Source organism: Nocardia sp. NPDC059154 (assembly GCF_042755705.1).
GTDB lineage: Bacteria > Actinomycetota > Actinomycetes > Mycobacteriales > Mycobacteriaceae > Nocardia.
This window is the reverse complement of the sequence record NZ_JBHZCS010000019.1, coordinates 1-55,341: the sequence shown is the minus strand read 5'-3', so window position 1 is coordinate 55,341 and position 55,341 is coordinate 1. Positions and strand designations below refer to the sequence as shown.

53 protein-coding genes and 1 pseudogene are annotated in these 55,341 nt (G+C 68.8%); 25 read left to right on the top strand and 29 right to left on the bottom strand.

Annotated elements, in window-relative coordinates; translation table 11 throughout:
* Positions 1 to 606: pseudogene (locus tag ACFXN1_RS18220) on the bottom strand (hypothetical protein); the annotation flags it as partial.
* Between the two features lie 119 nt (positions 607 to 725).
* On the opposite strand from ACFXN1_RS18220, the gene ACFXN1_RS18215 reads away from it, so the two are divergent.
* Positions 726 to 1,307, top strand: coding sequence for a TetR/AcrR family transcriptional regulator (locus tag ACFXN1_RS18215; protein ID WP_379445686.1), 582 nt, complete (start codon positions 726 to 728; stop codon positions 1,305 to 1,307).
* A 6-nt stretch (positions 1,308 to 1,313) separates the two neighbouring features.
* Here the strand turns inward: ACFXN1_RS18215 and chrA are convergent, their stop codons facing one another.
* The 3 genes from chrA to ACFXN1_RS18200 all read right to left on the bottom strand — a co-directional run bounded on the left by chrA (position 1,314) and on the right by ACFXN1_RS18200 (position 4,272).
* Positions 1,314 to 2,453, bottom strand: a complete 1,140-nt coding sequence (chrA, locus tag ACFXN1_RS18210; RefSeq protein ID WP_379445685.1) for a chromate efflux transporter — start codon at positions 2,451 to 2,453, stop codon at positions 1,314 to 1,316.
* A gap of 84 nt (positions 2,454 to 2,537) precedes the next feature.
* Positions 2,538 to 3,461, bottom strand: a complete 924-nt coding sequence (locus ACFXN1_RS18205; protein ID WP_379445684.1) for a hypothetical protein — start codon at positions 3,459 to 3,461, stop codon at positions 2,538 to 2,540.
* Between the two features lie 388 nt (positions 3,462 to 3,849).
* Positions 3,850 to 4,272: a hypothetical protein gene (locus ACFXN1_RS18200; RefSeq protein ID WP_379445683.1), complete on the bottom strand. Its 423-nt coding sequence runs from the start codon at positions 4,270 to 4,272 to the stop codon at positions 3,850 to 3,852.
* 143 nt (positions 4,273 to 4,415) lie between these two features.
* On the opposite strand from ACFXN1_RS18200, the gene ACFXN1_RS18195 reads away from it, so the two are divergent.
* Together ACFXN1_RS18195 and ACFXN1_RS18190 are read left to right on the top strand one after the other, a co-directional pair.
* Positions 4,416 to 5,075 (top strand): hypothetical protein, encoded by a 660-nt coding sequence (locus ACFXN1_RS18195; RefSeq protein WP_379445682.1) that lies wholly within the window; start codon positions 4,416 to 4,418, stop codon positions 5,073 to 5,075.
* A 71-nt stretch (positions 5,076 to 5,146) separates the two neighbouring features.
* Entirely contained in the window at positions 5,147 to 5,803 is a 657-nt protein-coding gene (locus tag ACFXN1_RS18190; RefSeq protein ID WP_379405575.1) for a hypothetical protein, read from the top strand.
* Between the two features lie 62 nt (positions 5,804 to 5,865).
* Here the strand turns inward: ACFXN1_RS18190 and ACFXN1_RS18185 are convergent, their stop codons facing one another.
* From ACFXN1_RS18185 to ACFXN1_RS18175, 3 genes are all read right to left on the bottom strand, one after another.
* Positions 5,866 to 6,879: an NADP-dependent oxidoreductase gene (locus tag ACFXN1_RS18185; protein ID WP_379445681.1), complete on the bottom strand. Its 1,014-nt coding sequence runs from the start codon at positions 6,877 to 6,879 to the stop codon at positions 5,866 to 5,868.
* 56 nt (positions 6,880 to 6,935) lie between these two features.
* Positions 6,936 to 7,136: a hypothetical protein gene (locus tag ACFXN1_RS18180; protein ID WP_379405579.1), complete on the bottom strand. Its 201-nt coding sequence runs from the start codon at positions 7,134 to 7,136 to the stop codon at positions 6,936 to 6,938.
* A 133-nt stretch (positions 7,137 to 7,269) separates the two neighbouring features.
* Positions 7,270 to 7,593, bottom strand: coding sequence for a putative quinol monooxygenase (locus ACFXN1_RS18175; RefSeq protein ID WP_379405581.1), 324 nt, complete (start codon positions 7,591 to 7,593; stop codon positions 7,270 to 7,272).
* A gap of 249 nt (positions 7,594 to 7,842) precedes the next feature.
* Between ACFXN1_RS18175 and ACFXN1_RS18170 the strand changes: the two genes are divergently transcribed.
* Positions 7,843 to 9,138, top strand: a complete 1,296-nt coding sequence (locus ACFXN1_RS18170) for a lipopolysaccharide biosynthesis protein (protein WP_379445680.1) — start codon at positions 7,843 to 7,845, stop codon at positions 9,136 to 9,138.
* Here the strand turns inward: ACFXN1_RS18170 and ACFXN1_RS18165 are convergent.
* From ACFXN1_RS18165 to ACFXN1_RS18130, 8 genes are all read right to left on the bottom strand, one after another.
* A complete protein-coding gene (locus ACFXN1_RS18165) occupies positions 9,111 to 10,328 on the bottom strand; it encodes an Ig-like domain-containing protein (protein WP_379445679.1) in 1,218 nt (405 codons plus the stop codon). The two genes, ACFXN1_RS18170 and ACFXN1_RS18165, sit on opposite strands and share 28 nt — an antisense overlap.
* Positions 10,329 to 10,488: 160 nt before the next feature.
* Positions 10,489 to 11,391, bottom strand: coding sequence for a metallophosphoesterase family protein (locus tag ACFXN1_RS18160; RefSeq protein ID WP_379401620.1), 903 nt, complete (start codon positions 11,389 to 11,391; stop codon positions 10,489 to 10,491).
* Positions 11,392 to 11,459: 68 nt separating this feature from the next.
* Positions 11,460 to 11,951: a cupredoxin family copper-binding protein gene (locus ACFXN1_RS18155; RefSeq protein WP_379445678.1), complete on the bottom strand. Its 492-nt coding sequence runs from the start codon at positions 11,949 to 11,951 to the stop codon at positions 11,460 to 11,462.
* Between the two features lie 114 nt (positions 11,952 to 12,065).
* Entirely contained in the window at positions 12,066 to 12,761 is a 696-nt protein-coding gene (locus ACFXN1_RS18150) for a Rieske (2Fe-2S) protein (protein WP_379401536.1), read from the bottom strand.
* Positions 12,758 to 13,330, bottom strand: coding sequence for an RNA polymerase sigma factor (locus tag ACFXN1_RS18145; RefSeq protein WP_379445677.1), 573 nt, complete (start codon positions 13,328 to 13,330; stop codon positions 12,758 to 12,760). The genes ACFXN1_RS18150 and ACFXN1_RS18145 overlap by 4 nt, the downstream gene beginning before the upstream one ends.
* A 160-nt stretch (positions 13,331 to 13,490) precedes the next feature.
* Complete coding sequence (locus tag ACFXN1_RS18140) at positions 13,491 to 14,633, bottom strand: TDT family transporter (protein WP_379445675.1); 1,143 nt, start codon at positions 14,631 to 14,633, stop codon at positions 13,491 to 13,493.
* Positions 14,634 to 14,750: 117 nt separating this feature from the next.
* Complete coding sequence (locus tag ACFXN1_RS18135; protein WP_379445674.1) at positions 14,751 to 15,317, bottom strand: DJ-1/PfpI family protein; 567 nt, start codon at positions 15,315 to 15,317, stop codon at positions 14,751 to 14,753.
* A 245-nt stretch (positions 15,318 to 15,562) separates the two neighbouring features.
* On the bottom strand, positions 15,563 to 17,011 hold the full coding sequence (locus tag ACFXN1_RS18130; protein WP_379463631.1) for an ABC1 kinase family protein: 1,449 nt from the start codon (positions 17,009 to 17,011) through the stop codon (positions 15,563 to 15,565).
* Between the two features lie 155 nt (positions 17,012 to 17,166).
* Here ACFXN1_RS18130 and ACFXN1_RS18125 point away from each other — a divergent pair, with 155 nt between their 5' ends.
* Complete coding sequence (locus tag ACFXN1_RS18125; protein ID WP_379436674.1) at positions 17,167 to 17,943, top strand: GntR family transcriptional regulator; 777 nt, start codon at positions 17,167 to 17,169, stop codon at positions 17,941 to 17,943.
* Between the two features lie 551 nt (positions 17,944 to 18,494).
* Complete coding sequence (locus tag ACFXN1_RS18120; RefSeq protein WP_379436673.1) at positions 18,495 to 19,472, top strand: oxidoreductase; 978 nt, start codon at positions 18,495 to 18,497, stop codon at positions 19,470 to 19,472.
* Positions 19,473 to 19,485: 13 nt separating this feature from the next.
* On the opposite strand, the gene ACFXN1_RS18115 is transcribed toward ACFXN1_RS18120, so the two are convergent.
* The 3 genes from ACFXN1_RS18115 to ACFXN1_RS18105 are packed head-to-tail and all read right to left on the bottom strand — an operon-like array spanning position 19,486 to position 21,396.
* Entirely contained in the window at positions 19,486 to 19,890 is a 405-nt protein-coding gene (locus ACFXN1_RS18115) for a VOC family protein (protein WP_379436671.1), read from the bottom strand.
* A 31-nt stretch (positions 19,891 to 19,921) separates the two neighbouring features.
* On the bottom strand, positions 19,922 to 20,434 hold the full coding sequence (locus tag ACFXN1_RS18110) for a DUF664 domain-containing protein (protein ID WP_379436670.1): 513 nt from the start codon (positions 20,432 to 20,434) through the stop codon (positions 19,922 to 19,924).
* A 29-nt stretch (positions 20,435 to 20,463) separates the two neighbouring features.
* On the bottom strand, positions 20,464 to 21,396 hold the full coding sequence (locus tag ACFXN1_RS18105; protein WP_379436668.1) for a LysR family transcriptional regulator: 933 nt from the start codon (positions 21,394 to 21,396) through the stop codon (positions 20,464 to 20,466).
* A gap of 125 nt (positions 21,397 to 21,521) precedes the next feature.
* On the opposite strand from ACFXN1_RS18105, the gene ACFXN1_RS18100 reads away from it, so the two are divergent.
* A complete protein-coding gene (locus ACFXN1_RS18100) occupies positions 21,522 to 22,769 on the top strand; it encodes an MFS transporter (protein ID WP_379436667.1) in 1,248 nt (415 codons plus the stop codon).
* Here the strand turns inward: ACFXN1_RS18100 and ACFXN1_RS18095 are convergent.
* The gene (locus ACFXN1_RS18095) at positions 22,759 to 23,112 is read right to left on the bottom strand and encodes a YggT family protein (RefSeq protein WP_379401547.1); all 354 of its coding nucleotides are present in this window, start codon (positions 23,110 to 23,112) and stop codon (positions 22,759 to 22,761) included. The two genes, ACFXN1_RS18100 and ACFXN1_RS18095, sit on opposite strands and share 11 nt — an antisense overlap.
* Before the next feature lie 92 nt (positions 23,113 to 23,204).
* Between ACFXN1_RS18095 and ACFXN1_RS18090 the strand changes: the two genes are divergently transcribed.
* Complete coding sequence (locus ACFXN1_RS18090) at positions 23,205 to 23,459, top strand: hypothetical protein (RefSeq protein ID WP_379401548.1); 255 nt, start codon at positions 23,205 to 23,207, stop codon at positions 23,457 to 23,459.
* Positions 23,460 to 23,489: 30 nt separating this feature from the next.
* On the opposite strand, the gene ACFXN1_RS18085 is transcribed toward ACFXN1_RS18090, so the two are convergent.
* Positions 23,490 to 24,527 carry a YbhN family protein gene (locus ACFXN1_RS18085; RefSeq protein ID WP_379401549.1) on the bottom strand — a complete coding sequence of 346 codons (1,038 nt, stop codon included), beginning with the start codon at positions 24,525 to 24,527 and terminating at the stop codon, positions 23,490 to 23,492.
* Positions 24,528 to 25,031: 504 nt separating this feature from the next.
* On the opposite strand from ACFXN1_RS18085, the gene ACFXN1_RS18080 reads away from it, so the two are divergent.
* From ACFXN1_RS18080 to ACFXN1_RS18060, 5 genes are all read left to right on the top strand, one after another.
* Positions 25,032 to 25,979, top strand: a complete 948-nt coding sequence (locus ACFXN1_RS18080; RefSeq protein WP_379401550.1) for an acyl-ACP desaturase — start codon at positions 25,032 to 25,034, stop codon at positions 25,977 to 25,979.
* Positions 25,980 to 26,082: 103 nt separating this feature from the next.
* Entirely contained in the window at positions 26,083 to 26,391 is a 309-nt protein-coding gene (locus ACFXN1_RS18075) for a hypothetical protein (protein WP_379401551.1), read from the top strand.
* A 279-nt stretch (positions 26,392 to 26,670) separates the two neighbouring features.
* The gene (locus tag ACFXN1_RS18070) at positions 26,671 to 28,269 is read left to right on the top strand and encodes an alpha/beta hydrolase (protein ID WP_379436666.1); all 1,599 of its coding nucleotides are present in this window, start codon (positions 26,671 to 26,673) and stop codon (positions 28,267 to 28,269) included.
* Between the two features lie 328 nt (positions 28,270 to 28,597).
* Complete coding sequence (locus ACFXN1_RS18065; protein ID WP_379436664.1) at positions 28,598 to 29,317, top strand: hypothetical protein; 720 nt, start codon at positions 28,598 to 28,600, stop codon at positions 29,315 to 29,317.
* A gap of 130 nt (positions 29,318 to 29,447) precedes the next feature.
* Positions 29,448 to 29,912 (top strand): DUF2231 domain-containing protein, encoded by a 465-nt coding sequence (locus ACFXN1_RS18060; protein ID WP_379384090.1) that lies wholly within the window; start codon positions 29,448 to 29,450, stop codon positions 29,910 to 29,912.
* A gap of 70 nt (positions 29,913 to 29,982) precedes the next feature.
* On the opposite strand, the gene lexA is transcribed toward ACFXN1_RS18060, so the two are convergent.
* On the bottom strand, positions 29,983 to 30,771 hold the full coding sequence (gene lexA, locus ACFXN1_RS18055) for a transcriptional repressor LexA (protein ID WP_379436663.1): 789 nt from the start codon (positions 30,769 to 30,771) through the stop codon (positions 29,983 to 29,985).
* A gap of 221 nt (positions 30,772 to 30,992) precedes the next feature.
* Here lexA and ACFXN1_RS18050 point away from each other — a divergent pair, with 221 nt between their 5' ends.
* From ACFXN1_RS18050 to nrdR, 3 genes are all read left to right on the top strand, one after another.
* Positions 30,993 to 31,397 carry a hypothetical protein gene (locus ACFXN1_RS18050; RefSeq protein WP_379401555.1) on the top strand — a complete coding sequence of 135 codons (405 nt, stop codon included), beginning with the start codon at positions 30,993 to 30,995 and terminating at the stop codon, positions 31,395 to 31,397.
* Positions 31,398 to 31,583: 186 nt separating this feature from the next.
* On the top strand, positions 31,584 to 32,807 hold the full coding sequence (locus ACFXN1_RS18045) for a hypothetical protein (protein ID WP_379436661.1): 1,224 nt from the start codon (positions 31,584 to 31,586) through the stop codon (positions 32,805 to 32,807).
* Between the two features lie 106 nt (positions 32,808 to 32,913).
* Complete coding sequence (nrdR, locus tag ACFXN1_RS18040; protein ID WP_379436660.1) at positions 32,914 to 33,390, top strand: transcriptional regulator NrdR; 477 nt, start codon at positions 32,914 to 32,916, stop codon at positions 33,388 to 33,390.
* A gap of 187 nt (positions 33,391 to 33,577) precedes the next feature.
* On the opposite strand, the gene hrpA is transcribed toward nrdR, so the two are convergent.
* Complete coding sequence (gene hrpA / locus ACFXN1_RS18035; RefSeq protein ID WP_379436658.1) at positions 33,578 to 37,987, bottom strand: ATP-dependent RNA helicase HrpA; 4,410 nt, start codon at positions 37,985 to 37,987, stop codon at positions 33,578 to 33,580.
* A gap of 137 nt (positions 37,988 to 38,124) precedes the next feature.
* Between hrpA and ACFXN1_RS18030 the strand changes: the two genes are divergently transcribed.
* A complete protein-coding gene (locus ACFXN1_RS18030; RefSeq protein ID WP_379436656.1) occupies positions 38,125 to 38,748 on the top strand; it encodes a Pr6Pr family membrane protein in 624 nt (207 codons plus the stop codon).
* 7 nt (positions 38,749 to 38,755) lie between these two features.
* On the opposite strand, the gene ACFXN1_RS18025 is transcribed toward ACFXN1_RS18030, so the two are convergent.
* Together ACFXN1_RS18025 and ACFXN1_RS18020 are read right to left on the bottom strand one after the other, a co-directional pair.
* Complete coding sequence (locus ACFXN1_RS18025) at positions 38,756 to 39,211, bottom strand: GNAT family N-acetyltransferase (RefSeq protein WP_379436655.1); 456 nt, start codon at positions 39,209 to 39,211, stop codon at positions 38,756 to 38,758.
* A gap of 377 nt (positions 39,212 to 39,588) precedes the next feature.
* On the bottom strand, positions 39,589 to 41,106 hold the full coding sequence (locus ACFXN1_RS18020) for an APC family permease (RefSeq protein ID WP_379401560.1): 1,518 nt from the start codon (positions 41,104 to 41,106) through the stop codon (positions 39,589 to 39,591).
* A gap of 278 nt (positions 41,107 to 41,384) precedes the next feature.
* On the opposite strand from ACFXN1_RS18020, the gene ACFXN1_RS18015 reads away from it, so the two are divergent.
* From ACFXN1_RS18015 to ACFXN1_RS18000, 4 genes are all read left to right on the top strand, one after another.
* The gene (locus ACFXN1_RS18015; protein ID WP_379436654.1) at positions 41,385 to 42,824 is read left to right on the top strand and encodes an APC family permease; all 1,440 of its coding nucleotides are present in this window, start codon (positions 41,385 to 41,387) and stop codon (positions 42,822 to 42,824) included.
* Positions 42,825 to 42,829: 5 nt separating this feature from the next.
* A complete protein-coding gene (locus ACFXN1_RS18010) occupies positions 42,830 to 43,558 on the top strand; it encodes an IclR family transcriptional regulator (protein ID WP_379436652.1) in 729 nt (242 codons plus the stop codon).
* Between the two features lie 102 nt (positions 43,559 to 43,660).
* Positions 43,661 to 44,719, top strand: coding sequence for an ATP-binding protein (locus ACFXN1_RS18005; protein WP_379436650.1), 1,059 nt, complete (start codon positions 43,661 to 43,663; stop codon positions 44,717 to 44,719).
* 4 nt (positions 44,720 to 44,723) lie between these two features.
* Positions 44,724 to 46,553 (top strand): hypothetical protein, encoded by a 1,830-nt coding sequence (locus ACFXN1_RS18000; protein WP_379436649.1) that lies wholly within the window; start codon positions 44,724 to 44,726, stop codon positions 46,551 to 46,553.
* Positions 46,554 to 46,584: 31 nt separating this feature from the next.
* Here the strand turns inward: ACFXN1_RS18000 and ACFXN1_RS17995 are convergent, their stop codons facing one another.
* Positions 46,585 to 47,649 (bottom strand): MspA family porin, encoded by a 1,065-nt coding sequence (locus ACFXN1_RS17995; protein ID WP_379436648.1) that lies wholly within the window; start codon positions 47,647 to 47,649, stop codon positions 46,585 to 46,587.
* A 377-nt stretch (positions 47,650 to 48,026) separates the two neighbouring features.
* Here ACFXN1_RS17995 and ACFXN1_RS17990 point away from each other — a divergent pair, with 377 nt between their 5' ends.
* Entirely contained in the window at positions 48,027 to 48,647 is a 621-nt protein-coding gene (locus ACFXN1_RS17990; RefSeq protein WP_379436647.1) for a DUF5134 domain-containing protein, read from the top strand.
* A gap of 105 nt (positions 48,648 to 48,752) precedes the next feature.
* Entirely contained in the window at positions 48,753 to 49,979 is a 1,227-nt protein-coding gene (locus ACFXN1_RS17985) for an aspartate aminotransferase family protein (protein WP_379436645.1), read from the top strand.
* Between the two features lie 26 nt (positions 49,980 to 50,005).
* Here the strand turns inward: ACFXN1_RS17985 and ACFXN1_RS17980 are convergent, their stop codons facing one another.
* The gene (locus ACFXN1_RS17980) at positions 50,006 to 51,559 is read right to left on the bottom strand and encodes an MFS transporter (protein WP_379436644.1); all 1,554 of its coding nucleotides are present in this window, start codon (positions 51,557 to 51,559) and stop codon (positions 50,006 to 50,008) included.
* A 126-nt stretch (positions 51,560 to 51,685) separates the two neighbouring features.
* Here ACFXN1_RS17980 and ACFXN1_RS17975 point away from each other — a divergent pair, with 126 nt between their 5' ends.
* Positions 51,686 to 52,051 (top strand): VOC family protein, encoded by a 366-nt coding sequence (locus ACFXN1_RS17975; RefSeq protein WP_379436643.1) that lies wholly within the window; start codon positions 51,686 to 51,688, stop codon positions 52,049 to 52,051.
* A 46-nt stretch (positions 52,052 to 52,097) separates the two neighbouring features.
* Here the strand turns inward: ACFXN1_RS17975 and ACFXN1_RS17970 are convergent, their stop codons facing one another.
* The 3 genes from ACFXN1_RS17970 to ACFXN1_RS17960 form a co-directional block, all read right to left on the bottom strand.
* On the bottom strand, positions 52,098 to 52,790 hold the full coding sequence (locus tag ACFXN1_RS17970) for a PhzF family phenazine biosynthesis protein (RefSeq protein ID WP_379436642.1): 693 nt from the start codon (positions 52,788 to 52,790) through the stop codon (positions 52,098 to 52,100).
* A gap of 171 nt (positions 52,791 to 52,961) precedes the next feature.
* Complete coding sequence (locus tag ACFXN1_RS17965) at positions 52,962 to 53,501, bottom strand: carboxymuconolactone decarboxylase family protein (protein WP_379436640.1); 540 nt, start codon at positions 53,499 to 53,501, stop codon at positions 52,962 to 52,964.
* A 23-nt stretch (positions 53,502 to 53,524) separates the two neighbouring features.
* The gene (locus ACFXN1_RS17960; RefSeq protein ID WP_379384129.1) at positions 53,525 to 54,112 is read right to left on the bottom strand and encodes a peroxiredoxin; all 588 of its coding nucleotides are present in this window, start codon (positions 54,110 to 54,112) and stop codon (positions 53,525 to 53,527) included.
* Positions 54,113 to 54,220: 108 nt separating this feature from the next.
* On the opposite strand from ACFXN1_RS17960, the gene ACFXN1_RS17955 reads away from it, so the two are divergent.
* Positions 54,221 to 55,129: a hydrogen peroxide-inducible genes activator gene (locus ACFXN1_RS17955; protein WP_354848135.1), complete on the top strand. Its 909-nt coding sequence runs from the start codon at positions 54,221 to 54,223 to the stop codon at positions 55,127 to 55,129.
* The last annotated feature ends 212 nt before the right edge of the window (positions 55,130 to 55,341 follow it).

The window sequence follows — 55,341 nt, the reverse complement described above, 5'->3', positions numbered from 1 at the left end:
TCGGGGGGACGGGCGGCAGTTCTTATTGGGTTGCGCTTGGAAAACGGCGACACCATCCCCTCCCCCCTCCCTTTCCCCCCCCACGCGATCGCTCAGCACCGCCATCGCGGTCACCGCGAGCAGGATCGCGTGCCCCAGATAGACGGTCACCCCGGGTGCGGGCAGATACTGCGCCACGACCGCGGCCGCGAGCGTCCCCAGCGCCGAGCCGAGCACGGTCGCCACCGCCATGGCCGTGCGCCCGCGTTCGCCCTTGCGTTCCAGGATCAATCCGGCCAGCGAGCCGGTCACCAACCCCACCGACAGCCCCGCGCAGATCCGCGCGGCGACCACCGGCCACGGCGAATGTGCCACTGCCATGGCCACATCCGCGGCGATGCCGAACCCGCTGCCCACCCCGATGCGCCACCACCAGCCCCGTCGGGTGGGCGGCGTACCCACCAGTGCGAGCGCCGGGGTCAGTGCGAACAGGTAGGCGGCGAAGATCACGGTGATGAGCAGGGGTGCGAGCGTCCAGGCGTGCCGGTAGTACGGCATCATCCCGGTCGCCATGTTCGGCTGCGCCATGATCAGCACCAGCAGCGCCCCCGGTGCGGCTGCCCGCATCCCGGCCTCCTAATTGAGGAGATCTTCTCTGTTAGAGAATAGGGAACTGAGAAGAACTTCTCTACTCGAGTGCCGTGCACTGATACCGCGTCGCGCTCGCGCAGGATGGAGGCGTGCCCGTGAACACCCGCAGTGACGCCCAGCGCAGCCGCGTGCTGCTGGTCGACGCGGTCCAGAGCCTGCTGGAGGCGGGCCGGATCGGTTTCTCCATCCCGGAACTCGCCGCCGCGGCGGGTGTCGGCGTGGCCACCGCGTACCGGCATTTCCCGACCCCGCAGGACGCCCTGCAGGCGTTCCATCGCCGCGCCATCGAACATCTGGTGCAGGCGCTGGCCGCCGTCGACGCCGGCCCCGATCCGGTCGAACGCTTCCACCGCTGCTGCCGCACCTGGGTGGACCAGGCCGGGCAGTGGGGTCCGGCCGTGCGCTACATCCGCAGCTCCCGGGGCTTCATCGAACGGCTGGCCGACGGCGACGAATCCATCACCGCCCTGCACGACATGCTCGCCGAGGTGCTCAATGCCCCTGCACGGCAGGGCAAGACCGCCGAATTCGACCTCACCTACGCGGTGCTGCTGTGGATCACCATCTTCGACGAGCGCGTGGTCTACGACCTCACCGAACACCGCCACTGGAGCCCCGCCCAGGTGACCGACCACCTCACCCGCGCGGTCGCCGGAGCGCTCGGCATCACGGTCTGACGCACCTCAGCCGACGGGCCGGCCCGCCAGTGCCGCGGCCACCCCGAGCGCGCCGGCGCCCAGCAGGGCGCTCACCACACCGCGCCGCGCCGCCAATAGCCACGCCGCGGCAGCCGCGAGCACCGCGAACTGCCAGAGGTGGTGCAGCGCGAGGGCGAGCGGGATCGCGGAACCCGCGATCGCCCCGATGACCGCGGGTCCGGCACCGGTGAAGAACGCCTGCACGCGCTGGTCGGCCCGCAGCCGGTCGAAGTACTTGCCGCCGGCCAGCACGAAGGCGAACGACGGCGCGAAAGCGACCGCGGCGGCCAGCAATCCGCCCGGTACGCCCGCGGCCGCGTACCCGACCACCGCCACCGTCTGCACCACCGGGCCCGGCGTGATCTGGCCGAGCGCAACGGCATTGAGGAATTGCGCTCCGGTCATCCAGCCGTAGCGGTCGACCGCATCGGCCTGCATGAGCGGAATGATGACGAAACCCCCGCCGTAGGACAGCGCGCCCACCTTGAAGGCCACCCAGCACAGCGCTGCCAGGCCGCCGGTGGCCGGCCCGGCCGTCGGTGCCAGCGGCCACGCGGATACCCGGCTCGGGGACAGGCCGCCGCGTATCCCCACCTCGACCAGCCCGGCCCCGATCAAGACCAGTACCAGCCAAGGTCCCAGGACTGCGGCCGAGACGATTCCCAGTGCGGCATAGGAGATCCAGCGGGCCCGAGCGGCTCGGCCGTTGCCCGCGCGCCTCCAGCCGGCCGGAAGCAGGCCCATCGCAGCATGCACCGCGACGGCGGCGACCGCCGCCCCCGCCCCCGCCGCGGCGCCCCGCACCCACACCGGGCTGCCCGCCGCCAGGAAGACCGCGGCCAGGACCAGGATCAGTGCCAAACCCGGTGCGATGAAACAGCATCCGCCGACGAGCGCCCCGGCGGTGCCGCGCAGTCGCCAGGCGGTATAGATCGCCAGCTGCGTCGAGGCCGGTCCGGGGAGCAGATTGGTCGCGGCGATGGCGTCCTCGAACTCCGCCGCGTCGAGCCAGCCGCGCCTCCGCACGCACAGGTCCCGGAGCAGGGCGATGTGCGCGGGTGGCCCGCCGAAGCCGAGGCAGCCGATACGCCCCCACTCGCGGGCGATCGTCCACAGCGTGACCACTCCGGCTCCTCCTCCGTCTCCCGAATCCGACGGCCGACCTTAGCCCTCGGTCGGTGACGATGCTCGGGTACGGCGGCGCCGGGCTCACTTCAGGGCGGCGTGCAGCAGGGTCACCCCGGCGGTGAGGGCCGCGCCCGCCACCGACCAGCTGGTGCCCGCGGGCTGAGTGGACAGCACCACCACGGCATAGCGATAGGGCTGATCGGGGGAGGGGGAGACCAGGCCGGTGGTGTCCAGGGTGGTCGAGGAGTCCAGATCCATCCAGCCCTGTTTGACCGCCCAGGTCGCACCGGTGAGGGCATCGGGGATGCCGAAGTACTGGTCGGTGCCGTCGGCGGCGGTCTCGGAGGCGTTGTGCAGCGCGCCGACGATCAGGTCCCGGGCCGGGGCCGGGATCGCGGTGGTGATGTAGTGGAAGACGGAGACCACATCCCGTGGCGTGGTGAGGGTTTCGCCCCACTGGGCGGTGTCGTCCGGTGCGGTGGTCGCGGACAGTCCGATGGTGGCGACCATGCGATCGATGATGGCGTTGTTGCCGCCGTTGTCCCACATCACGTCGGCGATGTCGTCGTCACTGGTGGACAGCATCCGGGTGATCTGGGACGTGGTGTCCGGATCCGGTTGCCAGTTCTGGGTTTTCAACGCGTCCAGCGCGATGAGCAGCTTGACCACCGAGGCGGTGTAGAACTGCTCGTCGGCATTGAGACTGGCGATGGCCGCCCCGGTGGTGGTGTCCACCACGTCGATGCCGACACTGGTGCCGGGCGAGGCCGCCTGGATGGCGGTCTGCATCTGCTGGGCGATGGCCGTCACCGAAATGGGGTGCGGAGCAATCACAGTAGCGCTGGGTGCCGTGATCTCGGGTACCTGGCCGACACCGGCCTGATCATGAGACGTGGCGAACGCAGTGGGAGCGCTGAGGGCTGCCAGGGAGATCACGGCGACGAAACTGCCGGCCGCGATCCAGAACCACCGTGCGTGCGGTGAAGGGGCCTGAATCGGGGTCATAGACAATTAGATCGACACGAACCTCGAGACATTTCCAGCCGAAAGCTGTCAATTTCCTGTTAACTGCAGCGCAATCGGATCTCGGTTCGGAGACAGTTCTGACCGGCTAATTCACCGCGAACTCAGATCATTTCCGGGCCGGGATTCATCCGCCCTGGAGACAGTGATGGGTACCAGTCGTGAGATTGCTCGAAACACCCTCGTAAAGGGCCTCGCTCCACTCGGTTTCGGGGTGCTGCCCATGATCGTCCCGGTTCTCGTCCACGCTGACGCGGACTATGGCAACGGATGTGTTCTGTTCTCCGACAACACATCAGCAACTGTGGACTCGCTCCGGTTCAGATTCATGCTGGGCGGCAGCGGTCCACTCGGGTGGGCGCGCGCCCGGTCACACGCCGCGGTAGATCTTGCGGGCGGTGGTGATCAGCGGAATCTGGATCGGGAGGCGCAGCAGCGCGCCGATTTTCAGCGGCAGCGGGCGATTGCTGCGCAGCCAGTCGGCGGTCAGCTGTAGGTTGGCGGGGAAGACGGCGAGGAAGACCAGCGCGGCCAGGCGTGCGCCCAGACCGCGGGTGCGGGGGACCACGAGCAGCGCGCCCGCAGCCAGCTCGGCCACGCCCGAAACCTGGGTGTAGGTACGGGGTTTGCCCGGGAGCTGGGGCGGGATCATGGTGTCGTAGGGCTTGGGCATGAGGAAGTGCAGGACGCCCGAGCCGAGCAGCAGGGCGGCCAGCGCAAGGGCGCGGGCCCGAATGCCATTGGAGCCGACCGGTTGGATTGCCGCGGGGGAGTGCGACAGATCTGCTGTCATCGTTGCAGCATAACCGGTCGGTATGTATTGCCCGGCGGGTAACCGGGTTCCGCATCTCTGCTCGGAGTGTCGTCGTGGCGAGTGGCCGATCGCCAAGGGATAGCGCACAATTAGGCGGCTATCCGGCTCGAGCAGGGGAAGTTATGAAGGCGCACAAAGGGCTTGCGATGGCCCTGCTGGTCCTGGGTTTGACGGTCGCGTGCTCGAAGGGGGAGGCCACCCATCCGGCCAATGCACCGGCACAAGCGGTTCCGCAGCCCGCGCCCAAGGAGAAGGAGGGCACGATTCCGGTCGGCCCCGGTCCCCAGGGCACATACACGGTGGCGGCGCAGCCCGCGCCCGGCAGCTGCCACTACCGCAAGACCGCCGACGGCCAGCCGCTGCCCGACCCGAACTGCACCCCGGGCGCGACGAATCCCAAAGTGACAGCGGCGAATCTGGCCGACACCATCTGTAAGTCGGGCTATACCGCCTCGATTCGGCCCAACACGTCGATCACGAATCCGGAGAAGGCCGCCAATATCAAGTCCTACGACTACACCGGCGACCCCCGCGATGCCGAGTACGACCACCTGATCTCGCTGGAGCTGGGCGGCGACCCCAACGATCCGCGCAATATCTGGGTCGAACCGCCGTCACCGGGCCACCAGGCCGGCGCCGGGCCGAACAATCCCAAGGACGGCGTGGAGACCAAGCTGCACACCCTGGTCTGCAATGGCAAGGTGGCGCTGGTCGACGCCCAGGTGGCGATCGCCACCGACTGGACCACCGCGCTGGCGAAGGTCGGCTTCCCCAATAGCTAGGGGCGCGTCGCGCCCGGCGTGCCGGGCCGAAACCACCGCTGGACTCGAACCCGCGGGCCTACGATCGAACGATGTCAGCGCCGCAGGACCCCTCGACGATGATCGAGGGCCGGGTCGTGCACAAGGTGAGCAACGCACTGAAGATCACCTTCAGTGCCGGCCCCGGTGACCCGCTGGCCACCGGGGTGCAGGGCGCGGGCAATGGTCTCGCGACCAAGGCCGCCATCCTGTTCGGCTTCAAGAACGGCGGCACCGGCAAGCACCGCATCACCTACGCCGACGGGTCGGTGGTGTGGGTGGAGTCCAAGGACTCCGCGCCCACCGTGCTCAGCCGGGGCGACGGGACCTCGCTGGCCACCATTCAGCGCGCCGACACCTCGACCGCCGTGGGATCCACGGCGGGAACGCTTTTCCACTTCGTACCCGATCCGGAGGAGGCCCGGACCCCGGAACTCTTCCGCATCGTGGTGCTCGACCGCATGGGACAGGAGACCGGCCGCCTCGACGTGGTACGCACGGTCGGCGGCTGGACCCTGCGCCGTATCGCGAACGATCTCTACGACGAGTCCTTCTGGTGGGATCGGGCCGGGCAGCCGCTTCCCGTCCCGATCCTGGGCACCCGGCTCTGGCTCGAGCACCCGCTCGACCCGGTGGAGCGGGACGTGCTGCTGGGCGTCTGTGTGGACATCGCTCTGGGATTGCGACCGTACATCGCGGTCATGAAGTAGGAGAACGGCTTCCGGGACTTCCGCCCGCCTGTACGGGAGTCCCGGAGGTCCGGGGTGGGCCGTCAGTCGGAGACCTTGATGACCAGCTTGCCGAGATTCTTGCCGGTGAGCAGGCCCTGGAACGCGGCGACGGCATGGTCGAGGCCGTCGACCACATCCTCGAGGTAGACGAGCTTGCCCTCCGCGATCCACTGCGCCGCCGCCGGATAGAACTCACCGGCCTGGCCGGCGAACTCGGACACGATGAAGCCGCGCACGGTCAGGCTCCGGCGCAGGATGCTCGACATGAGCAGCGGCAGCCGGTCGGGGCCCGGCGGCAGGTCGGTGTCGTTGTAGTTGGCGATCAAGCCGCACACCGGAATTCGGGCGAACTGATTGAGCCGGGGCAGGACGGCGTCGAAGACCGCGCCGCCGACATTCTCGAAGTAGACGTCGATGCCGTCCGGGGTCGCGGCGGCCAGCTGCTCGGCGAAGTCGGGGGCGCGGTGGTCGACGGCGGCGTCGAAGCCGAAGCGCTCGCGCAGCAGGGCGACCTTCTCCGGACCGCCCGCGATGCCGACGGCTCGCGCGCCCTTGATCCTGGCGATCTGGCCGACGGTCGAGCCGACCGGTCCGGTGGCGGCGGCGACCACCACGGTCTCGCCCGGCTTCGGCTGCCCGATGGTGAGCAGACCGGAGTACGCGGTCAGACCCGGCATGCCCAGCATGCCGAGGGCGGTGGTGAGCGGCGCGGCGCTCGGGTCCAGTTTCTGCAGAGCCCGCACCTGCTCGACCGAGTGCGTCTGCCAGCCGCCCCAGCCCAGCACGATATCGCCCGGCCGCAGTGCGGGATCGGTGGATTCGAGGACGCGGGAGACGGTCGCGCCGCACATGGTCTCGTCGATCTCGACCGGCGGGGCGTAGGAGGGCGCGTCGCTCATGCGGCCGCGCATGTACGGGTCCAGCGACAGGTACAGCGTCTGCAGCAGCGCCTCGCCCGGCTGCGGCGGCTCCAGTTCGACCGTCTCGGTGCGGAAATTCTCCGGCTGCGGCATACCGGTCGGGCGGGAGGCCAGGACTATACGGGTGGACTTCATCGTCGGAACAACCTTTCGATGGGCAACCCCTTCATTCTGGACATTGTGGACCCACGTCAGGTCTGTTCCGCGCGCCAGGTATCGAAACTCGTCATGATGTGACGGCGGACGGTCGCCCACTCCGGCACCAGGCCCGCGGCGAGGAATTCGAAGCCGACGCTCACCGGCGCGACCTGCGCCGGCGTCGACAGCTCGTCGAGCAGGACCGCTACCCGCTCCCGATCGGATCCCGTTCCCGTGGAACGGGTTTCGACCACGGCTTGTGAAGTCGTCCGACTGATCAATGCGCTTGTCCCGCAGCCGATATGGAACACGACGAGGTGATCGGCAGCTGAACCCGGGCTCGCCGGTCCGCTGACGGGGGCATCGGTCAGGCGGCGGGCTTTCTTGTTACTCGGGGGTGTGGCCCTCGGCGTGGATGGTGTTGCCGTAGCAGCCTTCGGGTTGTCGGGCCAGGAGTGGTGGCAGTTGGCGGGTGATGGCGGCTACCGGTTCGGAGCGGGTGGTTGCGTCGTGGGCGGGCTTGTCGATCCAGAGTTGGGTGAGCCAGATGGTGTCGGGGTCGTCGGGAGCTGTGTTGATGGTGTAGGCGAGCAGGCCGCTGGTGGGGCCACCGGCGCGGAATCCGTTCTGGAGCAAGGCGATCAGGTCGTCGCGGCGGCCGGGGAGGGCGGTCATTCGGCCGTAGACGCTGAACATGGTGTCGTCGGACATCGGTCACCCTTTCGGTTGGGCGGTGCGTCGTCGAGCCTACGTTGGAACCCGTTGCACAGGTTGGTGGTTGGGTGTGCGGTACTCGACGGCCGCGGACGTAGTGAATCAGCCCGGGTGACTGGGTGGTGGATTTGAATGGGGGGTTACGTTTTGCGGTGAGTCGGGGGTTTGGGGTGGCGGGGGTGGGGAGGGGGCAGGAGAATTTCGGGGTCTGGCCGGAGTGCGCGGTCGGGGAGAAAGAGGACCGCTATGGCGGGACGGCGACTGGTGGGGACGGCGCTGGTCGGGCGGGTGCGCGCGAAGGTGGCCGAGGATGGGCTGCTGTCGGTGTTGCGGGATATCGGGTTCGTCAGTCTCGGGAAGTACGGGCAGTTCCTGGTGACCGCGGTGACCGTGCCATTGACCGCGCGGACGCTCGGGGTGAGCGGGGTCGGGCTGCTTGCCATCGGGATGTCGGCGTACTTTCTGGGCTCGCTGCTGGTGGACCTCGGCATCAATACGTTTCTGGCCGCGCTGCTGAACGAGGAGGGGCTCGACGAGCTGCGGGGGAGTTACCTCGCGGTGCGAGGCGCGGGGCTGAGCATCATCGCGGTGGCGCTCACGGCCGGACTCGCCGTCGGCGTCGGCCCGCACCTGCGCATGATCCTGCTGGGGCTGTTCGTGGGCGGATTCCTGTCCATGTCCGAGGACTGGCTGCTGGTGGGGCAGGCCAGATTCGGGGCCTCGATGACCTATCAGATCGCCGGGCGCGTGGTGTACCTCGTGCTGCTGGTCGCGGTGCTGCCGCGACTTCCGCACGCCGAGGTGGTGCTGCTGTGCCTGCTGCTGTCGTCCGTGGTCACCGTCGCGCTGACCTGGCGGGACGCCCACACCCGGTTCGGCCGCCCGGGCCGCCCCACCAAGGTCGTGATGATCCTGCGCACCGGCGCGCCCGTACTCGCGTCACGGCTGCTCGTGACCAGCTACGGCCAGGGCACCGCCACCGTCTACTCCTCGGTGCTGGACGCCGCCTCGCTCGGGTTGTATTCGGCGAGTGACAAACTCGTGCGCGCGGTGCAGTCGCTACTCGATCCGATCGGGCTGGCGCTGCTGCCCCGCATGGCTCGCGAGCGCACCGATCCGAATTTCTGGCGGCACGAGATGCGCGCCCTGGCCGCCTGCGTGATCGTGGCCGCCGTTGCCGTGGCGGGGATCTGGGTGACCGCCCCGTTCGCCGTGCAGCTCATCTACGACGACGATTTCCGCGCCGTGGTGCCGATCCTGCGCGTGGAGGTCTGCATTCTGGTCGCCACCGCCACCACCTCGTTCGTCACCACCGCCATCCTGCCGGTGCGTCAGGACACCGTCGGCATCATGATCGGCGCGGTGATCGGAACAGCGGTGGCGGCCACCGCGCTGCTCCTCACCCTGCGCACCCACTCGGTGTGGACGCTGGTGTGGGGCACGGTGGCCGCCGAATTCTGTGTCGCCGCCTGGTATCTCGCGCGGACCGGTCAGCTGGCCGCGCGCGAGCGGATTCAGCCGGCGCTACCGGCCACCCACTGATCCCAATTCAGCGTCCAGTCGCCGTTCTGCCACACCTCGAGCGGTGCGCCGCCGGTGTTGTGCACCTCGACCACGTCGCCGGGGTTCGCGAAGTTGAAGAACCACTGCGCGTTCTCGGCATTGAGGTTGAGGCAGCCGTGTGAGGTGTCGGTATTGCCCTGCGCCCACACCGTGGAATCCAGCTCGTGCAGATAGATGCCGTCGGTGCTGATGCGGGTGGCCCAGCTGATGGCCTCCTTGTAGCCGAGCCGCGAATTGACCGGCAGGCCGTAGGTGGAGGAGTCCATGATGACCGGGTTGGCCTTGTCCATGACCGTGTAGGTACCGGGCATGGTCCAGAACGTGAAGGTCTTGCCCGCGATGGTCTCGCTGCCGCCGCGGCCCATGGAGGTGGGCATGGTGCGGATCAGCTGACCGTTCTCGAACACCTGCACCTGATGGGTGTTGTCGTCGGCGATCGACACATGCGACGGGCCGATCACGAAGTTGGCCTTGGAGTCCTCCTGGCCGAACAGGCCGTTGCCGACCTCGACGCCGTAGAGGTTGGCCGCCACGCTCACCTTGGTTCCGGTCTTCCAGTACTCCTTGGGCCGCCAGTGCGCATTGCGGTTGTCCATCCAGTACCAGGCGCCGTCGACCGGCGGATCGGTGGTGACGACCAGACGCTTCTGCGCCGCGGCCCGGTCGGGGATGTCCTCGTCGAAGTGCGCGACGATGACCATGCCCACGCCGTAGCTGTTGCCGTCGACGATCGCCTGCCCGCCCGTGGTGTTCAGATACACCTTGGTCTGATTCTTCGGGGCGATGGTCGTGAAGCTGGAGGTGACCGGACCGGTGGGACCGGTCACGTCCATGCCCGAGGCCTTCAGCGTGTACGTGCGGCTGTAGCCCAGCTGATCGTTCGGCTTCCATGCCGTCTTGTCCGGCGTGTAGGTGCCCTCGATGACCTTGCCGTCCTCATTGGTGAGCGTCACATCGGTCAGCACGCCGCTGGAGGTGCTCACCTTCACCGGCGCCGACGGATCCACCTTGTCCGTGCCCTGTGCGGGGGTGATGGTGATGGACTGCGCGACCGGAGTGCGCGGACCCACATTCCCGCTCGGGAGATTGGACGAGCAGGCCGCCAGCACCAGCACCAATGCGATCAATACGCTCGCTGCGGCGTTCGTCCGAAAACGGCGGGGTGGCATAGCTTCCCTCCTGTAATCGCCGTGCGCCGCACTGCTGCACAGCATCTTGTTACTGCCCAGCGTAGTAGATTACCCTCCGTTTCTGATCTTCCATCGCCAGGTCATGCTGACGAAATGACAACGATGTGAGATCCGCGCGCGACACGCCGTTGGGCAGTGGTCATTTCAGCGATTGTTCTTTGATAGCGAGTTGCTGTTGACCCTTCTGATACGTGACTTCGCGGATGCCGAGGGCATCGTGCAGCTTGCCCGCGGGCAGCGTCACCGGCTTGGGTGCGGGCCCGTCACCGGGTTTCGGCAGCGGATACGCCGTGGTGGTGCCGCTGTAGAACGTCACATTGCCCTCGGTCTTCGTGAACAGTTGGTGCACATGGCCGTTGAGGCAGGTCACCGAGGAGAACCGCTTCATATAGCTGAGCGCCTGGGTGGCATCGTCTGTGCCCCAGCCCCATTGGGGGTACATGGCGAACAGCGGAATGTGGCTGAACACGATGATCGGTGTGTCACTGGACAATCCGGCCACGTCCTTCTGCACGAAGTCCAGCTGATCCTGCCCGAGGTGCCCGAGATCCTTGAGATTGAGCGTATTCACCAGCCCGATCACGTGGACGCCGGCGATATCGAAGCTGTACCAGCCGCCCCCGCGCGTGCCGTTCCCGAACGTCGACCGGTATCGGGAACCGCCGTCATCACTCGAATCGTGTTCTCCCGGAACGGTGAACACGTGCGGGGTCTTGAACCCCTGCATCATCTGATGGACCTGATCGAACTGCTCCTGTGTGGCCAGATGCGTGAGATCGCCGGTGTGGATGACGAAGTCGGGCTCGTAGCCCAGCGAATTCACCTGTGAGATGGCCTCGGTGAAGGTATCGGTCACGCTGGTGTTGGCGGTACCGGTGAAACCGATGTGGCTGTCACTGACCTGAGCGAACCGCAGCGTGGGCCGGGCCGGCGCGGCCAGCGCGGTGCCGGCCACGTGCGAGACCACCTCGCCGCCCACCACCGCCAGGCCCACGGCCGCGCCGAACCAGGCGGAGTGCCGCATGAGCTGGCGGCGGGTCATCTTCTGCGGATCGCGGGCCGCGTCCTCGTCCTCGAAGTCCGCGTACCGATCGTCCGGGTTGCGAGTGTTCATTGGGTCACCACCACGGTCGCGTGCATGAAGGGATGAATCGAGCAGACATAGGCGAAGCTGCCCGCTTTCGAGAAGGTGAAGGTGTAGGTCGCGTTGTTGCCCAGCGTCGGCGAGCGGAAGCTGCCGTCGTTGGCGACCACGGTGTGCGGTTCCTCGTCCTTGTTGGTCCAGGTCACCGTGGTGCCGACCTTGACGGTCAGGGAGCCGGGCCCGAAGGCGAAATTGTCGATGTTGACAGCATTCGGGCCGGCCGGTGCCGCCGCCGGGGCGGACGAGCTCGGCATGGACATGCCGGGCATACCGGTCGGCCCGCTGCCGTCCGGCACCATGCCGGGCGTAGCGGTGCCGGAAGCGAAGGTGAAGCCGGGGGCGGCATTGTCCGTGGCTTTGCCGCCGCCGTTCGAGCTGCACGCGCTCGCCGTCAGCAGGGCTGCCGCGGCGACGGTGACGGCGACGGCTGTGCGCCGCCGGCTGCGGGTGGGTGTCATGGGGTCCGGGCCTCCATCCGGGATGGTTCCGTTCGCTGCTGCGAACCGGTCATCCATAGATAGGGGCGGGGGTTACACGGGACGGAAACCGCTGTGCACCAGCACTATTGGAGGCTAAGCGGGTTCGGTGGGCGCGAAAACCTCGATGGTGCCGTTGTTCTCGCGGACCTGGACGGTGGGCAAGGGCGCGGGCGCCACCGGCAGTTGATGGGTGACCACCTCGCCCTGGATGGAGAAGGAGGTGGAGTGGCACGGGCAGCGCAGGCGCTCGGCCGGGGCGTCGAGCCACAGCTTGCAGCCCTGATGCGTGCACACGCCGGAAACCGCGACCGGGTTCCCCTTGTCGCGGCGCACGAATCCATTGACGGTGCCGACATCGAACGCGATCGTCGCGCCCTCCGGCAGATCCGTGGAGCGGGCGATCGGCAGCCACGCGCCCGTATTGGGGGACAGCGGGGCCTGCTTGGCGGCGGGCGGGGAGCTCGGCTGCCCGTGCCCGATCAGGGTCCGATCCACCACCGCGCCGACCGTGGCGGCGGCCGCGGCCGCGGAGGTGCCGATCAGCAGGTTCCGGCGGCGGTAACCGTTCGCCGGGTGCAAGGGGGTCGGCTCGTCGTCCATCTCGGCCGCGAGCCGGCGCTGCAGACTGCTCAGGAACTCCTCGCTGGGCGCGTCGCTGCCCAGGCGCGCGGCCCGCAGTTCGATGGCCGTGCGCATCTCCTCGGCCTCGGCCTCATCGGGCCGGAAGCCCGTGGACTTCTTTCCGGCCAGTAGTTCGTCGACGAACCGCCGCACTTCCCGCCCGCTCACCGCACACCTCGCTCTTTCAGCTGGGACGCCATCTGCAACGCCCGATGCTGCAACACCTTCGCATTCGCCACCGTCACACCGAGGCTCTGCGCCGACTCCCGGACCGAAAGCCCTTGGAGAAAGCGCAGTTCCAGAATGCGGCGGTAGCGGTCCGGGAGTTCGGCCAGCACCGCCTTGGCGCGGGCCTCCGCCCCGGAGTCGTGGAACTCCTCGGGCGGTTCATCGGGGATATCGCCCTCGATGGTGGTGATCTCCCGGCCCATTCGCGCCTTCCAGTGCGCGGCCAGCACCGTGCGCGCGGTGGCGCGCAGATAGGCCCGCACCTCCGGCGCGCTCGCCGTGATGCGCAGCGGTTTGAGCGCTGCCGTGAACACCTCGGCGGTGAGATCCTCGGCGTCGGCCCGGTTGCCGACCTTGCCGAACATCAACGCGTACACCCAGGTGACATTGTCCCGGTACACCGCTTCCCAGCTGGCGTAGCTGTCACCGGACACCAGCCGCAACTCCCGACCCGAGCTCGAGCTCGTGACAGGCTGCGTCCGGTGCTCGGATTCGACCCGTCGCACCATGAACCGCCGCTTCCTGCATCCAACGAATACATCGACGCGTGTTCACGTCTGTCAGTAGATAGCGCTCGGGGTTACAGCGGGGACGTTTCAGTGGTATCGCAACGAATTCGTCCCGGGTGGATCCGGCCGGATCCACCCGGGACGTGCGCTGATCGCGCTGTCAGCGCACGGGTCGCAGCAGATCGCCCCGCAGCACGCCGTGCACGGTCCTGGCGGCGACCACGGCCCAGGCGGCGACCAGCAGGGCGTACAGGCCCACGGCGGTGACGGCGAACAGGTCGGCGCCGGTGTGCTGGTAGAGCGCGGTGCTGCCGGTGACGCAGCAGCCGAGCGGGAAGGTGAAGCCCCACCAGGTCAGGTTGAACGGCATGGAGGTGCGGGCGTGCCGGGTGACGGCAATGGCCAGTGCCAGCCACAGCACGGCGAATCCCCAGGTGGGAACGCCGTAGAGGACGGCGAAGACATCGAGCCCGGCGGCAGTGCGGTCATCCACGACGCCGGGGGCGACATGGGCCAGGCTGCCCGCGGCGGTCACCGACTGGCCCAGGGGACCGAGCACCAGCCAGACGGTGGCGACCATTCCGGCCGGCAGCAGGCCGTGATGCAGCAGCCGCGACCAGATCAGGGTGATGGTGACCAGCGAGGCGATCAGGCTCAGCCCGAACATGGCCAGACAGGCCACGAACATGGTCAGCCGCAGCTGCCCGGCCGGAGTGTGCGGCACCAGCAGCGCCCCCAGCGCGGCGGACACCATCGGCGGCACCACGGGCATCAACCAGCCGCCGAAGGCCGAGTCGGGATCGAAAGTGTGGCGGGTGATCATCCGGTAGGGGATGGCGGCGGCGGTTATCAGCCCGAAAACCGTTCCGGCCGACCACAACACCCAGTCGATGGTCACCGCGGCGGTCGTGCCGATGATGTCCTTGCCGAGCAGCAGGGTGCCCGCGCCCACGGTCAGCAGGGCCATCGGCAGCGCGCCGTAGAACTGCATCATGACCGGGTGCAGTCCGTGCGCCCGCGCCTCCTGCGGATACCGCCGCCAGTGCAGGACCCAGGCCCCGGCCAGCACGGTCAGCAGCAGCGCGGCCAGCGCCCACACCAGGGTGGCGACGCCCTTCAATCCGGGGAACTGCATCGGCAGGGTGGCGGCGGCATTGGCGATGATGCCGGTGCCCATCACCGCCGCGAACCAGTTCGGCGCCAGGTACCGCAGCGGCTGCCACCCCTCGCCCGCAGCCGTCGGGGTGCTCACCTGTGCGGCGGGAGCTGCGGCAGCGGTTCGGCGGAAGGTTACGGTGGTCATGCCTCAACCCTCGCGGACCGGCACTTCCCCCGGTAGCGCTCACAATCCGATGGATGCATAGATCGGTTCTATGCCCGATCCCGATCCTGTTCTATGCCGCCACCATGTGCTGGATTGTCAGGCGGTGGGCGGAGCGGATTTGCGCAGCACGTCGAGGAAAGCGCGCATCCACTGCGGATGATCGGGCCAGGCGCGCCCGGTGATCAGATTGCCGTCGACATGGTCCGGGCTGTCGACCCATCGCCCTCCGGCCGCCACCACATCGGGTTCGAGTGCCGGGTAGCTGCTCGAGGACCGGTCCCGCAGCACGCCCGCGGCGGCCAGGATCAGCGGTCCGTGACACAGCGCCGCGATCGGCTTGTCCGTTTCCGCGAAGTGCTGGACGATCCGCCGGCAGTCCTGGTCCCCGCGCAGATACTCCGGCGCCCGCCCGCCCGGAATCACCAGCGCCGCATACCGACTCGGATCAACCTCCGCGAACGCCAGATCAGCGGGCCAGGTCCGCCCCGGCTTCTCGGTATAGGTGTCGAACCCCTCGGTGAAGTCGTGGACCACGAACTGCAACTGTTTCCGAGCCGGAGCCGCGATATCGACCTCGTACCCCTCTTCCAGCAATCGCTGATAGGGATACATCACCTCGAGGTCCTCGGCGGCATCCCCGGTGATCAAGAGCACCTTCGTCATGGCGCACCTCCCAATGAATGGTATCGAGACCGCCCATCACCCAACCTCTTTTCGGAACACCTGATCGCACGACGCGGTGCCGTATCGCGATTCGGACGCGGCGGTCACGCGACGACGCCAATGGAAGCTGGCAGCCGCCCGCGCTCACCCCGAACAGCTGAACCGCGTGCAGGCCGGCATGAGCGCAGACCAGGAGTGTCGTTCATGCCGGCCGATGCGCGAGACCCGTTGCGATGGTGGGGAGTTCAGCCGACGATCGACGCACGGCGATCCGGCGGCGGCGGGCGCAGGTGCGGGACGACGGCCAGGTCGGTGGGCTGGGCGTGGCGGGTGTCGTAGCGGTCGAAGACCGCGGCCAATTCCGGTGACCAGCGCGCGAATTCGGCTCGGATGGGCCCCTCGGTCTCCAATTGGCACACCACGCCCAGCGCGGTCAGAAAGGAGCGCGCGAAGGGGGTGAAGTAGGCGGGCATGTCCAGTTGCCGGTGGACATTGGACAACCGCGGCGCCAGCACCGAGCGGACGTGGCCGCGCAGCCAGGCGGTGGTGAGCCGGAAGGTGGGCACGGTGAGCGGTTCGCCGACCGCGTCGAGCCCCTCGGCCAACGCTGCCACGTCGTAGTTGCGTCCGGGCCGCACGAAGCCGTGCCGCCGCACCGCCGCATCCAATTCCGGTATGCCGCCGTTGAACGCGGCCTCCATCACCTCGCCCACCAGTGCCTCGAAGCCCGGGGGCGGCCAGGGCGTGCAGGCCCCGAAATCCACCACGCCCAGCCGCCCGTCGGGCAGCACCCGGAAATTGCCCGGGTGCGGGTCGCAGTACAGCAGGCCGGTGCGCGACCAGGTCGACAGCAGGAATCGGATGATGAGCATCCCGACCCGGCTGCGCTCCTCGGGCGCACCGGATTCGATGATCCGCGAAACCGGTGTGCCGGTGAGCCATTCGGTCACGATCACATCGCCGCGCTGCGTGATCACGCCGGGCACCGCGAAGTCCGGATCGTCTGCGTACGCCTCGGCGAAGCGCCGCTGATGGTCGGCCTCGGCCGCGTAGTCGAGTTCGTCGGCCACGCAGGTGCAGAGGGCCTCGGTCACCGCGGGCACGTCCGCGCCGGGCGCGAACACCGTGGCCAGCACCGAGAGTCGGCGCAGCTGTTCCAGATCGGCGAGCACCGCCTGGTGCGCGCCCGGATACATGACCTTGACCGCCACCGGCCGCCCGTCGCACCACACCGCGCGATGCACCTGTCCGATGGAGGCCGCCGCGGCCCGCCGATCGTCGAATTCGGTGAAGTGCCAGCGCCAGTTCTCGCCCATGCCCGCGGCCATGGCCTCGTGCACGGTGCCGGGCAGCATGGTGGGCACCGCATCCTGCAGCTGGGTGAGCGCGGTCCGGTACGGCGACGCGATCTCCGAGGGCAGCGCGAGTTCGTAGAGCGAGAGCAACTGCCCGAGTTTGGTGGCGCAGCCCTTCAATTCGCCGAGTACCTCGAAAATGTGCTGGGCGGTGCGCATCCGGATTTCGAAGTCCACCTCGGCCGCGGATCGGCCGAGGGCCCGCTTGCCGACCCCGGCGGCCTGCCGGCCCGCGAATGCGACCGGAAGACTGGCGATTCGCGCATTGCGGACCGCGCCGCGAACCTGCGGCCTGCCCCCGTCGTCGCCCGACCGTTCCCCGATACGCCGAATCGACATTGCTCACCTCGTCGTGTGCGCGGCACCGCGCCGGCGTCCGGTGTGGCCCTCACCAGGTCCGATGAGTGGCCCGCTACGGCGCATGCACGTGCAGTTTGGCACACGGAAGTCTAAACTGTCTGGGACGTATCCGAAAGTTGTCGAAAGGTGACACGATGGGCGCCCAGACGGTCGTGTCCGATGTCGCGGACGAGCTCGCTCGCCGCGTCGCGACCGGTGATTACGCGCCCGGTGATCTGATGCCGTCGGTCCGCCAGGTCGCCGAGGAATTCGATATGAACCGGGCCACAGCGCAATTGGTGCTGGGCCGCCTGGAGTCCTACGGCTTCGTGGACGCGCATCGCGGCCGCGGTTTCACCGTCCGGGATGTGCGCCGCGCTGGCGGGGTGGATGTGTATCGGCGGCTGTTCCGGCTGTCCATGCACGCGCCCGAGGTGGCCGCGGAGATGTTCGGCAATATCGTGGCGGCTGAGCGCGCCATCGTGCTGGAGGCACTGCTCGACTACACCGCCGCCGAGCGCGGCATCGAGCCCGCGGTGCTGACCGCTGCGGTCGACCAACTCGAAACCCAGGCCCGCAGCGCCGAACCCGACCGCACCCGGATGCTCGAGCTCGAGGTCGGCCTGGTGCGCCTGGTGCTGACCGATCTGGGCCACACCATGCAGCGCGCGGTGCTCAATTCGGTGGGGGAGATGGTGTTCGAGGTGCCGGAGGCGGTGGAGGCGTTCTTCGCGGCCGCCGCCGATCTGCACGTACTGGTGTGGCGGGCGCTGCTGGCGGTGTGGGAATCCACGTCCGGTCCGTCCCAGGCGCAGCTGGCGCTGTTCGAGGATCTGTTCGCCATGTACCACGAGAAGGTGCTGGCCAGATTCGACGAACTGCTGGGTATGGGCCTGGATTCCGCGGTGCACCGGCAGAGCGCGTCCGCCTGATCAGACGGCGGTCGCCATGGCCGCCGCCACGAGCGCGCCGATGATGGCCAGCGCTAGCACCGCCAGGATCACCCGGTTGCCTTTGGTGGGTGGCTCGGCGGGTGGATGGACGGTCATGGATCTGTCTCCTCATCGATATGGGTGGTGGAGGCCATCGTATTCCGGGGACTCCCAATATGTTTGGAGTCCTCGACGTTGGGGCATTATCTCGGCCGCTTCCCGGGCCACGCCGGGGAAACCGGGGTGGTCGATGAGGAAACGCGCCACCCGCCCGACCTGGGGTTTGTTCGTCACCCACATGAGGGCCCAGTAGATGCGGGGCAGGCGCGGGTGAGCCCACACCTGGTGCGGCGGGGAGGAGAATCGCGCCGGACGGTGACGGCGATAACGATGATGGTGGCGAGCATGGTGGACTCTCTTCCCCTGGATTGTCCCAGACAGAATAGGGACGGGATCTGGTCCCGGCTAGTCGACTCCGCGCGCGGAACTGCGCGGTCCCGCATCACCAGGTACATTGTCTCAGACGGAAATTCGAGGAGGAGAACGACCGCATGACCGAGGCGCTGCCCGACCGGCCGACCGTGACCAGCCCGCCCCTGCTCGCCCGCCGCTGGACCATCGACGACATCCCCGACCAGACCGGCCGGACCGCCGTGGTCACCGGCGCCAACAGCGGACTCGGCCTGCGCACCGCGGAAGCCCTGGCCGCCAAGGGCACCCACGTCCTGCTCGCCTGTCGCAACGAGCTCAAGGCCGCGGCCGCGCTGGAGCAGGTGGGTGCCGCGGCCACCGGCCCCAAACCCGAAGTGCTGCCGCTGGATCTGGCCGACCTGACCTCCATCCGCCGCGCCGCCGACCACCTCGACGTGCGCGGCACACCCATCGACATCCTGGTCAACAATGCGGGCGTGATGGCACTGCCGCGGCATCAGCGCACCGCCGACGGTTTCGACGCGCAGTTCGGCACCAATCACCTGGGCCACTACGCATTGACCGGACTACTGCTGCCCCAGTTGCTGCGCGCACCCGAAGCGCGCGTGGTGACCGTGTCGTCGATCGCCGCCTGGGGCGGCCTCATCAACTGGTTGGATCCGAATTGGCGTGTGGTGTACAGCCGTTGGCTGGCCTACAGCCAATCCAAACTCGCCAACCTCCTGTTCACCGCCGAGCTGCAGCGGCGGGCCCGCGCCGCCGGGTCCACGCTGACCGCCGTGGCCGCGCACCCGGGTCTGTCGGCGACGAATCTCTACGATTCCGGCCCGGAAAAAGGTGTGGCGGCGGCCTTCGCGGCCGTCCAGCAGCGAATGCTGTTCTCGCTGGCGCAATCCGACGCCAAGGGCGCGCTGCCGCAACTGTATGCGGCGACCATGCCCGGCCTGGCCGGCAACTCCTACTGCGGCCCGGCCTTCGAGGCCTTCGGATATCCCCGCCGCACCCTGCGAAATCCCCTCGCCTACAGCCGATTCCAGGCCCGTAAGCTCTGGGAGCTCAGCGCGGAGCTGACCGGCGTCGACTACCGGTGGGCCTGACCGGCGGCCGGAGCTAGGACGGGTAGACCGCGATCTCGATGAGATTCCCGTCGAGATCGCGGCAGTAGTGCGAGACCATCTCACCCAGCGCGCCGATCTTGACCACCGGGCCGTTGACGATCTCGACGCCGCACGCGGTCAGGTGCTCCGCGATCGCCTCGGGCGCGGCCGTGGTCACGAAGCAGAGGTCCTGTGCCCCAGCGGCTTCGGTGGCGCCGGTGGTCCAGTTCGGATCGGTGTCCAGCGCGCCGACCGGCCGGAGATTGATCTTCTGATTCCCGAAGGTGAGCGCGAGCCGCCCGGCGGGGCCGAACCGCTCCACGCTCATGCCCAGCACGCGGGCATACCAGTCGGCCGTCGCCACCGGGTCGAGGCAGTTGATGACCACATGATCGAAACGGTCCACGGTGAATGCCATATCCGCATTCTCCGTGCGTCCCGCAGCAAGATCAACGGCGGCGCAACAGCATTCCGCGGATGTAGGCCGCCTGGCCGGAATGCTGGATATCGTCGTCGACCACGCTGATCAGGCGGACTCCCAGGGTGACCGGCGGATCCCAGCGGGTGTCGACGATGCGGGGGAGATCGGCGTCGGTGAGCGTGGACACGTACCCGATGGTCTGGTCGTGCACCGCGTCGAAGTAGCCGAGCAGCAGGCCGGCGGAAACGCCGTCGAGCCGCGCCACCTCGGCGGAACTGTGCGCGTATCCGGTGGCGGAATCGTCGAAGGGCAGGTCGAATCGCTTCGCCCAGCCCTGCGCCGTCCACACCTGTTCGAGGCCCGCCACGTCCGCGATGTGATCGTCCTGCACGCGGGTCAGATGCCAGATCAGCCAGGCGATGGAATTGGCATCCCCGTCCGGCCGCGCGGCCAGTTCTGCCGGGGTGAGCCCGTCCACCGCGCCGTGCACGTTCTCCTTGATCCGCCCGAATGCGTCCACCAGCAAGTCAGCGCTCGTCATGCCCTCATCCAATCACCCCGGGCCGGAGGTTATTCCGAGGCGCGCGCCCAATCCGGAACCCAGGTTCCGGGACGGTCCACGACCGCGCCGGCCAGATGGCCGTGCAGCGCGGCCAGGGTGGGATGGGGGTCCGCCGCGCGCTGGACCAGGGAGTGCGGGTAGACGGGTGTGGGGTCACGCAACGGCACCCGCCGCAGACCGTGGGTGTCGGGCCAGAGGAAGCGGGTGTCCTCGCCGACCAGCGTCGCGACCTCCGGGGAATCGGCGACCGCGTCCAGGAGCGGCTCCAGGCCGAAGTTCGGGCCGACCGAATCGATGGTGAGATCGAAAGCCGCGGCGAGTGACGCGTAATAGGCCGACCATTCGGTACCGCTCACCAGGCTCGGCATCCAGATGCGATGGCCGGCCAGATCTTCCGGCGACAATGTCCGCGCCTTGGCCAGCCGGTGGGCCGGGCCGACGAGCAGCTCCAGTGGCTCATCGAAGATCGGCGTCGCCCGCAGGCCCTCGGGCAGCGCGTGCCCCGGCGCGGGTATACAGCGGAACGCGGCGTCGACGGAACCCTCCAGCAGCGCCTCCATGGCCGCGCCCGCGTGCGGGAGCCGCACCACGTCCAGTTCGAAATCGGGATGGGCGCGGTGGAAGTCGCGCAGCAGCCCGGCCGGGGCGAGCTGGCGACCCACCACATCCACGCGCAGCGCCCGCCGGCCCGGGATCACCGAGGCCAGGGCGCGTTCGGCGGTGTGGAGCAGGGTGCGGGCATGGGGGAGGAAGGCCTGCCCGTCGAGGGTCAGGCGGGCGCCGCGCGCCGTGCGGGTGAACAACCGGGCGCCCAACGTCTTCTCCAGGGCCGCAATGCGTTTCGAGACCGCCTGCTGGCTGATCGACAGATCCGTGGCCGCGTCCTGGAAACGTTCCGCGTCCGCCACTGCGACGAAGGTGCGCACGGCCTCGAGATCCATGCGACGAGAGTATGCGCACAACGTCTGGTTGTGGCTCGCGGGCAGCTCGGTTGTTTGATTCCGAGGTCGCGGGCCTGCTTCGATCTTGCCGGACAACGACGGCGGGACAGCGCGAGGCGGGCGGTATGACGGGCAGGCGGTCACTGGGACGCGGATTCGGCTGGTTGTGGACGGCCTTCGCGGTGAGCACGGCGGGATCGTGGCTGGCCTTCGACGCCTTCCCCTTGATCGCGGTGCTGGTGCTGCACGCCGGGCCCGGGCAGGTGTCGCTGCTGGCGGCCGCCGGACTGGCGGTGGGCGCGGTGGTGGCGATACCGCTGGGGCCGTGGATGGAATTCCGGCGCAAGCGGCCGGTCATGATCGCCACCGATGTGGCGCGCTTCGCGGTGGTGCTGAGCGTGCCGCTGGCATTCGCGGCGGGCGTGCTGAGTTTCGCGCAGCTGGTGGTGGTTTCGGTGATCGTCGCGGCCTCGGACATCGCATTCCGGGCGGCGTCGGGGGCATACCTGAAAACCCTGCTGCCCAAGGAGGACCTGCTCCTGGCGAACGGGCGATTCGAATCGACCATGTGGACGGCGTCCGTGCTGGGCCCGCCGCTCGGGGGCGCGGCGATCGGGATCTTCGGACCGGTGGTCACCGTGGCGGCCAATGCCGTCAGCTTCCTGTTGTCCGCGTTGGGAATTCGGGCCATCGGGGGCGGTGAGCCGCAGCCCGCGCCGAGCGGGAGCGGGGGCTTCCGGATGGGCGACCTGGTCGAGGGCTGGCGCTACATCCTGACCCACCGCGCGCTGCGGCCGCTGTTCGTCAACACGATCCTGGTCAACGGCCTGATCCTGGCGATCCAACCGCTGCTGGCCGTCATCATGCTGCGCGATCTCGGCTTCGCGCCCTGGCAGTACGGGCTCGCGTTCGGCATTCCCTGCCTCGGCGGCCTGATCGGCTCGCGGCTGGCGACACCGCTGGTCGGCCGGTTCGGTCAGCGCCGGGTGCTCGTCGCCGCCGGGATGGTGCGCGCCTGCTGGGTGCCCGCCCTCGCCTGCATCGGCCCCGGCCTCGCCGGCCTGCTGGTGGTGATCGTGGTGGAATTCGGCCTCATCGCCTGCTGCGGAGTCTTCAACCCTGTCTACGCGACCTTCCGCCTCGAACGCGCGGCACCCGACCGCACCACCCGCATGCTCTCCGCCTGGTCCATCACCAGCAACATGAATACCGCGGCCATGACGGCCCTGTGGGGCCTCCTCGCCGCCCTCACCGGCCCCCGCACCGCCATCGCGCTCGCCGGACTACTCATGCTCGCCACGATTCCGCTGTTGCGCCCCAACAGTTTTCCCGACCTCCCCGCCGCGGAACCCGTGGCCGCCGCTACAAGCTGAAGGCGATCGCGCGCAGCACGAGCACCGCGATGAACACCACGGTGAAGGCGAGGTCGATCGAGACGCCGCCGAGCCGGACCGGTTTCAGGACCCTGCGCACCGGCGCGATCACCGGCTCGGTGAGGCGATGGACGACATCCCGGGCCTTCCGCAGCGCCGGCGGGGTGTCGCCCAGCACGCCGATCCAATCGATGATGAGGCGGGCCAGCAACAGCAGCATGAACAGCGTCAGGGCGAGCCCGATCAGGGAACCGAGGAATGACATGGCGAACTCCTTCGTAGTGGCCGCCCTCAGGGTGATCAACGCTGCAATGCCGGCGAAAGTGCCCTCATCGTCGACCATGCTCCGCAGGTTCGGCGGCGGGCTCGCCGCAGCCGTGCGAGAATCTGGGCTGCTGTTCGCCCAGCTCACCCGAGATCGCACAAGGAGTCGCCGTGAGCAAGAAGTATCTGGTCGGCCTGCCCCTGGCCGTCGCCGCCATGTCACCGGCCCTGGCGGCCGTCGATGCCGCGACCGCCCAGGCCGCCGTTCCGACCTACACCTGTACCGCGCAGACGTGGGCGGGGGAGCAGTTGCCCGCCGTGACGGTGGAGGCCAAACACGGGAAGTATCAGGCGCAGGGCGTCGCACAGACCATGTGGGGCGGGGTCGCCAAGTTCGCGACCATCGACTGCAAGACCGGCAACTGATACCGCGAGATCGGTAACCGAGGGCCGCGCTCAGATGGCGCGGCGATGGTTCAGGTAGGCGAAGGAGGCGAGGCCCAGCGGGATCTGGCACCAGAAGGTGAGGAGCCGGAATCCCAGGGCCGCGCCGACCGCCACCCCGCCGGTCAGGCCCGCGACGGCGGTGAGGCCGGCCGCGATGGTGATCTCCTTGGTGGCGACCCCGTTCGGGGAGGGCAGCAGCGGGGCCAGGGCCACGGTCACCAGTTCCACCACGAACGTGTCGGGCAGGCTGAGGTTCGCGCCGACCGCGTGCAGCACCGCCCACAGCGCCACCACCATGAGCAGCGGCTGGATCAGCGCACAGATCCAGAGGGCCGCCGCGCGGCGGGGACGGACCGCGGTGGCAGCCACCGATTTCCAGGCCAGTTCGGCGTCCGAGCGCGCGTGCCGCATGCGGGCGGGCAGCTGCCGCCAGCCGCCGTGCGCCTGCACCCGGCGGTTCATCGCCCGGCCGGCCACCGCCAGGACGATGCCTCCCACGAGCACGGCGATGATCATGATCGCCGCTGTGTGCCAGAGATTTCCGCCGATCAGGTGGTGCCACCACGCCGAAGCGCGGGTACCCAGGTCGTGCCACGGGGGTTGCGCGCCATTGCGGCTCATCAGGCCCGGCGCGGCCAGCGCCGCGATCACCACCAGCGGAACCCGCACCACCAGCGCGGCGAAACCCATCAGCGCGATGGACGCCACCGCGCCGGCATGACTGAGTCCGGTGCGGCGCAGAAACCGCATCCGCAGCAGCAGTGAGGCCGCGGGCACCAAGCCGATGGCCGGCACGGCGAGCTGGAGGGCGAACAGCTGCCGGGCGGAGGTGTCGGCGGGTATCGAACCACGCAGCATGAAAACCGAGGTGGGCCAGAGGGCGAGGGTGGCGAGCGCGGCCAGGAGCAGCCAGCGCGGGTCGGCTCCGGCGAGGGCGTGGACTCCGGTCAGGACCGCATCCCGCTGCCAGAACGCCGCGGCCATCACCAGCACGGTGAAGACGATGGTGGGTAGTGCCTTTCTCGCAGATGCGGGAACGGCCGCCATCTGCCCTCCTAGGTATCGCAGATATCTTTTTCGCCGGTGAATCGCATTTGCGCAGATCAACATCAACCCGGTCGGTGGCGCGTGGACTCGCGTCGCCTGATTGGTCCGTGGCGTGTTGCCGGGGACCAGCCTCCTGATCACGGCGCTGCCGGACCGGCGCTTCCTATCGAGCTGGTCGTTCTGCTGGCGTTGGGTGTAGCCGGCACCTGGCGGGCGAGGACTACCTGGTCCGGACCACAGTCGCGGACCCATCGGTGATTCGAACCGAAGGCAATGGATTGCCGGGTTCATTGAACACGATTTGAAGATCGAAAACGAGTGCGGTGTTGCAGACGGAGAAAATCTTTACAGGCCATCGGTATCGATCACCCGGGTTCCGCTAATCGACAGAACGGTCGTCTTCCAAGAGCGCCAGGGCGATTCACCGCAGATCCGGGTAGGCTCGCTGGCAATGGGGAGTGCCGAGATCAAGTCGTAGGGCAGGGACACGACGTGGCGAATTCCATGACCGCGAGCGCAGTGCTTGCCGAACTCGAACCGGTGGCGGAAGCGAATCTGAACCGGCATCTCTCGGTGGCCAAGGAGTGGCATCCGCACGACTACGTGCCCTGGAACGAGGGGCGCAACTTCGCCGCCCTGGGCGGAATCGACTGGGAACCCGGGCAGTCCCGGCTCAGCCCGGCGGCGCGGGCCGCCATGATCACCAATCTGCTCACCGAGGACAATCTGCCCTCCTACCACCGGCTCATCTCCGAATCGTTCACCCGCGAGCGCGCCTGGGGCACCTGGGTGGACCGCTGGACGGCCGAGGAGAACCGGCACGGGATCGCCATGCGCGACTACCTGGTGGTCACCCGCGGCGTCGATCCGGTGGCGCTCGAGCACGCCCGCATGATCTGTGTCGGGACCGGTGTAGACGACCCCACCGGCACCGGTGACCACGCCGTTCTGCACGGCGTCGCCTACGTGACGTTCCAGGAGCTGGCCACCCGTGTCTCGCACCGCAATACGGGCAAGGCCTGCCACGATCCCGTCGCCGACCGCTTGCTCGCCCGTATCGCCACCGACGAGAACCTGCACATGGTCTTCTACCGCAATATCTGCGGCGCGGCCCTGGACCTGGTCCCCGACGACGCCCTCGCGGCTATCGCCGCGGTCATCGAGAACTTCCGCATGCCCGGCGCCGGCATGCCCGACTTCCGCCGCAACAGCGTCCTCATCGCCAAGCACGGCATCTACGATCTGCGCCAGCATCTCGACGAGGTGATCCTCCCGGTGCTGCGCAAATGGAACATCTTCGAGCGCACCGACTTCACCGCACGCGGCGAGCGGATCCGGGACAGCCTGGCCACGTACCTGGACAAACTCGGCAAGGACGTGGTCCGGTTCGAAGAGCAGCGCGACCGTGCGCTGGCCCGCGATGCCGCCCGCCGGGCCGCCGCGACCACCTGAACCCACCCATGTGAACAGCCACCGCGCTGTCCACAGCCACCGCCTTTTCGCCGAGCCCTCCCGTCCCGCCGCCGCTAGGGTGTGTCCACACGAAGGGGGAGGCATGACAGACATGCTGCGCGCCGACATCACGGCGCTTCGAATCATGGCGGCGGGCATCCACTCCGAAGCCGGGGCCATCTCGGCCATCGACCCGGTCGACCTGATCGCGAAAGTCGGTCGGGCCATGCCGAATTCCGCGATCGGCGCCGCCGCCGTCACCGTCGGCGACCCACTCCTCGCTACCCTCCGCAGGCTGGCCAACCACCTCCACACCTTCGCCGACACCACCGCCCGTACCGCAACCACGTATGAGGCCACCGAACTAGCCCTCGAAACCCAGCTGGACGGCTACCTGCACGGCGCTTCCTGACCGGCCCCGCCGGTCCGGCGGCCGCACGAACAACGAACTCGCCTCCTGCTGAACGGTATTCGCCGTTGGCACCTACCGATGCGGCGTTCCTCGCCGAGGGTGACCAGTGGCGCGCTGGACGGAGTCGGGCGCCCAGCGCCGGACGCTTGCGCCCGGCGGCAGTGCAGATTTTGCGAATCGGAAGAGATTGCGTGGGGAGGCGCGATGGTGCGAGCGGGGTTTTCGCAAGTTCGGGGGTGGGAGCCGGGAGCTGCGATCCGCGCCAGTTCGGGTGTGGCGGTGGCTGATTCGGCGTTCTCCGGGGCCATGACGCGGGTGGGGCGCCTGGCCGATGTCACGGTCGCCGGGTGGCACGGGGCGGCGGGGACGGCGGCCGCGCTGCGGGCATGGGAGTCGCAGCTGGCGGCGAATCATATCGGTGCGGCACTGCTCGACATCGCCGACGCGTTCGCTGAGGCGGGCGCGCTCGAGCGGGTGTGCGCGCTGGTCGGGCAGCTCGCCGACGAGGCCCGGGCCACCGGCTGCCGGATCGCGGAGGACGGCACGGTCCGCGGGCCGCGCTCCGATACCGGGAACTCGGCGCTGGACTTGATCTTCCAGGCGGGCTTCGACGCGAAGGCGAAGCAGGTGCAGGCCCGGCTGGTGCCCCTGCTGGATCTCGCGGGGGAGATCGACGAGCGGGTCGGGGCCCGCCTCGGCGCGGTGGCGGAGGCGCTGGCGAGGTTGGCCGTGGATCCGACGGGTGGCGGGCCGAGCACTCGGGTCGCCGGGATTCTCGACGGGACCGCGAGTCTTCCGGAAGATCCCACAGTGCTCTGCGCGCTGTGGAAGTCGCTGACACCCGCGGATCAGGACGCGCTGTTCGCCGCCGATCCGTTGCTCGGGGACCGCGATGGGATGCCGGCATTGGCCCGCGACCACTACAACCGGATCGCCTTACAAAGGTTGCGGGCCGAGGCCGCGGCGGAGGATCGGCGGCTGGCCGACCGGCACCGGGACTGGACGCGGCACGAGAACCTGCCGACCACCAGCGCGGGCTGGATTCGGTTGCGGGAGTGGGAAGCCGCGCGGGAGGAGGCGCAGCAGCGCGATGCCGGGTACGCGGCGCTCGCCAATCAGGCCGGGGATCCGGGCTCGGGCCGATTGGTGCTGGCGGTGGACCGGAACGGGCACGGCGCGATCGCACTGAACAATCCGGATCTCGCGGTCAATGTCGCGACCTTCGTTCCCGGTACCGGATCGTCGCTGACCGATATCGGTGTCGGGGTCGACCGCGCGCGGGCGCTGCTCGATGCGGCCGAGCGAGCCGATCCGGCCGCGCGGACATCGGTCATCGCGTGGTACGGATACGACGCACCGCCGGATCTGGCGGAGGCGGTGCGTGATCGCCGGGCTCGGGCGGGCGCGCCCGCGCTGGATCGGTTCGAGAGTGGCCTGCGGGCCGGCCACCCGGGACTCGCGGCCCATCAGACGGTCGTCGGGCACAGCTACGGGAGCGCCGTGATCGGAGCTGCGGCCAGCGGAGCGAACTCTCTGGCGGCCGACGATGTGGTGTTCGTGGGAAGTCCTGGGGTAGGTGTTGATGATGTTTCGAAATTGCGTTTGACGGGTATTCCTGCGGGCCACAACGGTGCGCATGTCTATGCCACTGCCGACCCGGCTGATCCGGTGCCCAAGTTCGGACAGTTTCTCCATGGGGTCGATCCGGTCGATCGCGAATTTCGCGCAACGGCTTTCACTTCTTCCGGGGCCACTATCGACCTTCCCGTGTTGCGGGCCCTGCCGTTCGATGTCGTGTCACACGGAAACTACTGGGAGCCTGCGAATCCGGGCCTGTGGCATCAGGGGGAAATCATCGCCGGACGCTATGGCCAATGATCCCGAACGGGCGGTTCGTTGCGTCGTGATAGCCGTAACTACTGGTTGCGGATTGGTTGCGGGAGTGTCCGTACCACGGCTCTGGGCGGCCGACCAAACTGGTTTGAAACGGTCGGGTTCATGCTAGGGTTCCGTCCAGGTTGGAATGGGAAGTCGGAGACAAATGCGCACTGAGAACATCAATAGAAAGTTCAAACTGCACGACGAGCGCAGGATCGCCGCCCAACTTCCAGAGCAACTTCTTGGTTTAGATGTCGTGGGTTTTGGGAAGTTAGAAGAGTTTCCGGGTGAGTTGCTGAACTCCTTCGGGGAATTCGCGAACGGTTCCGTGCCCCCGCAGTCCCGCATCTATCGCAATGCGCAGCCGAATCTCATCGATGCCTGGCTGCTGGAGCTGTTGCGCGGTGCACGCATCGGCGACCGCTTCTATCTACGGACCGGGCTGGAGTACTTCCCCTGGGCCGACTGCCGGGTCCTCGACCATCGCTGGCTGGAGTCGCTGCGCCGCGTCATGGGCACCAACCAGGGATACATTGCGCACGATAAGAACTCGGCCGTCATGACGATCGGCACGCAGTACGAGGTGCTCGGCTTCGTCGCCGGCACCGGCCTGCCGAGCGGGGCCGAGGCCGCGCCGGTCGAGGACGTCCCGACCCGCCGTATCGTCCAGGCCCCCGCCGCATCGCCGGATCAGGTGACCACGGCGCTCAGCGGCGACCTGCGGGCCCGCCGCCTGGCCGCGCTGAACTCCGACGCACCCGCCGTCCGCGACCTGGACCCGGCCGCTGCGCTGGCCTCCATGCCGGATCTGCCCGCGACGCCCGCCCAGGACAAGCCGGCCCCCCAGATCGTGGATGTGCTACCGGTTTCCGCGCCGGAGGCGGTCGCCGCCCCCGAGCCCGCGGCGCTCGAGCCCGCCGCGTCCGCGGCGCCCGAGACCGTCGCCCCGAAGGGCGCCGCGCCGGTCGCCGCCCAGCCGATGCCCGGACACGACGAGGCGCCCACCCAGCTCATCTCCCGCATCGTGGTGCCCACCGAAACCGACTGACTGCTCGCGCGACCCACGGTCCCGATCCGAACTCGCCGGACGACCGTGGGTCCGAACCGAACCGGCCGGGCCCGGCTTACGTTGTTCTGGTACGCCGGGCTTCGTTCGCCGAGTTCGAAAGAGCCGATATATGTCGACATTCAATGGGCTGCCCGCCCATGTCCTGCTGGTGCACGTGATTGTCGTGCTGGTCCCGCTGACCGCGGGGCTGCTGATCCTGTGCGCACTATGGCCCGCGGCCCGCAGCCGGTTGATCTGGCCGACGGCCGTCCTGGCGGTACTGGTGACGGCGTTGACGCCGGTGACCGTGGAGGCGGGGGAGTGGTTCCAGCGGCAGCTCGGTAATCCCCCGGTGGTGGACGAGCACGCACGGCTCGGCCATCAGATGCTGTATTTCGTTGCGCCGCTGCTGGTTTCGACCGTGCTACTGGTCTTCGTGCACCTGCGGCGCGGCCGCGGGAAGCCGCTGGGCCGGGCGGTGCCGGCGGTGATCGCACTGCTGGTGATCGCGAGCGGCGCGGCGGCCGGGTGGCAGACCTACCGGGTCGGGGACTCGGGGGCGCACGCGGTGTGGAACGGCGTGCTCAACCACTGACGGAGACGACTGTCGTGACCCGGCGGCCGGTCTGCGGGGCGGTCGCCGGGCCACGGCAGTGCGGGCACGGTCAGATCTTGCGGATGACCGTGACGACCTTGCCGAGAATCTGGGCGTCATTGCCCGGAATCGGCTCGAACAGGGGGTTGTGCGGCATCAGCCACACCTGGGATCCGGTGCGCTTGAAGGTCTTCACGGTGGCCTCGCCCTCGATCATGGCGGCCACGATGTCCCCATTGTCGGCCACGTTCTGCTGACGCACGACCACCCAGTCACCGTCGCAGATGGCGGCGTCGATCATGGACTGGCCGACGACCTTCAGCAGGAACAGCGAACCCTCGCCGACCAGTTCGCGCGGCAGCGGGAAGACATCCTCCACGGCCTGCTCGGCCAGGATCGGGCCACCGGCGGCGATCCGGCCCAGCACCGGGACGTAGGTCGGAACGGGGTGCTCGTCGGAGGCGTCGGCCTCGGTATTGACCGCGCGCAGCTGTGACGCGCCGGCGGTGGCGCGCATCGCCGTCTCGTCCAGGCCCCGGACATCCACGGCGCGTGGGCGATTGGGGTCGCGGCGTAGATAGCCCTTGCGCTCGAGCGCCCGGAGCTGGTGTGCCACCGAGGAAGTCGAGGTGAGGCCGACGGCATCGCCGATCTCGCGGATGCTGGGCGGATAGCCGCGGTCGTGCACCGAGGTGCGGATGACCTCCAGCACCTTGCGCTGGCGCACGGTCAGATCGGCGCCGACACCGGACGATTCGGACAGGGGGCCGTCACCGTCGCGACCAAGGGGTCCGTTCTCACCATCCGCGCCGCCGTGTTCGCTCACCGCCGCCGTCCTCCGTTCACTGCTGTCGCTCACCGGAATTCGTTCCCGGATGCGGTTCATCGTGCGTCCGGGGAACTCGTGTCTCGACTGTAGTCCGTGTGACGCGTGTGATCAAACATCTGTTCGACGCGTGTCGGCAAATCAGTGACATTGTCGGTGGGCCGTGGTAGAAATTCGAACATCAGTTCTTCGAACACATGATCGAGTCAGTTGTCCAGCATCATTCGGTCCGCCCTACTTTGGAGGTTTCTTCGATGCGCGCCGTGGTCAGCGAAATCGACACTCTGGGAAGCGATCTGGGATTCGACAGCATCCCTTCGGAGCTGCGTTCGGATCGGTTCCGGACCGGGACGCCCGCGGCTGCGGGCCGTCCCGCCCTGGACCGCCGCCCCTGCCGCGCGCGGGTCCGGCCCGCCGCCGGCGCAGGTGTTCGACGCGATCATGTCGTCGTGCGACACGCGGCCCGGCGCGCCCGTGGTGCGCATCCGCTGGATCGGGTGCAGCGCGCCCAGATCGGTCTCGCGGCCCTCGCCGTCACCGCGTTGATGAGCGCGCTGGCCGTGGCCGGTCTGATCGGCCTGGCCCACTTGCGTTCCGGCGACTTCGATTCGCAGACCACCCCGTCCTCGGTCCAGTTGGTCCAGGCGCCGGTGCGATAGCGGGCCTGCTGCTGCGGTATTTGCCCGGTCATAGCCGTTATTCGGGATAGAGCTCGACGGCCATGGGCGTGGCCGAAAATGCAGATTGAAAACTGAAACGTGTTGCTAGCGTCCCCCTGGATGTGACAGAGGCTACATCCGCGCGGTCCGTGCTCCGGCCCGCGCGCACAGCGACAGGGGGCGTCAATGCCGAGAGTTCGAGGGCTGATCCGGGTGGCCGGTGTTCTCACCTGCTTGATGGTCGGGCTGGTGACCGCACCGGCCGCGCATGCGGAGTCCGCCTATGCCGCGTACCTGGACCTGCCGTCGGTCAATGGTGAGGGCGCGGGCGGCGGCGGATTGAATCCCGCACTGCCCTTGGATCCGGACACCCTGCGTGCCGCGCTCGACGACGCGCGCGCCGCGGGTGTCGAGCCGCGGCACTACGCGACCCTGCTGCATCAGTACTGGCTGGTCACCGCGACCCAGAATGCCGATATCGACCTGGCGGCCTGGGATCCCGGGCGCGGCGTCGCGGCGAATACCCGCACCTTCACCCAGGTCTATGTGAACTACCTGCGGCTCAACAACGCGCACCCGGACTACTGGTGGACCGGACTGGCCGGGCTGGCCGGCGGGTCGTTCGCATCGGGCTTCTTCGACATGGGCGATGTGTCGGCGATTCTCACCGTGCCGAGCATCCATCAGCTCGGTGACTCGGTGGCCGATCTGCTGCGCGGCACCCCGCCGCAGCTGCTGGACATCCTGCCCGCCGACATCCGGACCCTGGGCACCGCGGGCGAGCGGCTCACCGCCGACGATCTGGCCTGGTACCAGACCCGGCTGATGATCATGCAGAAGCACATCTTCATCGACCAGGTGCCCATGCACGAGGCCTACGCGGCCGCGGGCCTGGCCGGTGTCGAGGAGATGTACCGGGCCGGCGTGCTGGACGAGAACGCCGTCACCGCCTGGCGCGAGATCGATTCCGGCACCCCCGACGGCCTGGCCGACGCCGCGCTGCGCATGACCGACCGGGAACAGAACCAGATCATCGCCGACCAGTGGGATGTCACCTCGCACAGCCGCGGCGACCTGGGCCGGGTCATGACCTACGTGAGCACGATCGCGGGCAAGGCCGCCGTTCCCGGCGTCCGCGCGCCCGGCGTCTTCGCGCCCACCACCCTCACCACGGGCGCGATGTCGCTGCGCGCCCCGCTGCCCGACTTCAACTGGGCCGACCGCGACACGCGGTGGAACTACATCACCCACGATCTGCTGCCGCGCTACCTGGAACTGTGCGCGAATCCGGCCGCCGCGAGACCGGTTCTGGCCGTGCCGTTCCCGGTCATGCTGACCAATGGGCGGCTGGTGCAGCGCTTGCCGGATCTGCTCGCCGACCTGACCTCCCAGTGGCAGGTGACCACCTGATTCGGGCCTGCGGACACGGGCGGACGCCGCCGATCGGGTCCGTCACGGTATCCTCGAGATTGCTCGAGGTTGCTGTGGAAGCCCAGGCATCGACGAAGGATCCCGGATGCATTGCCCGTACTGTCGTCATCCCGATTCGAGGGTGGTCGACTCGCGTGAGGCCGAGGAAGGCACCGCCATCAGGAGGCGACGTGCCTGCCCGGAGTGTGGGCGCAGGTTCACCACGGTCGAAACCGCGATCCTGTCGGTCGTGAAGCGTAGCGGTGTCACCGAGCCGTTCAGCCGCGAGAAGGTCATCCGCGGCGTCAGCCGCGCCTGCCAGGGCCGCGAGGTCGATTCCGATGCGCTGAACCTGCTCGCCCAGCAGGTGGAGGATGCGGTGCGCGCCAAGGGTTCCCCCGAGGTGCCGAGCCACGAGGTCGGCCTCGCCATCCTCGGCCCGCTGCGTGATCTCGACGAGGTCGCCTACCTCCGCTTCGCCTCGGTCTACCGATCCTTCAGCTCCGCCGAGGATTTCGAACGCGAGATCGCCGACCTGCGCAAGCACCGCGGCGACCACACCGTGGGCGCGGCAACCAAGTAAACGGGCGACCGCTACCGGTCACCCCCACATCGATTCCCGGTCCGGCCCCGAGCAATTCGGAGCCGGGCCGCTTCATTTCCTGGCATCTCGTGCCCGGCGGAGGGCGATGCGCCGGCCCGCAACCGGTTTCCGAGAAGGCCTGTGCGCCAGTGCATGCCCGTGGTGTTGCACGGAAGATCGCGCCCCGTCAGCGCTTTTGCTGGGGTGGGCGGCGGGCGATGTCGATCGCCTTCTCGATGCGCTTCGCCGACACCGGGTAGGGGGTGCCGAGTTGCTGGGCGAAGAGGCTGACGCGGAGTTCCTCGATCATCCACCAGATTTCGACGATGTCGCGGCCGCCCCGGCGCGCCTCGGGGAGATTGCCGACGAGGCGGTCGTAGGCGGCGTGGACGCGGTCGAGTTCGGCCAGGCCGGCGCGGTCGCGGTTGGCGGAGGCGGGGAGCGCCTCCAGGCGCAGGCGGGCGGCTTCCAGATAGCGGGGGAGTTCCCGCAGCCGGGCGCTGCCCCACTCGGCGATGAATCCGGGGAAGATCAGGTCGTCGAGCTGGTGCGAGACATCGTCGGTGGCGTCCCGGTCGCGGGATTCGGCGAGGGCGGCGCGCAGCCGGTGCGCCTCCGCGAGAACCGGGACGACCGAGCGGACGATGGTCGCGACGGCCGTGGTGAACTGCGGGCGGACCTTCTCCACCAGCGCCTGGAATTGCTCGGGGCTGCGCACCGGTCCGCCATTGGCGGCGATGAGTTCGTCGGCGGCGCAGGCGCGGCAGTCCTCGACCAGGGCGTCGAGGGTGCCGTACGGATTCTGGGTCAGCGCAAGGCGATCGGTGGGCGGCAGGCCCGCGGTGACGGCGCGGGTATTGGTGGTGATCGCGCCCAGCAGCAGGGCGCGGGTGCCGGTGCGCATGGCGGTGGCCTGGGCGGCTGGGGAGCTGAGGACGCGTACCGCCACGCCGTCCGCTTCCGCGACCAGGGCCGGATAACCGGTAATGGTCTGACCGCTGACCTGGCGCTTCACCGAGGACGGCAGGGTGCCCAGGGATTCGGAGGTCCACACCGTGGACGGGGCCCGCTCGGCGGCGTTGTTGGCGCGCGCCACCGACTTCGAGACCTGTTCCGCCAGGGTGGATTTCAGTTCGGCCAGGCTCTTGCTGCGGGCCACGACGGCGCCGGTCGGGTCGATGGCGGCGAAGGTCATGCGCAGGTGGTCGGGCAGGCCCGCCGGATCGAGCATGGTGGCGGCGATGGTCACCGAGCCGAGCTGCGACAGTTCCCGGGCCAGTCCGGTGCGCAGTGGTTCGGCGCGCGGGGTGAGGCGGTCCAGGGCGGCCTTGGCGAAGTCGGGTGCGGGAACCACGGTGCGGCGCAGCTGTTTCGGCAGCGTCTTGATGAACGCGGCGGCCAGCTCCTCACGCATGCCGGGGACCAGCCAGTCGAAGCCGACCGAGCGCACGTGCGCGAGCTGGGCGATCGGAATGTGCACGGTGACACCGTCGTCGGCCTGACCGGGCTCGAACTGGTAGGTGAGCGGGAAGGTCAGCTCGCCCTGCCGCCAGCTGTCGGGGTAGGCGGTGGGATCCAGCAGTGCCGCATCCTCGTTCACCACCGTGGAGGCGGTGAAGTCCAGCAGGTTCGGATCGGTGCGCTGGGTCTTGCGCCACCAGCTGTCGAAGTGCCGCACCGACACGATGTCCGACGGGATGCGCTGGTCGTAGAAGTCGAACAGCACCTGGTCGTCGACCAGGATGTCGCGCCGTCGCGCCCGATGCTCGAGATCCGCGACGTCGTCGAGCAATTCGCGGTTCCGCGCGAAGAAGTCGTGCTTGGTCTGCCACTCGCCCTGCACCAGCGCATGCCGGATGAACAGCTCCCGCGACAACTCCGGATCGATCCGCCCGAAGTCCACCCGCCGCTGCGTCACCAGCGGAATGCCGTACAGCGTCACCCGCTCGTAGGCCGCCGCCGCACCCCGTTTCGCCGACCAATGCGGTTCGGAGTACGTGCGTTTCACCAGGTCCCCGGCCAGCCGCTCGGCCCACTCCGGCTCGATTCTGGCCGCGGTCCGCCCCCACAACCGCGAGGTCTCGACCAATTCCGCCGCCATCACCCACCGCGGCGGCTTCTTTGCCAGCGACGATCCCGGGAAGATCATGAACTTGGCATTGCGGGCGCCCAGGAACTCCCGGGTCTCCGCCTCCCGCACGCCGATATGCGACAGCATGCCGGCCAGCAACGCCTGGTGGATCGACGTCACATCCCACGGCAGCGAGTCATTGTCCAGCCCTGCCTTCGCCGCGAGCGATTCGGCCAGGCCGGACTGCCCGCTCGATCCCGCGCCGCCCCGGCGGCCCGAATCGTTGCCGCGTCCGCTGGAACTGCCGCGCCCGCTGTCATCGGCGCGGCGCGAATCCCGGCCGCGCACTGATCCGCTGCGCCGCGTGTCGTCAGCGAACGATGCCGACTCCGCACGCCCGGCCTCGGAGCTGTGCCCACCGCGCTGAGTGGCATTGCCGCCGTTGATGTTGCGGCCCTGAACTGAGCTTGCGGCGGCACCGCCGCGCTCGGCGGATTCGGTTCCGGAGCCGTTCCCGTCGCGCTCGGCACTGCCGGTACCGCTGCCACGGCCTGGGTTACGGCCGCGGCGGTTGCGCGGGTTGTTTCCGGCTTCGTCGGAAGGCATTGCGGTGCGGTCGAATTGGGAGTCCGATCCCGCGGTGTTCCAGCCGAGACCGCGGGTGATGGTGCGGAGCTGGCCGTGCAGGTCCTGCCATTCGCGAATGCGGAGGTAGTGCAGGAACTCGTCGCGGCACAGGCGGCGGAACTGGTTGGAGGAGAGGGCGTTCCGCTGTTCGCGGAGGTAGTCCCAGAGGCGCAGGTAGGCCAGGAAGTCGGAGCCCTCGACGGTGAAGCGCGCGTGTTTGGTGTCAGCGGCCTGCTGGTGTTCGACGGGGCGTTCGCGGACGTCCTGGATGGACAGGGCCGCGACGATGATGAGGACCTCGGAGAGGCAGCCGCCGCGGTTCGCCTCGACCAGCATGCGGGCCATGCGCGGATCGACCGGGATCTGCGCCATTTCGCGGCCGATGGGGGTGAGGATCAGACCGGCGTCGGGAATGTCCGTGCGCGCACCGGCTTCGGCCTCCGCGCGGGCCAGCGCGCCGAGCTCCTCGAGCAGCGCGATGCCGTCGCGAATGGCGCGGGCGTCGGGGGCCTCGACGAACGGGAAGCTCTCGATATCGCCGAGCCCGAGCGCGGTCATCTGGAGAATGACGGCGGCCAGGTTGGTGCGCAGGATCTCGGGTTCGGTGAACTGCGGCCGGGATTCGAAGTCGTCCTCGGCGTACAGCCGGATGGCGATACCGTCCGCGACACGGCCGCAGCGACCGGACCGCTGCCGCGCCGATGCCTGCGAGATGGACTCGATGGGCAGCCGCTGCACCTTCGTGCGCATGGAGTAGCGCGAAATGCGTGCGGTGCCAGGGTCGATCACGTAGCGGATGCCCGGCACCGTGAGCGAGGTCTCGGCCACATTGGTGGCGAGCACCACGCGCCGGCCGGTGTGCGATTCGAATACCCGGTGCTGTTCGGCCGCCGACAGCCGCGCGTACAGCGGCAGAATCTCGGTGCGCGGCAGCCGCATATCCCGCAGCGAATCCGCGGTATCGCGGATCTCGCGCTCGCCGGAGAGGAAGACCAGAATGTCGCCGTCGCCCTCGGCCTGCAGTTCCCGCACCGCGTCGCCGATGGCGTCGGTGGGGTCGCGGTCGACGATCCGGGTGTCCTCGTCGTCGGGGTCCTCGGAGGTGACCGGAAGCTCCAGCGACAGCGGCCGGTATCGGACCTCCACCGGATACGACCGTCCCGACACCTCGACAATCGGTGCGGGCGTGCCGTTCTCGTCGGAGAAGTGCCGTGCGAACAGCTCCGGGTCGATGGTCGCGGAGGTGATGATGATCTTCAGATCCGGCCGCTTGGGCAGCAGTTGCTTGAGATACCCGAGCAGGAAGTCGATATTGAGGCTGCGCTCGTGCGCCTCGTCGATGATGATCGTGTCGTAGCGGCGCAGCAGCCGGTCGCGCTGGATCTCGGCGAGCAGGATGCCGTCGGTCATGAGTTTGACCAGCGTGCGGTCCGACGCCTGATCGGTGAAGCGGACCGTGTAGCCGACCACGTCGCCCAGTTCGGTGCCGAGTTCCTCGGCGATCCGCTCGGCCACGGTGCGTGCGGCCAGTCGCCGCGGCTGGGTGTGGCCGATGGTGCCGCGGATCCCGCGCCCGAGCTCGAGGCAGATCTTGGGGATCTGGGTGGTCTTGCCGGAGCCGGTCTCACCGGCCACGATCACGACCTGGTGTGCGGCGATGGCGTCGGCGATGTCGTCGCGGCGCGCGGAGACCGGTAGTTGCTCCGGATACCGGATGGTCGGGACGCCGGCGCGGCGGGCGTCCACCCGGCGCTGTGCGGCGTCGATATCTGTTTCGAGGTCGGTGAGATCGCCGCCGCGGGCCTTGTCGAGCCTGCGACGCAACCGGTGCTCGTCGCGGATCGAGAGATCGGCCAGGCGGGAACGAAGCTCGCGAGAGGTGGCGGCGGTCCTGGTCATTGCATCGTCAACGATAGCGAAGAGTCGGTCCGGGCCGGTCGGCGCGGTATCCGGCGGCCCGATCTCGCGCTTGCCGGAAGTGTGCCGCACCGGCGTATCGTCCGCGTTCGGGTGGTTCGGCATGCGACCATCGGGCCATGGCCGTCAGAGGTGGAACGCCCGCGTGGATCCGGGTGCTGCGCATCGTCTTCGGAATCCTGAGCTTGGTCGCGCTGGTCTGGATTCCGCTGCGCAATGTGGGCAACCCGAACTATTCGTATCTCAACTTCTTCAGCTACTTCACCATCCAGTCCAACATCCTGGGCATCATCGTGCTGCTGGTCGGCGGGCTGCGTGACCCGGCCGGCCGGCGCTGGCAGGTGCTGCGCGGCGCGGCCACCCTCTACCTCGCCATCACCTTCGTCATCTACGCGGTGCTGCTGGCCGATATCGATGTGCAGCTGACCGAGCGGTGGATCAACGACACCCTGCACCGGGTGATCCCGATCGTGCTGATCGCGGACTGGTTGCTGGTGGCCGCCGGTCTGAAGCCGACCATCCGGCTCATCTTGGGCTGGCTGGCCTACCCGCTGGCCTACGGCGCCTACACGCTGTTGCGCGGGCCGTTCGCCGATTGGTATCCCTACCCGTTCATCGACCCCCGTGACCAGGGCTACGCCCAGCTGTCCGGCGGGCTGGTGATCATGGCCGTGATCTTCACCATCCTGGGCGTGATCGCGGCGGCGCTGAACGGGCTGGTACCCAGGGCCGTCGGCCGCTGACTCCGGCTCAGAGCGCCCGGGTCATGAAGACGCTGTGCGGGTCCGCCGCGTAATCCGCGAACGGCCCACACTCTTCGAACCCGTAGCGCTCGTACAGCCACACTGCGGGCCGATAGAACTCCGACGCCCCGGTCTCCAGGCTCAACCGCGCGTATCCGCGCGCGGCGGCCTCGGCGAGGATGTGCCGCAACAACAGTGACGCCACCCCGCGCCCCCGGTGACTCGCCGCGGTCCGCATGGACTTGATCTCACCGTGCATCGGATCCAGCTCCTCGAGCGCCCCGCACCCGGCCAGTTCCGTGCCCTCCCACGCCGACCAGAGGGTGATCTCCGGCTTGCGCAGCGCCGCCACATCGAGCGCGTGCATGCTGTCCTCGGGCGAGTTCGCCAGCATCTCGGCAACGTGGGCCTCGAGCAGTCCGATCACCTCGTCCCCGCTCAGATCGTCGATCACAATGCGCATGCCGCCAGGCTATCCGCCGAGCTCGAGACCCTGACGGCACGGGCCGCGCCGCCGGTTCCGGGTACTGACCGCACGCGCCAACCCGCCGACCTACCGTGCCGTCCGTTCCGGTGTGGTGCGTGTGCACTCCTGCGACCGGTGAGACTCGGTGTGGTCGGCCGGGTTTCGTGATCATTTCGGGTTATCCGGCTCGGCTGTTCGGGCCGTCGTGGGGCGAACCGCAATGGCACGGTTCCGAGGGTGCTATCGCGGGGCGTCGGATACGTGCACGCCGACTCGAAGCTGAAGACGGCCCGGAAGCCGCAGGGCTCCGGGCCGTTTCCACGCCGCCGGACCTCACAAACCGCGAGTTCCGGAATGGCCCCGATCAGGGCGGGTCAGCGTTCGTGGGTTTCCTCCAGGACGGTCCGGCCGACCCGCGCGTACCGGGCGGGGGAACGACGCTTCAGATATTCGGCGAAACCGAAGCCGCCCAGTGCGATTGCGGCGACCAGCCACGGGGTGGCCTTCAGGACCAGGGAGCTGGATTCGGCGCCCGCGGCGGTACCCATATTGAGGACCAGCAACCCGACCACGCCGGCCATGGCGAGGCCGCCCAGCAGCGGAGCCAGCACGGTGCGGAACCAGTGCCGGCTCTCGGGGTGATGGGTGCGGAAGTAGTTGAGTACCGCGAAGGAACAGGCGGCCTGGACCACCAGGATGGCCATGGTGCCGAGGATCGCCAGCAGCGTGTAGGTGCCGGAATAGGGATCCTTGCCCGCGATTCCGAAGCCCGCGACCAGCGCGCAGGCGATGACCGTCTGGACCACGCCCGCGATGTGCGGTGACCCGTGCCGAGGATGGGTGCGGCCGACGGTGCGCTCGAGCACGGGGAAGACGCCCTCCCGGCCGAGCGCGTAGAGGTAGCGGGCGGCGCAGTTGTGGAATGCCATGCCGCAGGCCAGGGATCCGGTCATCATGAGCCACTGCATGGCGCTCACCGCCCAATGCCCGACGTAGGTCTGGGTGGGGTGGAAGAACAGGTCCATCGGGTTGTCGGAGGACGCCAGCGCCGCCGATTCCCCGATGCCGTTGCCGGACATGGCCATCCACGACACCAGCACGTAGAACACGCCCACGCCGATGACCGCGATCATGGTGGCCTTGGGGATGATCCGCTTGGGATCACGGGATTCCTCGCCGTACATGGCCGTCGACTCGAATCCCACCCACGACCAGAACGCGAAGAACAAGCCCAGCCCCGCCGACGGCCCGGTGAAGGCATTGACCGGATTCAGTGGCGCGAACGAGAATCCGTGCGGCCCACCGCCGTGCAGCGCCACCGCGATACCCATGATGGCCAGCACCGCGCACTCGGTGCCCAGCAGCACGACCAGGAACTTCTCCGCGACGGCCACCCCGAACCAGGTGCCCAGGGCATTGATCGCCAGCATGACGATCGCGAACACCCACCAGGGCACGTGCACGCCGAACTGTGCCGCAACGGTATTCGTGCCGAAGCTGGAGAAGATCCCGACCAGCGATCCCTCGAACACCATGTACGCGAAGGTGGCCAGCAGTCCCGCCGACAGCCCGGCCGAGCGGCCCAGCCCGAACGAGATGAACCCGTAGAACGCGCCGGTCGCGGTGATGTGCTTGGACATGGTGGTGAAGCCCACCGAGAACACCGCGAGCACCACCATGGCGATCAGGAACGCGGCGGGCGTGCCCGTCCCGGTCCCGGCCGAGATCATGAACGGCACATTGCCGGTCATGGCGGTGATCGGCGCGGCGGTGGCGATGGCCATGAACACCACCCCGAGCAAACCCACGGCATTGGCCTTGAGGCGGTGCACCCCGTCGGGTGGATTGGCGCCGGGCGGCGCGGCGGTGGCGCGTTCGATCTGCTGCGTCATGGATCCGTCTCTCTGCTGCGCCCGCCCCGGAATCACCGGGTGGCGGGGTCTTCTCCGATGGCGCGGAACGCTATAGACGGTCTGTAACAGCGGCGGGTGTGCGACGGTGACCGCCGGCGGGAAAGGCGCAAGATTTTTCTCTCGCCTCGAGACAAGCCGATGTTACCTGTGTTTACGCCCGTGCAATACGGATCGGCGACGCTGTGGCAACCCGTTGTCAGGGAACAGGTCCAGAGAGAGGCGCACGTATGAGATCGGCTGCGCCTAGTCGGCCCCCGGTGTCCGGACGTTCGCCGGTGCGCGGATTGACCCGGCGCGAACTGCCTTTCGTGCCGGTGTTCGCGCAGTCGGTCGCGGCCATCGCTCCGTCGGGAACGGCCGTGGTCACCCCGGCGTTCGTGATCGGCGCGGCCGGGGGCGGGGCGAGCGTGGCCGCGTTCCTGGCGGCGGCGCTGCTGGCCTGGGGTGTGGCGCTGGTGATCCGGCCGATGGCGCAGCGGCTGGCGGTGACCGGCGGGCTGTACACGTATGTGGCCAAGGGGCTCGGCCCCGCGGTGGCCGTGCCGGTCGGCTGGTCGGCGATCGCCGGGTACGCGAGCGTCAGCGTGGCGGGGCTGATCGCGGTCGGCACGTATCTGGACCAGGTCGCGGTGACCGTCGGACTCGCCGGATTCGGCGGGACCGCAACGATTGTCGCGCTGCTGCTGATCGCGGCCTCGGCCGCGGCCGTGCTCATGGTGCGGGGGATCCGGCTGTCCGCCTCGGTGACCCTGCTGATCGAATGCGTCTCGGTGGTCACGGTCCTGGCCCTGATGGGCTACCTGCTGACCCGCGACGGCGTCGGCGCGCAGGCCGGCCGGGCCTTCGAATGGCACGGTGGCACCGGTGGTCTCGCCATGAGTGCGGTGGTGGCCATCAGCGCTTTCGTCGGGTTCGAGAGTGCGACAACGCTGTCCGCCGAGGCCTACCGGCCGTTCCGGTCGGTGCCGCGCACGCTGGCGTGGACGCCGGTCGCCGCCGCGGTCATCTATCTGATCACGGTGTCCGCGCAGGCGGTGGCGCTGGCCGCCGCGCCGCCGGGCCTGGCCGCCGGTTCCACACCGGTGACGGACCTGATGCTGCAGGACAATTCGCGATTCCTGAGTGCGGTCCTGGATCTCGGGGTGGCAGCATCGTTCTTCGCCTGCACGGTCGCCTCGATCAATGCCCTGGTCCGCGTCCTGTTCACCATGGGCCGCGAGGGCATCGCCCCGGCCGCGGCCGGTCGCACGCACTCGCGTTTCCACACGCCCGCACCCGCGATCGTCGCGGCGGTCGGCGCGGTGACGGCCTGCGCGGTCTGGTACCTGCTGTCGGGAGCCGAACCGCAGGACGGGATTCGGAGCTTCCTCACCCTGAGCGCGCTCGGCTATCTGGGTTCGTATCTGCCTGCCTGCCTGGCCACTCCGGCGCTGCTGCGCCGCATCGGCGAACCCAGCCGTGGCATGGCGCTGCTCGGCACGGTCACCGCGACCCTGCTCGGAATCCTCATGGTCGCCGCCGCGGTGTCGGCCCGCAACGACAATGTCACCGTCGTGATCGCCTACGCCGCGGTGCTTGCGGCCGCCGCGCTCTTCACCGTCGCGCTGCGGGTCTGCGCGCCGGATCGGTTGCGCGGCCTGGGCATCTACGACGAACCGCAGCGCGCGGACCTGCTGCCCACCGCGACCTTCCGGTAGGCGCGATGAAGGACTCCCACCGCACCACCACCGTCTCCAACTCCATCGCCATTCTCGAGGCGGTCGCCGACTGCGGCGTGGGCGTCACCGCCAAGGAGATCGCCGAACGCCTCGGCATTGCCCCCGCCACCACCTACCGGCTGCTGAATTCCCTTGTCGCCGACGAGTATCTGGTCCGCACTGCCGATCTGCGCGGCTTCGCGCTGGGTGCGCGGCTGCACGGGTTCGCCGCCGCCATCCGGATGCCGGTGGTGCCTGCGGCCGCGGACGGGCTGCTCGGCGAATTCCGTGCGTCCACCCGATTCGCGGTGCACCTCATGAACTTCCGCCCCGCCGCGGTCCAGGTGCTCAGCGAGGACCCGGACCATCCGATTCCGGGCGAGCGGGAGCTGTCACGGCATCTGCACGCCTCCGCCGCGGGCAAACTGCTGCTCGCCGCACGGACCGAATGGCGCACGCTGGTCGCGCACCCGGTGCGGATCGCGGCGCGCACCAAGATCGATCACACCGCCCTCGCCGAGGATCTGCGGACCGTCCGCGAGTCCGGATATGCCAGGGCCGCAGACGAACTCGTGCCCGGCGTCGCCTGCCTGGCCCTGCCCATCTACAACGCCCTGGGCAGTCTCGCGGGTGCGCTGTGCCTGAGCGGCCCGAGCAACCGGCTGCCGGCGCTCGAGACCCACCGCGATCCGGCCCGTGATTGCGCCGCCCGCCTGGGCCCGCTGCTCTACTGACTCGCCCCGCTGCTCCAGCGACGTCGTCCCGCGCCGAAAATCATTGGCCGCCCTCGGGTGTGCGCTCCTAACCTGGGTCCACATCCGAGCCGAAAGGACGATTTGGAAGCGACTGTCACGGTGACTCCGGACCAGTTGCCGGAGCTGCTGCTGCACGTCGCGGTGGTGCGTCCGGTATTTCTGTGGGGAGCGCCCGGAATCGGGAAGAGCTCGCTGGTGCGCGGTTTCGCCGAGGCCCTCGGCCTGGACTGCGTCACCCTGCTGGGCACGCAGCTGGCCCCCGAGGACCTCATCGGCGTGCCGCAGATCGTCGAGAATCGCAGCCGGTTCGCGCCGCCGGAGATGATCGCCCGCGAGCAGCCGTACTGCCTGTTCCTCGACGAACTCAATGCCGCGCCCGCGGAAGTCCAGAAGTCCTTCTACTCACTGATTCTCGACCGGCGCGTGGGCGCCTACGAACTGCCCGCCGGATCGGTCGTGATCGGTGCGGGCAACCGCGCCACCGACAACGCCCTCGCCCGCCCCATGGCTTCGGCGCTGGTCAACCGCATGGTGCATGTGCACTTGCGCGCCGACGTCGACGACTGGCTGAAATGGGCTGCCGGCAATGACATTCATGCCTGGGTGATCGAGTACGTCATGCAGCGGCCCGACCATCTGTGGGCGCAGCCGCCCAAGACCGAACAGCCGTTCTCGACCCCGCGCGGCTGGCACATGCTCTCCGACGCCCTGCACTCCTACGGCGACGACATCGACGACACCACCCTGGCGGTGCTGTCGTCCGGAATACTCACCGCCGCACACGCTTCCGGCTTCCGTGCCTTCGTCAAGACCGTGCGGCACGCCTACGATCTGGAGGCGGTCGTCAAGGGTGAGGCGGGCTGGCCCCGCAATCCCGCCGATCGCGACCTGCTGTATTTCCTGTCGGAGGCGTTCCGGGCCCGGCTCGTCAAGGAACTCCCCGCATCCCGCGAGCACGCGTCGGCCGGGGTGAAACGGTTCTCGCTGCGCGCCAAGACCATGCTCACCGAACTGGCCGAGATCTCGGTCGAGTGCGCGCAGCTGGTCATTGCCGCCGACGACGATGGGCTGCCGGTCCTGCCGTCCTGGTTCCTGGTCGAGGTCACCCGCGATCTGCCGCGGCTGGCGGCGCGGCGGTAGCCCCGTGGCCGGACGCTCGAATCGCAAGCGCGGCAAGGTGATCGACCCGTGGCGGGAGAATCTCGACACCGGGTGGCGGCAGGTGTGTCAGCATCCGATGTTCCGCCGGATCCAGAACGGATCCATCGACATCGACGGCCGCCTGCCCGAAGACGTATGGGCGGTCGTATCGCCTTGGGGCACTGTCTATTACGACTCGAAGCGGCGTGGCTCCGCCGAGGAATGGGCGTGGGTCTTCGCGCATCTGCTGCTGCATGCGGGGTTCGGCCACCTTGATCCACGCGTCCTGCCGGAGCGCGCTCTGTTGCCGAACGTCTACGCGCGCACCTGGATCACGGCATCGAGTCAGCCCCATCCGGTCTATCGAGCCGCCTGCTGCGCGATGGTCGACCAATATCTGCTGACCCTGAAGATCGGCCGCCCGCCGCACGAGTTGCCGCCCCCGCCCGGCGGGTCGGATGAACGTGGCCTGGCCGAGCGCTGGTGGCAGTCGAGCGTCCCGGAGCCCTACCGCCGCACCGAGTTCCCGGACTTCTTCGTCGACACGCCCGAGACGGCCGGCAAGCGCGATCATCAGTCGCGCTTCGCCGCCGGTATCGGCGAGGCGGCCAGGGAGGCGCTGGCCGAGGCCGGCCGCGATGTCACGCGCGGGCAGGCCCAGACCCTGCGGGTCTGGGACCGGGCGCTCAACTGGTTCGTCTCGTCCTATCCACTGCTGGGCGCGCTGGCCGCGGGCATGACGATCGTCGCCGACGCGGATCTCGCGCGCGGCTGGGACATTTCGATCGCCGCGGTGAATGCCGAGGCGGCCGAGATCTACATCAATCCGTTCGCGGCGCTGTCCGGTGAAGAGTGGCGTTTCGTCCTCGCGCACGAAATGCTGCACGCGGCGCTGCGGCACGGTGACCGCGCAGGCTGGCGTGACCACTACCTGTTCAATGTTGCCTGTGATTACGTGGTCAACGGCTGGCTCGTCGAGATGGGCGTGGGGGAGCTGCCCGAGGGGCTGCTGTACGACCCGCAGCTCAAAGGGCTTTCGGCCGAACAGGTTTACGACCGCATCGCGACCGATCTGCGTCGCCTGCGCAAGATCGCCACCCTGCGCGGTCGCGGCAAGAGCGACATCCTCGGAGAACCGCTGCCGCACAGCCACACTCCGGGCCGCTACCTGGACCTCGACGAGTACTACCGCAATGCCCTGCACACCGGTCTGGCCTACCACCAGTCCAGCGGCCGCGGACTGCTCCCGGCCGGACTGGAACAGGAGATCCGCGCGCTCGACCAGCCGCCGCTGCCCTGGGATGCCCAACTGGCGCAATGGTTCGACGAGCACGTCCCGGCCGTCGAGAAGCGCCGCAGCTACGCCCGCGCCTCACGCCGCCAGTCCGCGACCCCCGACATTCCGCGCCCGGCCTGGGCGCGCCCGGATGAATCGGTGCGGCTGCCCACCTTCGGCGTGGTACTGGATACCTCGGGCTCGATGTCGGAGGAGCTGATGGGCAAGGGGCTGGGCGCCATCGCGTCCTACGCCCTCGCCCGCGACGTGCCGCGTGCCCGAGTCGTGTTCTGCGACGCGGCCGCCCACGATGCCGGATACCTGCCGGTCGACGAGATCGCCTCCCGCGTTCGCGTGCGCGGTCGCGGCGGCACCGTGCTGCAACCGGGTATCCGGCTGCTCGAACGCGCCGACGACTTCCCGGCCGACGGACCGATTCTGGTCATCACCGACGGCATGATCGATGTCCTGCGCATCCGCCACGAACACGCCTTCCTGATCCCGGCGGGCGCCGCGCTGCCGTTCCGCCCCCGCGGACCGGTCTTCCGGATCCGCTGACCCCCAACACTTCTCGAATCGGCTCCGGGCCTCAGAAGGTGAACTGATCGCCGTAGGCGGTGGTCTGCACCACCCCCTGCGCAGTACTCACCGTGGTCGTGACGAAGGGGACGGCCGACACCGGCGAGGCGCATTGGGCGACGTTCAACGCGGCGTTGTTGAACGTGATGCGGTACGGGAACACGGTGGTGTTGTCCAGGGCCGACGTCGCCGTTGTCGCAATGGTGACCTGGCCGGGCCCCAAGGTGGCCGTCAAGACTTCGGTCAGGCCCAGCGCCCCGCCGACGCTGGGTCCGAGGTCGATACTGGGTGGGCTGGCACTGGTTGGGGTGGTAGTGGTCGTGGTCGGGGTGGTCGGGGTGGTCGGGGTGGTCGGGGTGGTCGGGGTGGTTGGAGTGGTCGGGGTGGTTGGGGTGGTAGCGGTTTGGCTGGCGCTGGCTGGGCTGGTTGTGGTTGGGGCGGCGCTGGCTGGGCTGGTTGTGGTTGGGGCGGCGCTGGCTGGGCTGGTTGTGGTTGGGGCGGCGCTGGCTGGGCTGGTTGTGGTCAGGGCGGCGCGGGCTGGGTTGGTACTGGTCAGGGCAGCCCGGGCTGGGCTGGTACTGGGTGTGATGGCGCTGGGTGTGATGACGGAGGCGATGGACGGACTCGGGATGGGCGTGACCGTCGCAATCGGCGCGCTGACGGCGCTCGCGGGGCTCGCGGGGGTCGCGGGGCTCACTGTCGGGGCCAGGGCGCCGGCCCAGCCTTGATTGGGCTCGATTCCGACGGTGAAGCCGCCGGCCACACTGATCCCGCAGCCGAGGATGAACCCTGCGACGGCCTGACCGGCCGTGATCGGTTCACCCTCCACATTGACCGAGTAATCGCCGGACATCTGCGCGGCATGCGAGAACGTCATGAGGAAGTTCGGAGTCCGGTTGCCGGGTGCATTCACCCCGACGCTGTCGACCGATGCCGTCACATGAACTCCCGAACCGGTTACATCCGCGCCGGGTGGCTGGGCTCTGCCCACATCGGTACCCCAGGCCCACACGCCCAGGACCCCCAGAGTTGCCACGGCCGTGCCCGCCGCGGCGACGATAAGTAGACGCCGCAAACCTGGATCCTTTCTCGAAGATGTGCGCTAGCGTTTCTTCCAGAGTTCGATATCGCAGGAACAGCCGCTATTGGCTGGCAAATAGAGCGTATCGGAGACATCGGGCCGGGAAGCGAACGCGGCGATAAGGCGTGTCGACCGGGGAATTCCTGCCGACCGGGAAATACCCGCCACGAAATACATTGCCGGAAAAAGGTTTCGAGCGGCACTACTTCTTTTTTGTTGCGGGGTCGCCGAGACCGGCCTCCCACCGGGTATTCGGTCACCCAGTGGCGGTGCCCGGGCGGGGGATTCGGCAGGGGAAAGGCGGGGAAGTCGGGGCCGGACGGTGTCAGCATGGAAGGGGAGCCGGTCGCCGCGGTGAGAGGTGGTGGGGTGTGGCGGTATTCGTGGAGCAGTACGGGGTGGTGCGGTGGGTCGCGGTGATCGCCTTCTGCCTGGCCGCCGCCCTGGTGGCCGCCAGGCTGGGCACGGCGCGCACGGGCCCGTGCGCCAGGTTGCGCGCGGATCGGGAGTCGGATGCCGCACACCTGGTGATGTGCCTGGTCATGCTGGGAATGCTGGTGTTTCCGACGGTCGCCGATCCGCACGCGGTGCGCGGGGTGCTGACGGCCATGGTGGTCGTGTACACGCTGTTGCTGGGAGATCGGATGCTGCGGTGGCGCAGCGGGATTTCGGACCCGGACACCGGGGGCGGCACGGTCGGCGCGTTCGCGTATCACGTGCTCGGGGCCGCGGCGATGCTGTACGCGATGACCGGGCACGGGCCGCACGAACACGGTGGGCACGGACACGCCGGGCCCGCGCCCGGTCCGGTGCTGGTGCTGGCGGCGTTGTTCGCGGCGGACGCGGCGATCATGGCGGTGCCGGCGCTGCGCCAACGGTTGCCACGGGTGTTCCCGCATCCCATGGGCATGGCCGGATCGCTGGCCGTGGTGCCGCACCTGGTAATGGATCTCGGCACCGCCTACATGCTCGTCGCCGCCGCGACCGGGTGACCCGGGGGCCGTTCGACCTGTTCACCGTCGTGATGGTGAGATGGTGAAGAAAGGTCGGTTCGCCCGGATGGGCGTGGCCGATATCGGGTGATGGAGGTGCTCTGGATGGGTTCGCTGTGGCATGGCTTCGCCGATATGGGTGCGGTCGAGCGGGACGGGGCGTTCGTGGTGGCGCGCGGCGAGGGCGCGTACATCTGGGACGAGGGTGGGACACAGTACCTCGACGCCACCGGCGGTCTCTGGTTCGCCAATATCGGGCACGGCCGCCGCGAGATCGCCGACGCGGTCGCCGCGCAGCTGACCCAGGTCGCGCACTACTCCAACTTCGGTGATCTGGCCTCACCGGTGACCCGTGATCTGGCCGAGCGGCTCTCGGCCCTGGCGCCGGTGCCCGGCAGCAAGATCTTCTTCACCTCCGGCGGCTCCGACGGCATCGACACCGCCGCCAAGCTGGCCCGCCGGTACTGGCAGGAACTGGGCCGCCCGGAGAAGACCATCCTGGTCGGCCGTCAGAAGGCGTACCACGGCATGCATGTCGGCGGCACCGCGCTGTCCGGCATCCCGGTCAATGCCGAGGGCTACACCGGCGTGTTCATGCCCGACACCCGCACCATCGAATGGGATCAGGCCAAGGCGCTGACCGCCCTCATCGAGGAGGTCGGCGCGGACCGGATCGCGGCGTTCTTCGCCGAGCCCATCATCGGCGCGGGCGGGGTGTACCTGCCGCCGGAGGGCTACCTCACCGAGGTCCGGCGGATCTGCCGCGACAACGACATCCTCTTCGTCGCCGACGAGGTCGTCACCGGCTTCGGCCGCATCGGCGGATCCTGGTTCGCCTCCTCGCGTTTCGGCCTGGAACCCGACCTCATGACCACCGCCAAGGGCCTCACCTCCGGGTACGTTCCCATGGGCGCGGTCTTCGTCGCGCCCCGCGTCGCCGAGCCGTTCTTCGCCGGCGGCGTCTGGTGGCGGCACGGCTACACCTACGGGGGCCACGCCGGCGCGGCCGCCGCGGCCATGGCCAACCTCGACATCGTCGAGCGCGAGCACCTGCTGGACGCCAGCAAGAACCTGGAATCCCTGCTGCACCAGTACTTCTCGCCGCTGGCCGAGCACCCGCGGGTCGCCGAGGTGCGCAGCGGCCTGGGTGCGGTCGCCGCGGTCCAGCTGACCGACCCGGCCGAGGCCCTCGCCATGGTGAAAACCCTGCGCGCCCACGGTGTCTCGACCCGCGCCGCCGGTCAGGGTGCCCTGCAGATCTCGCCGTCGTTCGTCATCACCGAGGCCCAGGTCGCGGAGATGGCCGACCGCTTCGCCCGCGCCCTGGGCTGAACCGGACCGGGCGGAGTGCCCGAACGCTAGTGCCCGCCGGAGAGTTCACCGGCGGGCACGTGGCGTAGCTTGGCCACGGCCAGCACACCCGCGAGGAGTGCGCCCACCGCCGCGACCCCCGCCGTGATGTGCACACCGTGGATGAATGCTGTACGGGCCGCGGTCAGGACCGCGGCACCCATATCGCCGGGGAGCGTCGCGGCCACCTGGACCGCCTCGCCCAGCGTTTCGCGCACCGCGTCCGCGCCCGGCAGCTCGCGCGGCAGCGCGTCGGCCAGATCGGCGCGGTAGATGGCCAGGCTGATGCTGCCCAGGATCGAGATACCCAGGGCGCCACCGAGTTCCGCGCCGGTCTCGGACACGCCCGAGGCGGCCCCCGCCTGCTCCGGCGGGGCGGAGCCGACGATGAGCTCGGTGGTGATGCCGAAGACCGGGGCCAGCCCCAGGGCAATGAGCAGCGAGGCGATCACCGCCAGGACCGGGCCGCCGTGCGCCGACAGCTGGGTGAGCATGACCAATCCCAGTGCGGCCATCACCATTCCGGCGCCGATCAGGTAGGCGGGCCGCACGACCCGCACGATACGCGGGGCCGCCTGCGAACCGATGATGAATCCGACACTGGACGGCGCCATGGCCGCACCGGCCTGCATGGGCGTCATATCCAGAACCAGCTGGAAGTACTGGGCCACGAACAGGAAATAGCCGAACGCCACGAAGATGGCGATCACATTGATGCCCAGCGCGGTGCGGAACGCGCCCAGCCGGAACAGCCGCAGATCCAGCATGGGATCGGGACGGGTGAGCTGACGGCGCACGAACAGCGCGCCCGCGAGCAGCCCGGCCACCGCGGCCACCAGCGGCACCGTCCCCGGCCCATCCTGCGCGACCTTCTTCATGGCCAGCACCAGCGCCACCATGGTGACCACACTGAGTGCGGCACTGGTCAGATCGAGCCGCCCGGCCTCCGGATCACGGAACTCCGGCAGCACCCGCGGCCCGAGCACCAGCAGCAGCGCCATGACCGGTACGGCCAGCAGGAACACCGAACCCCACCAGAAATGCTCCAGCAGTATGCCGCCCAGCAGCGGGCCGACCACGCCGCCCGCGGAGAACGCGCTCACCCAGGTGCCGACGGCCAGCGACCGCTGCCGGGGATCGCGAAACATGTTGAAGATCAACGACAGTGTCGACGGCGCGATGGTCGCGCCCGCGATGCCCAGCAGCGCCCGGCACCCGATCAGGAATTCGGCGGTGGGGGAGAAGGCCGCGATCACCGACACCACGCCGAACAGCGCTCCGCCGAGCAGCAATAACCGCCGTCGCCCGATGCGGTCGCCGAGCGTGCCCATGGTGATGAGCAGACCGGCCAGCATGAACCCGTAGACGTCGATGATCCACAGCAGAGCGGTGCTGCTCGGATGCAGTGTCGCGCTGATCTGTGGCACGGCCAGGTGCAGCACGGTCAGATCCATGGCGTAGACCAGGCAGGCCAGCGCCAGCACCCCGAGGCCGATCCACTCGCGCCGTCCCGCCCGGTCGGACCGCTCGGGGGCGGTCGGTGACTCGACGGAGGTGTCCACGGCGAAACGTCCTTTCCAGGGTTTGATCAACTGCGGCCGATGACTGCGGCGCGCCCCCAACCATCTCACCGCCCACCGACAGTCGCGCAACCGAATTTGCCGCGGCACCGCCGGTATGCTGCGGCAATGGCCGAGTTCGAGAGCTACCGCGCCAACCTCGAGGTGGCCGACCTCACGCCCACCGTCGACTTCCTGCGCGACGTGCTGGGGTTCGTCGTCGAGGTCCACGAGCCCGCTATGGGGTTGGCCCTGCTGCGGCGCGGCGGGGTGGGACTGGGGATCGTGCGGACGCCCCGCCCGGCCGTCAACGAGACCACCGCCGGATACGTCGGCGTGGACGATGTGGACGCGCTCTACGCGCACTGCGTGCGCCACGGCGGCGAGATCACCACCGAGCTCACCGAACACCCGTGGGGGCTGCGGGATTTCGTGCTGCGCATCCCGGGCGGCCATCGGCTCGCCTTCGGGCAGCGCATCGGCCCGGCGGTCTAGGCCGTCCGGGCCGATCGGGTCACGGTGTGCCGAAAGGGTTTTGCCGCTAGATGAGGATCGGGTGATCGGCGACCACGCGACCGCCGACCCGGGCCCAGCCGTCGGAATCCCATTCGGTGAAGATCTGGGAGCCCTCGCCCTGCGCGATGTTCAGCCCACGGGTGAGCAGGGCGGTCAGCGCGATGGCGGCCGCGCCCGTGGCCTGGTCCTCGGGAACTCCCATGGCGGGGGCGAACATTCGCGCGCGGACCGCGCCGCGCGGCTCGTCGGTCCAGGCCCAGCAGTAGTGCTGGCCTGCCGGGAAGTCGGCCGGATCCAGGGTGGCGATCTCCGCCGGATCCTCGAACTGGTGGAATTCGAAGGCCGGGGCCCATTCGGCCCGGGCCCGGGCCCAGGTCAGGCCCTCGGAGACGGTCACCTCGACCGGCCCGGCGGGCACGTCGATGATTTTGACGGGTTGCAGCTGGTCATTGAGCCACCACGCGGTGCCGACCGTGGGGTGCCCGGCGAAGGGCAGCTCGGTGGCGGGGGTGTAGATACGCATTTTCACTCGCCCGTCGACCGGGTCGTCGACCACCACGGTCTCGCTGTAGCCGACGCGGGCCGCCAGCGCCTGATGGTCGGCATTCTCGACGGCGGAGCGGCGGACGATGCCGAGCGGATTGCCGAAACGCCCGGCCGCGTCGGTGAACACGCGCACGACTTCGATCTGTGCGCCATCACTTTCCGGAACGGTCATGTCAAGCGAGCTTACCGACAGTTTTTGATTCGCGGGAGGCCCGCATCTGCCTGGCTTTTCGGGGCCGGGGCGCTTTCTGATCCAACCGGCGACCGTATTGCAGCAATCGATTAGCAAATATAGATAAGGGCTGTACACCCGCAGGTGTACAGCCCTTTCGGCTGGACTCGACTAGACGGTGGCGGTGGCCAGCGCCTCGGTCGATGCCACGGCCTGGCCCACGCCCGCCACGATCGCGGCGGCGCGCAGCGCCTCGAAGATCACCTCGCGCGAGACGCCCGCCTCGCGCAGCGTGTGCTCGTGCGCCTCCAGGCAGTGCTGGCAGCCGTTGATCGAGGAGACCGCGAACGACCACAGCTCGAAATCGGCCTTGTCCACGCCCGGCGTGCCGATGATCTGCATGCGCAGGCCCGCGCGCAGATCGTCGTAGCGGCCCTCCAGGAACGCCTTGCCGCGGTAGAACACGTTGTTCATGCCCATGATCGAGGCGGCGCCGAGCGCGGCGTTGTACGCCTCGGCGGACAGCGCGTCGGCCGCCTCCTCGGCGATCTCGCGCAGCGTGGTCGCCGAGCGGGTGGCCGCGGCCGACGCCAGCAGGGTGCCCCACAGCTGCTGCTCGTTGAGCACGGTGGTGCGCGCCAGCGAGGACAGGTTGAGCTTCAGATCCTTGGCGTACTCGGGTAGCGAGTTCTTGAGATTTTCGATGGTCACGACGAATTCCCTTGTGAGCCTTGTTACACCGACGCGGTCATGAGCTCGCCGGCTTGAATGGTCGGGTCGCCCTTCTTCCAGTTGCAGGCGCACAGCTCGTCGGACTGCAGCGCGTCCAGCACCCGCAGCACCTCCTCGACATTGCGGCCGACCGAACCGGCGGTGACGGACACGAACTGGATCTCGTTGTTCGGGTCGACGATGAAGGTGGCGCGGTCGGCGACGCCGTCGGCATTGAGAACGCCGGTGGCGGTGGCCAGTTCGCGCTTGAGGTCGCTCAGCATCGGGAACGGGAGGGTCTTGAGGTCCTCGTGCTGGGCGCGCCACTGGAAGTGGACGAACTCGTTGTCGACAGAGGCGCCCAGCACCTGCGCGTCGCGGTCGGCGAACTCCTCGTTCAGCTTGCCGAAGGCGGCGATCTCGGTCGGGCACACGAAGGTGAAGTCCTTGGGCCAGAAGAAGACGATGCGCCACTTGCCGGCGTAGTCGTCGCTCGAGATCTGGGTGAAGTAGTCGTCGGGCTGCTGAGCGTTCACCTTCGAGAGATCGCCGCCGATGACAGCCTTCAGGTTGTAGGCGGGGAACTGGTCGCCGATGGTCAGCAGGGCCATGCTTGCTCTCCTCATATGTAGTCGTGCCGATTGTGTCGAGACGTATATACGATCTTTGCCGAACTGCGGTGAGAGGTAAACGTGATCGGTCGCACTACACTGATAGGCGTGACTGATCAAACTTATCAGCCCACCCTGTCACAGCTGCGTGCGTTCGCTGCCATCGCGGAATACCGGCACTTCGGCACCGCGGCGACGCGGCTCGGCGTGAGCCAGCCCACGTTATCGCAGGCACTGGCATCATTGGAAAACGGACTGGGGCTCCAGTTGATCGAGCGCAGTACGCGCCGGGTCCTGGTCACCGCCGACGGCAAACGGCTACTGCCGCAAGCCATTGCCACCCTCGAGGCCGCTGACCGATTTGTCGCCTCCGCTGCTGGTGAGGGGCTGCGCGGCACCCTGCGGCTCGGCATCATCCCGACCATCGCGCCGTACGTGCTGCCCCGGCTGCTGCCCGAATTGCGCACGCGGGTGCCCGCTCTGGTGCCGCACGTCATCGAGGACCGGACCGCCCGGCTGCTCGACGGGCTGCGCTCGGGCGTCCTGGACGTGGCGCTGCTGGCGCTGCCCACCGATGTCGCCGGCCTGGTCGAGATACCGCTCTACACCGAGGAGTTCGTGCTGGTGCTGCCGCGCGAGCACGAACTGGCCGGGCGCACCGACCTGACACCGGCCGACCTGGACGCGCAGCCGCTGCTGCTCCTCGACGAGGGCCACTGCCTGCGCGACCAGACCCTGGAACTGTGCCGGGCGCACGACGCGCAGCCGGGTGCGGTCGGCGACACCCGCGCGGCCTCGCTGGCGACGGTGGTGCAGTGCGTCGCGGGCGATCTCGGCGTCACGCTGATCCCGGCCATGGCGGTGGCCGCCGAAACCGCGCGCGGCACTCTGGACATCGCGACCTTCGCGGCGCCGGCGCCGGGCCGCACGGTCGGACTGGCGTTCCGCTCCTCCACCGCCCGGGGCGACGACTACGACCAGCTCGCCGAGATCATCCGGGAATGCCGGCCGCGCTGACCCCTCGTGCAGTGCTCGGAGCTGACCCTCGTGCAGTGCTGGGCGGCGACCCCGACAATTCCGGCAACCTGCGCGGTTGCGTCACCACAGGGTGTCTGAAACGCTCGGGCCTATGCGGATTCACCAATACTTCAGGCAACTCTGTACACGACCCGCGACGTAAGCCCTTCACAGCAACCTCACAGAATGATAGGAACGGGGACATGACCGAC

Bases quoted from the DNA above. Each gene is read 5' to 3' on its own strand.
- ACFXN1_RS18030 (WP_379436656.1), top strand. From the start codon at position 38,125: ATGGCCGTCAGAGGTGGAACGCCCGCGTGGATCCGGGTGCTGCGCATC.
- ACFXN1_RS18185 (WP_379445681.1), bottom strand. From the start codon at position 6,879: ATGAAGTCCACCCGTATAGTCCTGGCCTCCCGCCCGACCGGTATGCCG.
- ACFXN1_RS18080 (WP_379401550.1), top strand. From the start codon at position 25,032: ATGACCGCGAGCGCAGTGCTTGCCGAACTCGAACCGGTGGCGGAAGCG.
- ACFXN1_RS17960 (WP_379384129.1), bottom strand. From the start codon at position 54,112: ATGGCCCTGCTGACCATCGGCGACCAGTTCCCCGCCTACAACCTGAAG.
- hrpA (WP_379436658.1), bottom strand. From the start codon at position 37,987: ATGACCAGGACCGCCGCCACCTCTCGCGAGCTTCGTTCCCGCCTGGCC.
- ACFXN1_RS18145 (WP_379445677.1), bottom strand. From the start codon at position 13,330: ATGGTGCGACGGGTCGAATCCGAGCACCGGACGCAGCCTGTCACGAGC.
- ACFXN1_RS18110 (WP_379436670.1), bottom strand. From the start codon at position 20,434: ATGACGAGCGCTGACTTGCTGGTGGACGCATTCGGGCGGATCAAGGAG.
- ACFXN1_RS18115 (WP_379436671.1), bottom strand. From the start codon at position 19,890: ATGGCATTCACCGTGGACCGTTTCGATCATGTGGTCATCAACTGCCTC.
- ACFXN1_RS18160 (WP_379401620.1), bottom strand. From the start codon at position 11,391: ATGACCCGCCGCCAGCTCATGCGGCACTCCGCCTGGTTCGGCGCGGCC.
- ACFXN1_RS18195 (WP_379445682.1), top strand. From the start codon at position 4,416: ATGAAGGCGCACAAAGGGCTTGCGATGGCCCTGCTGGTCCTGGGTTTG.
- ACFXN1_RS18100 (WP_379436667.1), top strand. From the start codon at position 21,522: ATGACGGGCAGGCGGTCACTGGGACGCGGATTCGGCTGGTTGTGGACG.
- ACFXN1_RS18130 (WP_379463631.1), bottom strand. From the start codon at position 17,011: ATGTCGATTCGGCGTATCGGGGAACGGTCGGGCGACGACGGGGGCAGG.
- ACFXN1_RS18105 (WP_379436668.1), bottom strand. From the start codon at position 21,396: ATGGATCTCGAGGCCGTGCGCACCTTCGTCGCAGTGGCGGACGCGGAA.
- ACFXN1_RS18010 (WP_379436652.1), top strand. From the start codon at position 42,830: ATGAAGGACTCCCACCGCACCACCACCGTCTCCAACTCCATCGCCATT.
- ACFXN1_RS18190 (WP_379405575.1), top strand. From the start codon at position 5,147: ATGTCAGCGCCGCAGGACCCCTCGACGATGATCGAGGGCCGGGTCGTG.
- ACFXN1_RS18205 (WP_379445684.1), bottom strand. From the start codon at position 3,461: ATGACCCCGATTCAGGCCCCTTCACCGCACGCACGGTGGTTCTGGATC.
- ACFXN1_RS18095 (WP_379401547.1), bottom strand. From the start codon at position 23,112: ATGGTCGACGATGAGGGCACTTTCGCCGGCATTGCAGCGTTGATCACC.
- ACFXN1_RS17970 (WP_379436642.1), bottom strand. From the start codon at position 52,790: ATGACCGTTCCGGAAAGTGATGGCGCACAGATCGAAGTCGTGCGCGTG.
- ACFXN1_RS18200 (WP_379445683.1), bottom strand. From the start codon at position 4,272: ATGACAGCAGATCTGTCGCACTCCCCCGCGGCAATCCAACCGGTCGGC.
- ACFXN1_RS18170 (WP_379445680.1), top strand. From the start codon at position 7,843: ATGGCGGGACGGCGACTGGTGGGGACGGCGCTGGTCGGGCGGGTGCGC.
- ACFXN1_RS18155 (WP_379445678.1), bottom strand. From the start codon at position 11,951: ATGACACCCACCCGCAGCCGGCGGCGCACAGCCGTCGCCGTCACCGTC.
- ACFXN1_RS18175 (WP_379405581.1), bottom strand. From the start codon at position 7,593: ATGTCCGACGACACCATGTTCAGCGTCTACGGCCGAATGACCGCCCTC.
- ACFXN1_RS17975 (WP_379436643.1), top strand. From the start codon at position 51,686: ATGGCCGAGTTCGAGAGCTACCGCGCCAACCTCGAGGTGGCCGACCTC.
- ACFXN1_RS18125 (WP_379436674.1), top strand. From the start codon at position 17,167: ATGGGCGCCCAGACGGTCGTGTCCGATGTCGCGGACGAGCTCGCTCGC.
- ACFXN1_RS18120 (WP_379436673.1), top strand. From the start codon at position 18,495: ATGACCGAGGCGCTGCCCGACCGGCCGACCGTGACCAGCCCGCCCCTG.
- ACFXN1_RS18135 (WP_379445674.1), bottom strand. From the start codon at position 15,317: ATGACGAAGGTGCTCTTGATCACCGGGGATGCCGCCGAGGACCTCGAG.
- ACFXN1_RS18045 (WP_379436661.1), top strand. From the start codon at position 31,584: ATGCCGAGAGTTCGAGGGCTGATCCGGGTGGCCGGTGTTCTCACCTGC.
- ACFXN1_RS18140 (WP_379445675.1), bottom strand. From the start codon at position 14,633: ATGACCACCGTAACCTTCCGCCGAACCGCTGCCGCAGCTCCCGCCGCA.
- ACFXN1_RS18075 (WP_379401551.1), top strand. From the start codon at position 26,083: ATGACAGACATGCTGCGCGCCGACATCACGGCGCTTCGAATCATGGCG.
- ACFXN1_RS18060 (WP_379384090.1), top strand. From the start codon at position 29,448: ATGTCGACATTCAATGGGCTGCCCGCCCATGTCCTGCTGGTGCACGTG.
- ACFXN1_RS18165 (WP_379445679.1), bottom strand. From the start codon at position 10,328: ATGCCACCCCGCCGTTTTCGGACGAACGCCGCAGCGAGCGTATTGATC.
- ACFXN1_RS18020 (WP_379401560.1), bottom strand. From the start codon at position 41,106: ATGACGCAGCAGATCGAACGCGCCACCGCCGCGCCGCCCGGCGCCAAT.
- ACFXN1_RS18085 (WP_379401549.1), bottom strand. From the start codon at position 24,527: ATGGCGGCCGTTCCCGCATCTGCGAGAAAGGCACTACCCACCATCGTC.
- ACFXN1_RS18025 (WP_379436655.1), bottom strand. From the start codon at position 39,211: ATGCGCATTGTGATCGACGATCTGAGCGGGGACGAGGTGATCGGACTG.
- ACFXN1_RS18050 (WP_379401555.1), top strand. From the start codon at position 30,993: ATGCGCGCCGTGGTCAGCGAAATCGACACTCTGGGAAGCGATCTGGGA.
- ACFXN1_RS17985 (WP_379436645.1), top strand. From the start codon at position 48,753: ATGGGTTCGCTGTGGCATGGCTTCGCCGATATGGGTGCGGTCGAGCGG.
- nrdR (WP_379436660.1), top strand. From the start codon at position 32,914: ATGCATTGCCCGTACTGTCGTCATCCCGATTCGAGGGTGGTCGACTCG.